Source organism: Shewanella sp. 5_MG-2023 (assembly GCF_030547465.1).
Taxonomy (GTDB): Bacteria; Pseudomonadota; Gammaproteobacteria; order Enterobacterales; family Shewanellaceae; genus Shewanella.
Genome location: NZ_JAUORC010000017.1, coordinates 1 through 57671, shown reverse-complemented (window position 1 = coordinate 57671; position 57671 = coordinate 1). Strand labels below are relative to the sequence as shown.

At 43.3% G+C, this 57671-nt stretch carries 57 protein-coding genes and 1 riboswitch (1 of these 58 running past the window's edge); of the genes, 42 read left to right on the top strand and 15 right to left on the bottom strand.

Annotated elements, in window-relative coordinates; all coding sequences use genetic code 11:
- The 11 genes from Q4557_RS11650 to Q4557_RS11600 form a co-directional block, all read left to right on the top strand.
- Positions 1-2140, top strand: partial view of a formate dehydrogenase subunit alpha gene (locus Q4557_RS11650; RefSeq protein ID WP_102435965.1) — the 3' portion only. The gene continues 710 nt to the left of window position 1, outside the view; 2140 of the gene's 2850 nt are visible here — the last part of the coding sequence; its start codon lies off the left edge, out of view; the stop codon is at positions 2138-2140.
- Positions 2141-2166: 26 nt separating this feature from the next.
- Complete coding sequence (fdh3B, locus tag Q4557_RS11645; protein ID WP_102435967.1) at positions 2167-2763, top strand: formate dehydrogenase FDH3 subunit beta; 597 nt, start codon at positions 2167-2169, stop codon at positions 2761-2763.
- 48 nt (positions 2764-2811) lie between these two features.
- Positions 2812-3822 carry a formate dehydrogenase subunit gamma gene (locus tag Q4557_RS11640; RefSeq protein ID WP_303412855.1) on the top strand — a complete coding sequence of 337 codons (1011 nt, stop codon included), beginning with the start codon at positions 2812-2814 and terminating at the stop codon, positions 3820-3822.
- Between the two features lie 761 nt (positions 3823-4583).
- Positions 4584-4781 (top strand): twin-arginine translocation signal domain-containing protein, encoded by a 198-nt coding sequence (locus Q4557_RS11635; protein WP_102435971.1) that lies wholly within the window; start codon positions 4584-4586, stop codon positions 4779-4781.
- Positions 4782-4798: 17 nt separating this feature from the next.
- On the top strand, positions 4799-7654 hold the full coding sequence (locus Q4557_RS11630) for a formate dehydrogenase subunit alpha (protein WP_102531515.1): 2856 nt from the start codon (positions 4799-4801) through the stop codon (positions 7652-7654).
- Positions 7655-7682: 28 nt separating this feature from the next.
- Positions 7683-8252, top strand: a complete 570-nt coding sequence (fdh3B, locus tag Q4557_RS11625; protein ID WP_102435975.1) for a formate dehydrogenase FDH3 subunit beta — start codon at positions 7683-7685, stop codon at positions 8250-8252.
- 74 nt (positions 8253-8326) lie between these two features.
- Positions 8327-9316, top strand: a complete 990-nt coding sequence (locus tag Q4557_RS11620) for a formate dehydrogenase subunit gamma (RefSeq protein WP_102435977.1) — start codon at positions 8327-8329, stop codon at positions 9314-9316.
- 319 nt (positions 9317-9635) lie between these two features.
- On the top strand, positions 9636-10973 hold the full coding sequence (locus Q4557_RS11615; RefSeq protein ID WP_303412850.1) for a coproporphyrinogen III oxidase family protein: 1338 nt from the start codon (positions 9636-9638) through the stop codon (positions 10971-10973).
- Positions 10974-11144: 171 nt separating this feature from the next.
- Positions 11145-11999 (top strand): PfkB family carbohydrate kinase, encoded by an 855-nt coding sequence (locus tag Q4557_RS11610; protein WP_102520223.1) that lies wholly within the window; start codon positions 11145-11147, stop codon positions 11997-11999.
- Between the two features lie 395 nt (positions 12000-12394).
- Positions 12395-13105, top strand: a complete 711-nt coding sequence (locus tag Q4557_RS11605) for an MOSC domain-containing protein (protein ID WP_303412847.1) — start codon at positions 12395-12397, stop codon at positions 13103-13105.
- 49 nt (positions 13106-13154) lie between these two features.
- Positions 13155-13514 carry a DUF4870 domain-containing protein gene (locus Q4557_RS11600; RefSeq protein WP_102435982.1) on the top strand — a complete coding sequence of 120 codons (360 nt, stop codon included), beginning with the start codon at positions 13155-13157 and terminating at the stop codon, positions 13512-13514.
- A 97-nt stretch (positions 13515-13611) separates the two neighbouring features.
- Here Q4557_RS11600 and Q4557_RS11595 read toward each other — a convergent pair whose 3' ends face one another.
- Positions 13612-15261 carry an electron transfer flavoprotein-ubiquinone oxidoreductase gene (locus Q4557_RS11595; protein WP_303412845.1) on the bottom strand — a complete coding sequence of 550 codons (1650 nt, stop codon included), beginning with the start codon at positions 15259-15261 and terminating at the stop codon, positions 13612-13614.
- Positions 15262-15469: 208 nt separating this feature from the next.
- Positions 15470-15603, top strand: a riboswitch (molybdenum cofactor riboswitch).
- Here Q4557_RS11595 and moaA point away from each other — a divergent pair.
- The 11 genes from moaA to Q4557_RS11540 all read left to right on the top strand — a co-directional run bounded on the left by moaA (position 15591) and on the right by Q4557_RS11540 (position 23943).
- The gene (moaA, locus tag Q4557_RS11590; RefSeq protein WP_102476472.1) at positions 15591-16571 is read left to right on the top strand and encodes a GTP 3',8-cyclase MoaA; all 981 of its coding nucleotides are present in this window, start codon (positions 15591-15593) and stop codon (positions 16569-16571) included. Its footprint overlaps the riboswitch before it by 13 nt.
- A 64-nt stretch (positions 16572-16635) precedes the next feature.
- Entirely contained in the window at positions 16636-17118 is a 483-nt protein-coding gene (gene moaC, locus Q4557_RS11585; RefSeq protein WP_102476471.1) for a cyclic pyranopterin monophosphate synthase MoaC, read from the top strand.
- Between the two features lie 111 nt (positions 17119-17229).
- The gene (gene moaD / locus Q4557_RS11580) at positions 17230-17478 is read left to right on the top strand and encodes a molybdopterin synthase sulfur carrier subunit (protein WP_076541374.1); all 249 of its coding nucleotides are present in this window, start codon (positions 17230-17232) and stop codon (positions 17476-17478) included.
- A gap of 2 nt (positions 17479-17480) precedes the next feature.
- Positions 17481-17957, top strand: a complete 477-nt coding sequence (gene moaE, locus Q4557_RS11575; RefSeq protein ID WP_102476470.1) for a molybdopterin synthase catalytic subunit MoaE — start codon at positions 17481-17483, stop codon at positions 17955-17957.
- Positions 17958-17971: 14 nt separating this feature from the next.
- Positions 17972-18826, top strand: coding sequence for a molybdate ABC transporter substrate-binding protein (gene modA / locus Q4557_RS11570; RefSeq protein ID WP_303412841.1), 855 nt, complete (start codon positions 17972-17974; stop codon positions 18824-18826).
- Positions 18827-18829: 3 nt separating this feature from the next.
- Positions 18830-19510: a molybdate ABC transporter permease subunit gene (gene modB / locus Q4557_RS11565; RefSeq protein WP_102435991.1), complete on the top strand. Its 681-nt coding sequence runs from the start codon at positions 18830-18832 to the stop codon at positions 19508-19510.
- The gene (locus Q4557_RS11560; RefSeq protein ID WP_303412838.1) at positions 19491-20597 is read left to right on the top strand and encodes an ABC transporter ATP-binding protein; all 1107 of its coding nucleotides are present in this window, start codon (positions 19491-19493) and stop codon (positions 20595-20597) included. The genes modB and Q4557_RS11560 overlap by 20 nt, the downstream gene beginning before the upstream one ends.
- Before the next feature lie 82 nt (positions 20598-20679).
- Positions 20680-21204 carry a PepSY domain-containing protein gene (locus tag Q4557_RS11555; RefSeq protein WP_303412836.1) on the top strand — a complete coding sequence of 175 codons (525 nt, stop codon included), beginning with the start codon at positions 20680-20682 and terminating at the stop codon, positions 21202-21204.
- A gap of 11 nt (positions 21205-21215) precedes the next feature.
- A complete protein-coding gene (locus tag Q4557_RS11550; protein ID WP_303412834.1) occupies positions 21216-21893 on the top strand; it encodes a response regulator transcription factor in 678 nt (225 codons plus the stop codon).
- Positions 21894-21942: 49 nt separating this feature from the next.
- Positions 21943-23199, top strand: a complete 1257-nt coding sequence (locus tag Q4557_RS11545) for a HAMP domain-containing sensor histidine kinase (protein WP_102435999.1) — start codon at positions 21943-21945, stop codon at positions 23197-23199.
- A 63-nt stretch (positions 23200-23262) separates the two neighbouring features.
- Entirely contained in the window at positions 23263-23943 is a 681-nt protein-coding gene (locus tag Q4557_RS11540) for a TIGR01621 family pseudouridine synthase (RefSeq protein ID WP_102531521.1), read from the top strand.
- Between the two features lie 47 nt (positions 23944-23990).
- Here the strand turns inward: Q4557_RS11540 and Q4557_RS11535 are convergent, their stop codons facing one another.
- Positions 23991-25187, bottom strand: coding sequence for a GGDEF domain-containing protein (locus Q4557_RS11535; protein WP_102436003.1), 1197 nt, complete (start codon positions 25185-25187; stop codon positions 23991-23993).
- A gap of 139 nt (positions 25188-25326) precedes the next feature.
- On the opposite strand from Q4557_RS11535, the gene Q4557_RS11530 reads away from it, so the two are divergent.
- Positions 25327-25494, top strand: coding sequence for a YqaE/Pmp3 family membrane protein (locus Q4557_RS11530; RefSeq protein WP_076541354.1), 168 nt, complete (start codon positions 25327-25329; stop codon positions 25492-25494).
- A gap of 139 nt (positions 25495-25633) precedes the next feature.
- Positions 25634-25855: a DUF2986 domain-containing protein gene (locus Q4557_RS11525; RefSeq protein ID WP_102436005.1), complete on the top strand. Its 222-nt coding sequence runs from the start codon at positions 25634-25636 to the stop codon at positions 25853-25855.
- Positions 25856-25926: 71 nt separating this feature from the next.
- Here Q4557_RS11525 and Q4557_RS11520 read toward each other — a convergent pair whose 3' ends face one another.
- The 3 genes from Q4557_RS11520 to moeA form a co-directional block, all read right to left on the bottom strand.
- Positions 25927-26259: a DUF333 domain-containing protein gene (locus Q4557_RS11520; RefSeq protein ID WP_102436007.1), complete on the bottom strand. Its 333-nt coding sequence runs from the start codon at positions 26257-26259 to the stop codon at positions 25927-25929.
- A gap of 77 nt (positions 26260-26336) precedes the next feature.
- Complete coding sequence (gene moeB / locus Q4557_RS11515; protein WP_102436009.1) at positions 26337-27107, bottom strand: molybdopterin-synthase adenylyltransferase MoeB; 771 nt, start codon at positions 27105-27107, stop codon at positions 26337-26339.
- A 38-nt stretch (positions 27108-27145) separates the two neighbouring features.
- Positions 27146-28399 carry a molybdopterin molybdotransferase MoeA gene (moeA, locus tag Q4557_RS11510; RefSeq protein WP_102476463.1) on the bottom strand — a complete coding sequence of 418 codons (1254 nt, stop codon included), beginning with the start codon at positions 28397-28399 and terminating at the stop codon, positions 27146-27148.
- Positions 28400-28536: 137 nt separating this feature from the next.
- On the opposite strand from moeA, the gene Q4557_RS11505 reads away from it, so the two are divergent.
- A complete protein-coding gene (locus Q4557_RS11505) occupies positions 28537-28893 on the top strand; it encodes a GIY-YIG nuclease family protein (RefSeq protein WP_102476462.1) in 357 nt (118 codons plus the stop codon).
- Positions 28894-28964: 71 nt separating this feature from the next.
- Here the strand turns inward: Q4557_RS11505 and Q4557_RS11500 are convergent, their stop codons facing one another.
- From Q4557_RS11500 to hslR, 4 genes are all read right to left on the bottom strand, one after another.
- Positions 28965-30833 carry a M14 family metallopeptidase gene (locus Q4557_RS11500; protein WP_303412826.1) on the bottom strand — a complete coding sequence of 623 codons (1869 nt, stop codon included), beginning with the start codon at positions 30831-30833 and terminating at the stop codon, positions 28965-28967.
- Between the two features lie 197 nt (positions 30834-31030).
- A complete protein-coding gene (locus Q4557_RS11495) occupies positions 31031-32572 on the bottom strand; it encodes a phosphoenolpyruvate carboxykinase (RefSeq protein WP_102476460.1) in 1542 nt (513 codons plus the stop codon).
- A 299-nt stretch (positions 32573-32871) separates the two neighbouring features.
- Positions 32872-33732, bottom strand: a complete 861-nt coding sequence (gene hslO, locus Q4557_RS11490; protein WP_076541343.1) for an Hsp33 family molecular chaperone HslO — start codon at positions 33730-33732, stop codon at positions 32872-32874.
- Between the two features lie 33 nt (positions 33733-33765).
- Entirely contained in the window at positions 33766-34164 is a 399-nt protein-coding gene (gene hslR, locus Q4557_RS11485; protein ID WP_102436019.1) for a ribosome-associated heat shock protein Hsp15, read from the bottom strand.
- A gap of 246 nt (positions 34165-34410) precedes the next feature.
- On the opposite strand from hslR, the gene gspC reads away from it, so the two are divergent.
- From gspC to gspN, 12 genes are all read left to right on the top strand, one after another.
- Complete coding sequence (gspC, locus tag Q4557_RS11480; protein WP_303412824.1) at positions 34411-35319, top strand: type II secretion system protein GspC; 909 nt, start codon at positions 34411-34413, stop codon at positions 35317-35319.
- A 25-nt stretch (positions 35320-35344) separates the two neighbouring features.
- A complete protein-coding gene (gspD, locus tag Q4557_RS11475) occupies positions 35345-37489 on the top strand; it encodes a type II secretion system secretin GspD (protein WP_102436023.1) in 2145 nt (714 codons plus the stop codon).
- Positions 37482-39044, top strand: coding sequence for a type II secretion system ATPase GspE (gene gspE, locus Q4557_RS11470; protein ID WP_102436025.1), 1563 nt, complete (start codon positions 37482-37484; stop codon positions 39042-39044). The genes gspD and gspE overlap by 8 nt, the downstream gene beginning before the upstream one ends.
- A 3-nt stretch (positions 39045-39047) precedes the next feature.
- Positions 39048-40271, top strand: a complete 1224-nt coding sequence (gene gspF / locus Q4557_RS11465; protein WP_102436027.1) for a type II secretion system inner membrane protein GspF — start codon at positions 39048-39050, stop codon at positions 40269-40271.
- A gap of 63 nt (positions 40272-40334) precedes the next feature.
- The gene (gspG, locus tag Q4557_RS11460) at positions 40335-40784 is read left to right on the top strand and encodes a type II secretion system major pseudopilin GspG (RefSeq protein WP_102436029.1); all 450 of its coding nucleotides are present in this window, start codon (positions 40335-40337) and stop codon (positions 40782-40784) included.
- 22 nt (positions 40785-40806) lie between these two features.
- Positions 40807-41382, top strand: a complete 576-nt coding sequence (gene gspH / locus Q4557_RS11455) for a type II secretion system minor pseudopilin GspH (protein WP_303412925.1) — start codon at positions 40807-40809, stop codon at positions 41380-41382.
- Positions 41369-41737 carry a type II secretion system minor pseudopilin GspI gene (gene gspI / locus Q4557_RS11450; RefSeq protein WP_076541330.1) on the top strand — a complete coding sequence of 123 codons (369 nt, stop codon included), beginning with the start codon at positions 41369-41371 and terminating at the stop codon, positions 41735-41737. The genes gspH and gspI overlap by 14 nt, the downstream gene beginning before the upstream one ends.
- On the top strand, positions 41727-42461 hold the full coding sequence (gene gspJ, locus Q4557_RS11445; protein ID WP_102436033.1) for a type II secretion system minor pseudopilin GspJ: 735 nt from the start codon (positions 41727-41729) through the stop codon (positions 42459-42461). Before gspI ends, gspJ begins: the two co-directional genes overlap by 11 nt.
- Complete coding sequence (gene gspK / locus Q4557_RS11440; protein ID WP_303412923.1) at positions 42461-43462, top strand: type II secretion system minor pseudopilin GspK; 1002 nt, start codon at positions 42461-42463, stop codon at positions 43460-43462. The genes gspJ and gspK overlap by 1 nt, the downstream gene beginning before the upstream one ends.
- A 78-nt stretch (positions 43463-43540) precedes the next feature.
- Positions 43541-44743: a type II secretion system protein GspL gene (gspL, locus tag Q4557_RS11435; protein ID WP_303412820.1), complete on the top strand. Its 1203-nt coding sequence runs from the start codon at positions 43541-43543 to the stop codon at positions 44741-44743.
- Position 44744: 1 nt separating this feature from the next.
- Positions 44745-45221: a type II secretion system protein M gene (locus Q4557_RS11430; RefSeq protein ID WP_102436035.1), complete on the top strand. Its 477-nt coding sequence runs from the start codon at positions 44745-44747 to the stop codon at positions 45219-45221.
- 12 nt (positions 45222-45233) lie between these two features.
- Entirely contained in the window at positions 45234-45995 is a 762-nt protein-coding gene (gene gspN, locus Q4557_RS11425) for a type II secretion system protein N (protein ID WP_303412819.1), read from the top strand.
- Positions 45996-46085: 90 nt separating this feature from the next.
- Here gspN and yrfG read toward each other — a convergent pair whose 3' ends face one another.
- Positions 46086-46760 (bottom strand): GMP/IMP nucleotidase, encoded by a 675-nt coding sequence (gene yrfG, locus Q4557_RS11420; protein WP_102436039.1) that lies wholly within the window; start codon positions 46758-46760, stop codon positions 46086-46088.
- A 79-nt stretch (positions 46761-46839) separates the two neighbouring features.
- Between yrfG and nudE the strand changes: the two genes are divergently transcribed.
- The 3 genes from nudE to Q4557_RS11405 all read left to right on the top strand — a co-directional run bounded on the left by nudE (position 46840) and on the right by Q4557_RS11405 (position 50532).
- Complete coding sequence (nudE, locus tag Q4557_RS11415) at positions 46840-47388, top strand: ADP compounds hydrolase NudE (protein ID WP_102436041.1); 549 nt, start codon at positions 46840-46842, stop codon at positions 47386-47388.
- A gap of 168 nt (positions 47389-47556) precedes the next feature.
- A complete protein-coding gene (cysQ, locus tag Q4557_RS11410; RefSeq protein WP_102436043.1) occupies positions 47557-48366 on the top strand; it encodes a 3'(2'),5'-bisphosphate nucleotidase CysQ in 810 nt (269 codons plus the stop codon).
- Between the two features lie 294 nt (positions 48367-48660).
- Positions 48661-50532, top strand: a complete 1872-nt coding sequence (locus Q4557_RS11405; RefSeq protein WP_303412818.1) for an MFS transporter — start codon at positions 48661-48663, stop codon at positions 50530-50532.
- 122 nt (positions 50533-50654) lie between these two features.
- On the opposite strand, the gene mnmH is transcribed toward Q4557_RS11405, so the two are convergent.
- The 3 genes from mnmH to Q4557_RS11390 form a co-directional block, all read right to left on the bottom strand.
- Entirely contained in the window at positions 50655-51758 is a 1104-nt protein-coding gene (mnmH, locus tag Q4557_RS11400; protein WP_102476455.1) for a tRNA 2-selenouridine(34) synthase MnmH, read from the bottom strand.
- A 10-nt stretch (positions 51759-51768) separates the two neighbouring features.
- Positions 51769-52812, bottom strand: coding sequence for a selenide, water dikinase SelD (selD, locus tag Q4557_RS11395; protein WP_303412815.1), 1044 nt, complete (start codon positions 52810-52812; stop codon positions 51769-51771).
- Positions 52813-52907: 95 nt separating this feature from the next.
- Positions 52908-54011: a fatty acid desaturase gene (locus Q4557_RS11390; RefSeq protein WP_102436051.1), complete on the bottom strand. Its 1104-nt coding sequence runs from the start codon at positions 54009-54011 to the stop codon at positions 52908-52910.
- Positions 54012-54155: 144 nt separating this feature from the next.
- Between Q4557_RS11390 and fabR the strand changes: the two genes are divergently transcribed.
- Complete coding sequence (gene fabR / locus Q4557_RS11385) at positions 54156-54770, top strand: HTH-type transcriptional repressor FabR (protein ID WP_076541308.1); 615 nt, start codon at positions 54156-54158, stop codon at positions 54768-54770.
- A gap of 87 nt (positions 54771-54857) precedes the next feature.
- On the opposite strand, the gene trmA is transcribed toward fabR, so the two are convergent.
- Entirely contained in the window at positions 54858-55955 is a 1098-nt protein-coding gene (gene trmA, locus Q4557_RS11380; RefSeq protein ID WP_102436053.1) for a tRNA (uridine(54)-C5)-methyltransferase TrmA, read from the bottom strand.
- A 142-nt stretch (positions 55956-56097) separates the two neighbouring features.
- Here trmA and murI point away from each other — a divergent pair, with 142 nt between their 5' ends.
- The gene (murI, locus tag Q4557_RS11375; protein ID WP_303412811.1) at positions 56098-56898 is read left to right on the top strand and encodes a glutamate racemase; all 801 of its coding nucleotides are present in this window, start codon (positions 56098-56100) and stop codon (positions 56896-56898) included.
- Positions 56899-56908: 10 nt separating this feature from the next.
- Here murI and Q4557_RS11370 read toward each other — a convergent pair whose 3' ends face one another.
- Positions 56909-57367 (bottom strand): RNA-binding protein, encoded by a 459-nt coding sequence (locus Q4557_RS11370; protein WP_102436057.1) that lies wholly within the window; start codon positions 57365-57367, stop codon positions 56909-56911.
- Positions 57368-57671 lie beyond the last annotated feature (304 nt).

The window sequence follows — 57671 nt, the reverse complement described above, 5'->3', positions numbered from 1 at the left end:
AATGCAACACATCCTTGAAGGTAAAGAGCGCGGCGCGAAAATTATCGTAGTCGACCCGCGTTTCACTCGAACTGCAGCTAAGTCTGACGAGTTCGTGCATATTCGTCCTGGTACGGATATTCCTTACATTTATGGTTTGTTGTGGCACATTTTTGAAAATGGTTGGGAAGACCAAACATTCATCGACCAACGTGTATACGGTATGGAACGTATCCGTGAGGAAGTGAAAAAGTGGACCCCTGCCGAAGTTGAACATGTTGCTGGCGTGCCTGAAGCGCAGATGCATCGTGTCGCCAAGTTACTGGCTGAAACTAAGCCTGGTACTGTAGTTTGGTGTATGGGTGGGACTCAGCATCACATAGGTAATGCTAACACTCGTGCATACTGTATCCTCCAATTAGCCCTTGGTAATATGGGTGTTTCTGGTGGTGGAACTAACATCTTCCGTGGCCATGATAACGTTCAAGGTGCAACTGACTTTGGCTTATTGTTTGATACATTGCCAGGTTACTATGGCCTTAAAACAGGTTCATGGAAACATTGGTGTAATGTATGGGACTTGGATTACGAGTGGGTTAAAGCCCGTTTCGATCAAGAGCAACGTCTAGGTCAAGATCCAATGACTTCAACGGGTATTCCATGTTCTCGCTGGCATGATGGTGTCCTTGAAGACAAATCTAAGATTGCGCAGAAAGATAATATTCGTATGTCATTCTTCTGGGGGCAATCAGTCAATACTGAAACCCGTGGTCGTGAAGTGCGTGAAGCATTGAACAAAATGGATACAGTTGTTGTTGTGGACCCATTCCCAACGATGGCAGGTGTCATGCACGAACGAACTGACGGTGTGTATTTATTACCTGCTGCAACTCAGTTTGAAACATACGGTTCAGTCTCTGCTTCAAACCGTTCACTGCAGTGGCGATCACAAGTTATCGAACCATTATTTGAGTCAAAAGCTGACCACATTATCATGTACAAGCTGGCGAAAAAATGGGGTATCGATGCTGAGTTCTGTAAGCATATTAAAGTTAATGGCGATGAGCCGTTGATTGAAGATATGACCCGTGAGTTCAACAAAGGTATGTGGACCATTGGTTACACTGGCCAGAGCCCTGAGCGTTTGAAAATGCACCAAGAAAACTGGGGCACATTCGATATGGAAAGCTTAGAAGCGCCAGGTGGTCCAGCTAAAGGTGAAACCTACGGTTTACCTTGGCCTTGTTGGGGCACGCCAGAAAACAAACATCCAGGTACGCAAATTCTTTACCGCACTGGACGTGAAGTTAAGTATGGTGGTGGTAACTTCCGTGCACGTTACGGTGTTGAGCATAACGGTAATAATATTCTTGCTGAAGGTTCTTATTCAAAAGGATCTGAAATCAAAGACGGTTACCCAGAGTTCACCGCTGACATGCTGAAACAGCTTGGCTGGTGGGATGACTTAACTGCTGAAGAGAAAGTTCACGCTGAAGGTAAAAACTGGAAAACAGATATTTCTGGTGGTATTCAACGTGTTGCTATCAATCACGGTTGTATCCCATACGGTAATGCCAAAGCACGTTGTATTGTGTGGAACTTCCCAGATGATATCCCGATTCATCGCGAGCCGTTATATACCCCTCGTCGCGACTTAGTGGCTAAGTACCCAACTTACGAAGATCGTATGGTTGCACGTCTTCCAACTCTGTATAAGTCTATTCAAGAAAAAGACTTTGCTAAAGACTTCCCATTAGCGGTAACTACGGGTCGCTTAGTTGAGTATGAAGGTGGTGGTGAAGAAACACGCTCAAATCCATGGCTTGCAGAATTGCAGCAAGAAATGTTTATTGAGATTAACCCTGCTGATGCAGCCGACCGCGGCTTACGTGATGGTGATGATGTATTCGTTCACAGTCCAGAAGGCGCTAAAATCACAGTTAAAGCAATGGTGACTCCACGAGTCATTGCTGGTGAATGTTTCATGCCATACCATTTCGCGGGTGTATTCGAAGGCAAGAGCCTAGAGAAAAATTACCCTGAAGGAACCGTACCTTACATTATTGGTGAAGCTGCCAATACCGTAATGACCTATGGTTATGATGTTGTGACTCAGATGCAAGAGACTAAGTCTAGCTTGTGTCAGATCAGCAAAGCCTAATTAACTTGATGAGGAGATAAGCCATTATGGCAGTCATGAAATTTTTGTGTGACACAAAACGCTGCATCGAGTGTAACGGTTGCGTCACAGCTTGTAAGAACGAAAACGATTCCGCTTTAGAGTGGGGTATTCAGCGTCGCCGCGTGGTTACTATCAATGATGGTGAACCCGGTGAAGCGTCAATTTCTGTTGCATGTATGCATTGTACCGATGCTCCTTGTATGGCCGTATGTCCGGCGGATTGTTTCTATCAAACCGACGATGGCATTGTGCTACACGATAAAGATACTTGTATCGGTTGTGGTTACTGTTTTTATGCATGTCCTTTTGGAGCGCCACAGTTCCCGAAAAAGACCGCATTTGGTAGCCGCGGTAAAATGGATAAATGTACTTTCTGTGCCGGTGGCCCAGAAGAAAACCATTCCGATGCCGAGCGTCAGAAGTACGGTGCAAACCGTATTGCTGAAGGTAAGTTACCTATGTGTGCTGAGCTTTGTTCAACTAAAGCCCTGCTTGCTGGTGATGCCGAAATCGTATCGAGTATCTATCGCGAACGTATGTCTAAGCGCGGTAATCCGAATACCATTTGGGGCTATGATCCTAAAACGGGTGATATGGTTTAGACAGTGCAAAGGTTACGGGCTTTGTCCGTAACCAAGCAAGGAGTGACAATGTTAAACAAACAGTTAAACAAATCACTGCGTAGCTTGTTTGCTCTGTTGGTTCTGGTGATGGGGTTAGGTTTTGCAACCACAACCTTAGCGGCAGATGAACAATCAAGTAAGCAGCAGGCAGGGAAGGAAAACCCGGCTGAATTATGGCGAGCAGTGAAAGCTGGCGACTCTGGCTTTACAACAGCTCAAGGTATTGAACCCGGCGTACTGATTAATGTTGCGGGCAATCAAGGTCGAATAATCAGAGATGACTATATTACTCCCGGAGTGGCGTTAGCTCTCGTAGGTGTATTTGCTGCATTTTTACTATTCTACTTTGTTAATGGCCCAGCAAAATTGGCGAAGGGGTATTCAGGCAAGATGGTTGAGCGATGGTCTAAAGCAGATATTTGGCTGCATTGGATTATGGCCGTTGCCTGTTTAACGTTAATGCTAACTGGTCTGGTGATCATACTAGGTAAAATTGTTATTCAGCCCTATGTCGGTGCGAGTATTTGGGCTGGAATTATAGCCTTTTGCAAGCTAGTGCATGATTGGGTTGGTCCAGTCTTTATCGTATCTTGGTTACTGAGTATCGTTAAGTGGATGCCACTGCAAACCTTTAAGATGTATGATTTAAAATGGTTTTTAGTGGTTGGTGGTTACATCAATTTCGGTCCATTTAAAGGTAAGCATCCAGATAGTGGTTTTGCCAACGCCGGTGAAAAAATGTGGTTTTGGACATTAGTGTTCTTTGGCCTATTCATCAGTGTATCAGGCATCATGCTAGTGTTACCGGGATTAGATTTACCCCGTGAAGCTTCAATGGCCGCGCTACTTATTCATGGCATTAGTGCTGCGATTCTCATTGCATTTACCATTGTGCATATTTGGATGGCAACAGCATTGAGTGAAGGTGGTATGGAATCCATGGTTTCAGGCTATTGTGATGAAAACTGGGCGATGCAGCATCACAACGTTTGGTATGATGAAATCAAGGCGAATGGCACGTTAAAATATCAGAAGTAATAATGACTTAGCATATTTTTAGTTTGTGCTTAAAACACCTCAACAGAGTCTATCTTGTTGAGGTGTTTTTATATCTGCCTGCTGGCGGAACGGGTAGTTTTGTCAGTACCTATTTTATTGCTCACTGCTGGACGAATAAATCGCTTAATTTAGGCCGCTATTCCAACAGCTATTCCAAGAGCTACTTGGACCAATTTTAGTGGCTTATTGATTGCAGTTATTACTGAATTTTCTTGGACGCTTTCTGCGTGCTACTCATGCTACAAAGTAACTTGCTTGTTAATATTTACTGAGTGATTTGTGGGCAGCTAACTATTGGTTATTTTAATAACCAAAAGCACTATAGGTACAGGTTGTAAGTCCTAAAAGTTATATAGTGATTATGGTGTTTATTTAGACAAAAACCGTATAAAAATCCTTTTAACTCAATCTACTTGTTAAGTGATTTAACACTGTAAATGCAGCTGAAATCCAACCCCAAAGTTTTGTTCTCACACGGCATGTTTTGAAAACATGACCCAGTTAACGCTTTCTTTATTTATTGGTTATTTTAGGCCAATGAACAGGTGTCAGATCATATTATTTCAGCCTCTCTCTCTATATATTAGCGGCGTAAATTTGTGGACTAGATTCATTTATATGTGTTTTTACCTTTTTAGTTCATCCACTTAACCATTAATTAACAATGGTGTTTGGTAACTAGAAAGGCCTAAGAGGGCATCTGCATGATAAGCAGATGTGTATTAAACCCAGGAGTAAAGATGAAGAAGCAACAGCCTGATCTGAACCGCAGATCTTTGCTGAAAGCCATCACCGTAGGTAGCGCTGCTACTGCAGCAATTGCTGTTTCAGGTGTGAGTGTGGCAAAAGCAACCGAGAGTAACATTAGTATCAAAGGTTCTAATGGTTACAAAGAAACTGCGCATATTCGTAGCTACTACGATAGCTTACGCGGATAATTCAGGAGAAATAAGCGATGAAGTTAACTCGCAAGTCTACAGCAGCACCTAAAGCTGCTAGCAAGTCGCTCGGTATCAACCGTCGTCAATTTATGAAGAATGCAGGTATTGCTACTGGTGGTATCGCCGCTGCTTCATTAATGGGCACAGGCATGATGCGTCGAGCTGAAGCAAAAGAAATTGCTCATGATGCACCAACTGAAATCAAACGTACCGTATGTTCTGCATGTGCTGTTGGTTGTGGTTTATACGCTGAAGTACAAAATGGTGTTTGGACAGGTCAAGAGCCTGCATTCGATCACCCATTTAATGCTGGTGGACACTGTGCTAAAGGTGCTGCATTACGTGAACATGGTCACGGTGAGAAGCGTCTTAAATACCCAATGAAATTGGTTGATGGCAAGTGGAAGAAACTATCTTGGGAGCAAGCTTACAACGAAGTTGGCGACAAGATGCAAGATATCCGTGAAGAGTCAGGTCCTGATTCAGTTTACTTCATGGGTAGTGCTAAGTTCTCGAACGAAGGTTGTTACATGTACCGTAAATTTGCGGCTATGTGGGGCACGAACAACATCGATCACTCTGCACGTATTTGTCACTCTACCACTGTAGCTGGTGTTGCAAACACTTGGGGCTATGGTGCGCAAACTAACTCTTTCAATGATATCCAAAATGCAAATGCAATCTTCTTCATCGGTGCAAACCCGGCTGAAGCGCATCCAGTTGCAATGCAGCATATCTTATTAGCGAAAGAGAAAAACAACGCGAAAATCATCGTTGTTGATCCTCGTTTCTCACGTACTGCAGCGCACGCTGACCTACATTGTGGTCTACGTCCTGGTACTGATATTCCATTCATTTACGGTATGCTATGGCACATCTTTGAAAATGGTTGGGAAGACAAGACGTTCATCAAAGAACGTGTTTTCGAAATGGAATCAATTCGCGAAGAAGTGAAAAAATTCCCGCCTAAAGAAGTTGCTGATGTAACTGGCTGTAGCGAAGAAGAAGTTTACCAAGCTGCGAAAATGATGGCAGATAACCGTCCAGGTACTGTTGTTTGGTGTATGGGTGGTACTCAGCATCACGTGGGTAACGCAAACACTCGTGCTTACTGTATCCTTCAATTAGCCCTTGGTAACATGGGTGTTAAAGGCGGCGGAACAAACATTTTCCGTGGTCACGATAACGTACAGGGTGCGACTGACTTAGGTTTGTTATTTGATAACTTACCAGGTTACTACGGTCTGACTTCTGGCGCTTGGGATCACTGGACGAACGTTTGGGATCTTGAAAAATCTTGGGTTAGTAATCGTTTCGACCAAGGTACTTACTTAGGTCGCGACCCAATGACCACTCCTGGTATTCCTTGTTCTCGCTGGCACGATGGTGTGTTAGAAGAGAAGGGTAAACTAGCGCAGAATGACAACATCCGTATGGCATTCTTCTGGGGTCAATCTGTTAACACTGAAACTCGTCAAAGCGAAGTGCGTGATGCATTAGATAAGATGGACACAGTTGTTGTTGTGGATCCATTCCCAACTATGGCGGGTGTTATGCATCGTCGTCAGAACGGTGTTTACTTGCTTCCAGCTGCGACTCAGTTCGAAACTGAAGGTTCAGTATCTAACTCTGGCCGTAGTCAGCAGTGGCGTGAAAAGGTTATCGAGCCTTTATTCGAATCAAAAACTGACCTTGAGATCATGTACCGTCTATCTCAAAAGCTTGGTTTTGCAGAGCAATACACTAAACGTATCGCTAAAGATGCCAATGACATCCTAGTTATTGAAGACATCACTCGCGAAATCAACCGCGGTATGTGGACTATTGGTATGACAGGTCAAAGCCCTGAGCGTATCAAAGAGCACACTCAAAACTGGGGCACGTTCAGCAACAAGACTCTTGAAGCTGCTGGCGGACCTGCTAAAGGCGAAACTTATGGTTTACCTTGGCCTTGTTGGGGTACGCCAGAGCAGAAGCATCCTGGTACTCAAATCCTGTATAACACAAGCAAACACGTTAAAGACGGTGGTGGTAACTTCCGTGCACGTTACGGTGTTGAATACAAAGGTGAGAACATTCTTGCTGATGGCAGCTTCTCTAAAGGCGCTGAAATCACTGATGGTTACCCAGAGTTCTCTGCACAAATGCTTAAGCAATTAGGTTGGTGGGACGAACTAACAGCTGAAGAAAAAGCATCAGCTGAAGGTAAAAACTGGAAAACTGATTTGCTAGGCGGCATCGTACGTGTTGCTATTAATCACGGTTGTATTCCATTCGGTAACGCTAAAGCGCGTTGTATCGTTTGGACTTTCCCAGATATCGTACCTGTTCACCGTGAGCCGTTATACACATCTCGTCGTGATCTTGTGTCTAAGTACCCAACTTACGATGATATGCAAGTACATCGCTTACCAACTCTTTACAAGTCAATCCAAGAGAAAGACACGTCAGCTAAGTACCCATTAGTACTGACTTCTGGTCGTTTGGTTGAGTATGAAGGTGGTGGTGAAGAGTCTCGTTCTAACCCTTGGCTTGCAGAGCTTCAACAAGAAATGTTTGTTGAAATGAACCCTGCTGATGCCGCAGATCGTAGTCTACGTGACGGTGATACTGTGTGGTTAGAAGGTGCTGAAGGTGGCCGTATTAAGATTAAAGTTATGGTTACTCCACGCGTTAAACCAGGTGTTACTTGGATGCCTTACCACTTCGCGGGTGTTATGCATGGCGAAAGCTTAGCGCCTAACTATCCAGAAGGTACTGTTCCTTACGTAATAGGTGAGTCTTGTAACACTGCAATGACTTACGGTTATGACCCTGTGACACAAATGCAGGAAACTAAGGCATCGCTTTGTCAGGTAGAGAAAGCGTAACAGCAGTTTAAGCTAGGAGAATTGCCGAATGGCTACAATGAAATTTTTATGTGATACCAAGCGCTGCATCGAATGTAATGGTTGTGTCACAGCTTGTAAAAACGAAAACGACTCTGCTTTAGAGTGGGGAATTCAACGTCGTCGCGTAGTGACTATCAATGACGGTCAACCAGGTGAAGCGTCTATCTCAGTGGCATGTATGCACTGTAGTGATGCACCTTGTATGGCTGTTTGTCCTGCAAACTGTTTCTACAAAACTGAAGACGGTATCGTACTGCACGATAAAGATACTTGTATCGGTTGTGGTTACTGTTTATATGCATGTCCATTTGGAGCGCCTCAGTTCCCTCAAGGCGGCGCTTTTGGTGCTCGCGGTAAGATGGACAAGTGTACTTTCTGTGCTGGTGGCCCAGAAGCTGATCACTCTAATGAAGAGCGTCAGAAATATGGTGCTAACCGTGTCGCTGAAGGTAAACTTCCAATGTGTGCTGAGCTTTGTTCAACCAAAGCACTGCTTGCAGGTGATGCAGAAATCGTTTCTGCTATCTTCCGCGAGCGTGTTGCATACCGCGGAGCTAACAAAGGTGTTTGGGGTTAATCTCCAAGCGTGTTAGTCAGCTTAGCTATGATGCCTAGGGCAACCTAGGCATCGAATAGCATAGAGGATGTAATATGAACAAGTGGTTCAAACAAATTGGCGTTGTTATCGCACTGATGTTCAGTGTCATGACCTTCGCCCACGCAAGTGGAAATGTTGAAGAGTCTCTAACCGTTCAAGATGGCAATGCACAATTATGGGCACAGCTTAAAGACGGTGCTGAAGGACGTACGACTTCAACAAGTGAGTTCCATAAACAACCAATCAATACCTATGATTTACGTGTATTTGATTTGCGTAGTGACTGGCTTGCTCCTGCTTTAGCTTTATCGCTATTTGGCATGATCATCATTTTCGTACTGTTTATGAAAATTAACGGTATTTCGAAATTACACGGTGGTTTCACTGGTAAGATGGTATATCGCTGGTCTAAATTTGACGTATCAATTCACTGGCTAGGTGCGATTCCTTGCATGTTATTGATTTTGACAGGTTTAGTACTACTTGCTGGCCGTTACTTCCTTCAGCCATACATTGGTGAAGGTATGTGGGCTGGATTGGTAAATGCTTCTAAAGTTATCCATGATTACATGGCTATCCCATTCATGTTGGGTTGGGCGTTAATGGTAGTACTTTGGGCTAAAAACCAAATGCCAAAAATGTATGACATTAAATGGATGATGGTGGTTGGTGGTTACATTAACTTCGGTCCATTTAAAGGCAAGCACCCTGACGCTGGTTTTGCTAACGCAGGTGAAAAACTATGGTTCTGGGCATTTGCTCTATTCGGTCTAATCATCTCAGTATCAGGAATGTTATTACTGTTCCCGAACTTATTTGAACCAAGCCGTACCTTAAGTTTGATTGCACTAGTTACTCACTCAGTGAGCGCTATCGTAATCTGTGCTTTCTCTATCGTGCATATCTTCATGGCAACCGCTATGTCAGAAGGTGGTATGGATTGTATGGTTTCAGGTTACTGTGATGAGCAGTGGGCGAAACAGCATCACAACCTTTGGTATGATGAAATTAAAGCGAATGGCGAGTTAAAATATAAAGACTAATAGGTCTGCAGTATTTTTAGCTAAAGCTTAAAAAGCACCTCCAATGACTTCGGTTTTGGAGGTGTTTTTATTTCGGCTTTAGGTTAACCGTGTTTTAACACAACTTTTTATGATTTTTAACAATGTGATACCTTATATTAGCTATTGGTTGTTTAAGCACTCCTAATTTGTGATCGTGGCTGTAAAAATCGACAGATTTGGTTGTTTTTAACTGATAACTTCTAGATAGTTAACATCCTTGTAGCGTATGTCGAAATTTTCTACTTGAGTAGCAACTCATTAGCGTTGCTTGCGAGCCCCTTTTTAACTAGGAATTGCCATGTCATCAATTATCCGTCCATCAGATACCATTATCCAATCACCTTATCAGGCCAATATCACCACGCCAGATTGGATGATAAATGCGATGGAAAAAGTGATGCAATTTTACGTTGATCGTAATTTGCGTTTAGACACGGTTTCAGCGGAAATGATGCCAGCGCCAGTAGAAGGTAAAAAGTACATGCTGTATGCTCATGTACCTTTTTGTCATACCTTGTGTTCATACTGTACTTTCCATCGTTTCTTATTTAATGAAGATAAAGCTCGTCGCTATTTCGTGTCTTTACGCAAAGAAATGGATATGGTTAAAAACCTCGGTTATGACTTCGAGTCTATGTATATCGGCGGCGGCACCACCACAGTACTAGAAGATGAATTAGCTCGCACTATTGAACACGCCAAAACCCTATTCCCGAACATTAAAGAGGTATCGTGTGAATCCGATCCTCAGCACTTAGACAGCCCTGGCTTTAAGCAGTTAGAAGGCTTAGTCGATCGTATGTCTATTGGTGTGCAAAGCTTTAATGATGACATTTTAGCGATGACAGACCGCATTGAGAAATTCGGTACCGGTCAGCAAACATTTGATAAAATTATGGCGGCAAAAGAGCTGTTCCCGATTATCAATGTTGATTTGATTTTTGGTTTCCGCGGTCAAACCGATGAAGTTATTCAGCATGATTTAGATATGGCGTCTAAGCTAGACCCTCGCCAAATTACTACTTATCCATTGATGATTACCCACCAAACTCGTAAGAGTGTTAAGGGAAAATTAGCTGCACCACATGGTGATATGGCACGTCAGTATCGTCAAATTCTTAATACCTTAAATGGTCAATATACTCAGCTATCTGGTTGGGCATTTGGTAAAGCGCAGAACGAAGGCTTTGATGAGTATGTTATTGATTATGATGAATACTTAGGCGTAGGTTCAGGTTCATTTAGTTTCTTAGATGACACCTTATACGTGAATACCTTCTCGCTTAAAAAATACCAAGAGCGCATTGCCAATGGCAAAATGGGTGTCGAGCAACAAAAGCAATATGGCAAGAAAGAAGTGATGCAATATCGCTTCTTACTGGGCATGTTCTCTGGTCGTTTATCACGTAAGTATTTCCGTGAAACCTTCGGCGTTAACTTAGATACCGCATTGTTTAAAGAAATGGCCTCAATGAGAGCCATAGGTGCAATTAAAAATGACCCGAACGATCCTGATAACCTCATTTGGACCGATAACGGTAAAATGATGGGCTTATTGATGATGAAAGAATTTTATTCAGGCATGGATAATGTTCGCGCTCAATTACGTAAACCCTTGCAAGCCGCTGATATGTAAGCGTCCCAAGCTTAAGAAATAAGTTAATGAAAGGCAGTGACCATGGTCACTGCCTTTTTTGTTATTTGCAGTATACTGATTTTGAATGCATCATCACTGTCCCACCATCCTCGTCATTATTATCATGATGATTTTGGTGCATTGGACATTGGATTGTTAAAAGAGACCGCTATGGCTAATATTTTACTGCTTGCCAACATTAACTGTGACCGCTTACTGGAATTAGATAAACCGCTGCAAACCGGAGGTCGCTTTCATTATCAAGATGGCGGCTTACGGCTCGGTGGCGGTGGTGCTAATACCGGCATCGGTTTGGTATGGGCTGGGCACAATGTCTCGTTAGTGAGCCAAGTGGGCTCTGACAAGATAGGTAATTGGATTTTGGCTCAAGCCAGCACCAAGGGGCTAGATTGCCGCTTAGTGGAACGCTTTGATGGCGCAACCTGTGAAATGTTATTGGTGATGACGCCCGATGGTGAACGCACTATTATCCGCCCACAAAGACCCCTATTTGAACTAAGCACGCCGCCAAACTGGCAACAATGGGATGCGCTATACACTAACTCATCAGCTAAAGGCATTAGTCAATGGACCGCATCAGCCCTTGATCATTGCTTGGTCGTATCGCAGTTAGCTAAAGATGAGCGGGTACGACCATGCCATATTTTAATTGCTTCAATTACCGATATGCATGGCCGCTGTGATGACAATAAGTGGGATTTTGCCGCTAAAATTGCCGGTGAGTCATTGCAATACTTTGTGGTCACCGATGGCGAGAATGGGGCGATAGCCTATAGTGCCAATGAACAGTTTCATGTACCAGCAGTAACAGCGCAAGTGTTAGATACTACAGGGGCTGGAGATGCCTTTGCCGCAGGCTTAATTCATTATTTATGCCAGCAAAAAGCCATTACCCAAGCCATGGAAGAAGGGGCAAGATGGGCCGCCATTGCCGTGGCTACTGCCAGCTCAGTCCCAGGAGATGCGCTGCAGCATTATCTTCAATCAAAAAAACATAGTGAGTAACTGAAATTAATTCAGTTTAAATAGTGGGCGAATATTTTAGGCTAATTGCTGTTAGTTATCATTTTACTGTCGCCTCAGGTCATATTTTTATCATAAAAGTGTCGTTGTTCTGTCATGTGAGACGATTATTATGACAAGGTAACTTATTGAACAGGATGCTTTATATGGCTTTTTGTTGAAAAAGTTTCTTCCATTTCTGGGATACGTTAATGCCCAATGTAATTTGAAAGATTTATGCCCCTGCAATCTCCCCATTTGCAGGGGCTTTTTGTTTAGCATCGCTCTTTTGTGTTAGGGCTAAAAATGCGCTTTGAAAATTCCCTATAGTAAGCACTGCTATAAGCCTGCTATATTCTTAAATAATCCAATCCCTTGTTAATTAAGAGTTACTGCTCATGGATGCTCAGTTGCTGGTTAAAAAAATTTCCGCTTTATATCAAGGAGAACAAGTTAGTGCTCTTGGTGATCAGACGCACCTTATTGATAGTGGCATTAACAATAAACAACTCGCCCAAACCCTTATCGTCTCCAAGCTGGGCGTAACAGGCGATGACCAAGCAGATCCACAGCATCATGGCGGCAGCGATCGGGTGTTACATCACTTTCCTCGAGAGCATTATGGCCAATATCGTCGTTGGGATTTAATGACAGGCTTTAAAGATGCGCCTGCCATGGGCGAAAATATCAGTAGCGTTGGCTTAGATGAATCACAGGTCAATATTGGCGATATTATTCAAATTGGCACTACGCTATTGCAAGTCACCCAGCCTCGTTCGCCCTGTTTTAAGCTTAACTTACAGTTTGGTCACCCTCAATTTGCCCTTGCTATGCAACAAACTGCGATGTGTGGTTGGTTTTATAAAGTCTTGCAACAAGGTGAAATTAACGCTGGTGATAGCATTTATTTAGTCGAGCGAAAATCGAATATCTCTATTGCTGAGGCGATGAAAATTTACTTTCTAGCAGAAGTGAATATCGAACAATATTCGACTCTGTTGCACTGTGAAGGGTTAGCGCAAACTTGGGTTGCTAGCTTACAAAAACGAATTCAAACGCAAACAATAGAGAACTGGCATTACCGTTTATATGGGCCAGCGCAAAACTAGAAACAGCGACATCAAAATCAAATCAGTAATATAAATAATAGGGAAAATCATGAGTGATTCAGTGGATACAGTAGAAAAAGAAGCACGTAATATGGGCTTGTTGGTGTATGCGGCAAGTTTTGCTGGTTATATTATTCCACTGGGCAGCATTATTGGACCACTAATCGTGTGGTTGATGAAACGTGATGAATTTAAATTTGTTGATGAGTGCGGGAAAAACTGTCTCAACTTTAAATTGAGCTTACTCATTTATGCCATCGTCAGTTCTATTTTAGCCTTTATTGGTATTGGCTTTATATTGCTTATTCTTTTAGGGTTGATGGATATCATTTGTACCATTATTGCCATTATCAGGGCAGGCGAAGGTATCGCATATCGCTATCCATTAACGATTAACTTCATAAAGTAATGACGTTGAAAATCATTTAGAGCCTATATTGCTTGCAACAAAAAGCCGCATTGTTTATATGCGGCTTTTTAGTGGCTGAAACACATCTAAATAAAGATTACATGTTCGGGTAGTTTGGACCACCGCCACCTTCAGGGGTGACCCAAGTGATATTTTGACTTGGATCTTTAATGTCGCATGTTTTGCAGTGAATACAATTTTGCGCATTAATCACAAACTTGTTTTCAGCGCCGTCGGTAACCACTTCATATACGCCAGCAGGGCAGTAACGCTGGGCTGGCTCGTTGAACTTAACTAGGTTTACCGCGATAGGGATCGAAGGGTCTTTTAAATGTAAATGACACTGCTGATCTTCTTCATGGTAAGTATTAGATAGGTAAACTGACGATAATTTATCGAAACTTAATTTGCCATCAGGTTTAGGGTACTGAATTTCTTTGAAGTCTTTAGCTAAGCCCATTTCTGCATGATCTGGAGCTTCATCACGTAAGGTGATTGGAAATTTACCGCCGAACCAGTTTTGGTCGATATAGTTAAATGCACCGCCAAGGTAAGTACCAAACTTATGTAAAGCAGGGCCAAAATTGCGAGATTTAACCAGCTCTTCATGGAGCCAGCTTTTTTCTATGCGCGTTTGGAAACAATCTAAATCTTTACCTGCTTCAACCCCAGCCATTAATGCTTCCGCTAAGGTTTCTGCAGCGACAATACCGCTCTTCATTGCGGTATGGGTGCCTTTAATTTTGGCAAAGTTTAGCGTACCTGCATCACAACCAATTAATAAGCCGCCAGGAAAGCTCATTTTAGGTAATGAGTTAAGCCCACCTTTTGCAATTGCTCTTGCGCCATAAGTAATACGCTCACCACCCGATAAAGTTTGTGCGATAACCGGATGCTGTTTATAACGCTGAAATTCATCGAACGGACTGATGTGAGGGTTTTTATAGTTAAGGTCGATAATCAGTCCAACTGCCACTTGGTTATCTTCCATGTGGTATAGAAAGCCGCCGCCAGATGCACCATCATTTAAGGGCCAGCCACCTGTGTGTACCACTTTACCTTGCTGATGCTGTTCAGCAGGGATTTTCCACATTTCCTTAAAGCCTAAGCCGTAATGCTGTGGCGTTTTACCATTATCTAGATGATATTTTGCAATTAACTCTTTACCTAAATGACCGCGGCAACCTTCAGAAAACACCGTGTATTTAGCATGCAGCTCCATACCCGGCATATAGCTGTCTTTAGGCTGGCCATCAATGCCGACACCCATATCGCCAATTAAAATACCTTTGACGCTATTATCGGTATTGTAAAGTAGCTCACTGGCCGCAAAACCAGGGAAAATTTCCACCCCTAATGCTTCAGCGCGCTCAGCTAACCAGCGAGCGAGGTTACCGACACTGATGATGTAGTTGCCATCATTGTGCATGGTTTTTGGTACTAAGCTATTGGACATAAGCTGAGATTTACTATCAGAGCTCAATAGGTAGATTTCATCGTGAGAGACTTTAGTATTAAGTGGAATGTCTGAATCGCGCCAATCAGAGAATAGCTCATCCAATACCGTTGGTTCAAATACGGCACCGGACAGAATATGAGCGCCGACTTCAGATCCTTTCTCAACCACGCAGACAGTCATTTCCTTGCCTGCATCTTGTGATATTTGCATTAATCGACAAGCAGTCGCGAGTCCGGCAGGGCCAGCACCAACGATAACTACGTCGAATTCCATTGATTCGCGTTCCATCATTTCACCTTAGTTCTTAATTTCCCGTTTTTTGGCGGGTTTGTTATTTTTTTGTTTTACTCACCTTACCTTAAAATTGCTAAAGGTCACAGTAGCAAGTGAGATTTTAAGCTCGTGAGCTGGCTCGCAAATATTTACAGATTTTTGACTAACTGGGACAAAATGTCATAAAAAGATACTGATTCGAGCGAATTTAGGCCTATAATTAAGTCTGACGGTTCTCCGAGCTTTATGTCCTACGTCCACAGATATGGATATTTAGCCGTGGTAATTATGCCACCGGGGTCAGCAAAGAAATGCGCTTACCTCCCACACTTGGAAAGGTTAACATGTCCCAATTACAAGACAGTTTCGGTCGAAGGTTTCACTATTTGCGAATGTCAGTCACTGATGTTTGTAACTTCAAATGCACCTATTGCCTCCCAGATGGTTACAGACCTGATGGCAAACCTAAGTTTCTCGCGTTAAATGAAATTGAAAATTTAGTGGCAGCTTTTGGTGAAGTAGGCACCCAAAAAATCCGCATCACCGGTGGTGAGCCAACCTTACGTAAAGATTTCACAGATATCATTCGTATCGTTGCAGACAATGACAATATCAAAACCATTGCTACCACCACTAATGGCTATCGTCTCGAGAAAAATGCCAAAGAATGGTATGACGCCGGACTTAGACGCATCAATGTGTCGGTTGATAGCTTAGATCCTAAGATGTTTTATCAAATCACTGGTGAGAACAAATTTGATGAAGTCATGCGTGGCATTGATGCTGCACTTGATGCAGGTTTTGAGCGAATCAAAATCAATGCAGTCTTACTCAAAGGGCTTAATGATAAAGATTTGCCCCGTTTTCTGCAGTGGATAAAGAATACGCCGATTGATTTGCGTTTTATCGAACTGATGGAAACAGGCTTAGGCCATGATTATTTCAACGCTCATCATCTAGCTGGACTCGATATTAAGTTAAAACTTGAGTCAGAAGGTTGGTTATATGATCTTCCTGATGTAGATGATGGTCCTGCGCAAAATTTCAGTCACCCAGATTACCAAGGTCGTATAGGGCTTATCATGCCTTATGCGAAGAACTTCTGTGCCAGCTGTAACCGTTTACGAGTGTCGGCCAAAGGTAAATTGCATTTGTGTTTATTTACCGAAACCGGTCTGGACTTACGTGACTTATTGCAACACGAGTCTCAGCGCGCCGAGTTAATTGAGCGCTTACATGGCCAATTAGCCCAGAAAAAAGAAACCCATTATCTCCACCAAGGTATCACGGGTGTCACCAAGCACTTAGCCTCTATTGGCGGTTAAGCTGCTGCGGTTTACTTATATTTGAATAATTTTTTACTCTCAAGATTCTATAAGGCAAGTTAGCATGAGCAATTGTTTTACCCATATCAATGCCGATGGCAATGCCCACATGGTTGATGTCACAGAAAAAAATATCACTGAGCGTGAAGCTCGCGCCGAAGCCTTTATTGATATGGCGCCAAGTACGTTAGAGATGATCATGAGCGGTAGTCACCATAAAGGTGATGTGTTTGCTACTGCGCGTATTGCCGGTATCCAAGCCGCGAAAAAGACCTCAGATCTGATCCCATTATGTCATCCATTAATGCTGACCAAAGTGGAAGTAGACCTTGAAGCGCAGCCAGAACTTAATCGCGTCAGGATCACCAGCTTATGTAAGTTATCAGGTAAGACGGGCGTTGAAATGGAAGCATTAACAGCTGCCTCAGTCGCTGCATTAACCATTTACGATATGTGTAAAGCGGTGCAAAAAGACATGATCATTTCCCAAGTACGTTTACTTGAAAAACGTGGCGGCAAATCAGGTCATTTCCAAGCTGAAGATTAGCCGGCAGCGCTTAACTAGCACTATCACGCTAGTTATCAATGCGAGTTAGCAACATCAGCTATAAAGATAAAATATTAGCCATTTTAAAATTTTGAAAGACGAGAGATTGACATGATCCAGGTCCTTTTTTTTGCACAAGTAAGAGAGTTACTCGGCACCGCTAAAGTAGAAGTTGCTGCTGATGGCGTTAGCAATACTGAACAATTACGTGCAGCCCTAGCCGCTAAAGATGAAAAGTGGGCTAAAGTACTCACCTCAGATAAATTATTAGTTGCCGTTAATCAAACCATGAGTTCATGGGATGCAGCGGTTAAAGATGGCGATGAAGTGGCCTTTTTCCCACCTGTCACTGGAGGCTAACCATGAGCCAAGTGAATACTAAACAAGTGGTGAGAGTGCAAACCGAAGACTTTAATGTCGCCGATGAGTACGCCGCTATTGCACAAGATAACAGTGATGGCGCAGTGGTGACCTTTGCCGGTAAAGTGCGTGACTTTAATGACGGCAGCGCAGTGACTGATCTCACCCTTGAGCATTACCCTGGCATGACTGAAGCGGTATTAGTGCAACTGGCTGAGCAAGCCTATGCTCGCTGGCCGCTGAATTATGTCACAATTATTCACCGTGTTGGCCGTATGGAGCTTGGTGAGCAAATCGTGTTTATCGGTGTTACCAGTGCCCACCGTAAAGCCGCTTTTGCAGCCTGTGAGTTCTTAATCGACTTTTTAAAAACCAAAGCACCATTTTGGAAACTAGAAGCTGGTGAGCAAGGCAATAATTGGGTTGAAGCCCGTGATTCAGATGAGCAAGCAGCCACTATGTGGAATGAATCTAAATAGCATAGGATGCTGACATGATGACGTTAAGCACGATTCGCCGTTGTTTTTCATTGAGTCAAAGGCGTCGAACCGCTTTTATCAGGGCGTTATCTAGCCTAGTGTTATTGGTGTCATTTTCATCGCTGGCGGCCAAACCTCCAGCGATTGCCGCCGCTGCGAATATTAAATTTGCCCTTGATGAAATTGTTACCAACTTCACTGCCTCAACTGGATTGCCATTAAGAGTATCCTATGGATCTTCGGGTAATTTTGTCGCCCAGATCCAACATGGGGCTCCCTTTGAAATGCTGTTAAGTGCTGATGAGTTTTATGTTCAGCAGCTGCATAAAGCTGGAAAAACAGACTCTGATGGCACCATTTATGCTGTTGGTAAGTTAGCCCTAGTTGCCCCGAAAAACTCCTCCCTAGTGCTTGATGTTGAACTTAACGGCTTACAACAGCAGTTAACTGACGGCAAGATTGCCCGCTTTGTTATTGCTAACCCTGCTCACGCGCCTTATGGCGAAAGAGCCAGAAGTTTATTGCAAGCAAAAGACTTATGGCCGCAGTTAGAGTCTAAAATCATCATGGGCGAAAATGTCTCGCAAGCGGCGCAATTTGCTTTAAGTGGTTCTGCACAAGGTGGCATAGTGGCGCTATCGTTAGCGTCATCTGAGCAGTTTCGCAAAATGGGCAATTATATCGAAATACCCCAGTCGTTATATGAGCCGATTAATCAGCGAATGGTGATGATGCCCAATGCTGGTGCTACCACTCAGCAGTTTTATCAGTATATGCAAACCCAAGCCGCAAAAGATGTACTGCTCAATTATGGTTTTGGTTTTCCTCAGCGTGCTAATTCAAGCGCTTTTATGCAAGTCGAGAATTAATCTATGGATTGGCAATCGTTATGGTTATCAGCCAAGCTGAGTAGCGTTACTGTGCTAATTTTAGTGCCATTGGCCATTGTAGTTGGTCGACTACTGGCTTACCGTCAGTTCAAAGGGAAGTCATGGGTTGAAGCGTTAATCATGGTGCCCTTAGTGCTGCCTCCCACAGTAATAGGCTATTACTTACTGGTTGGCCTTGGCAGTCAAAGCCTCATCGGCCAATGGGTTGAGTCACTCTTTGGCGCGCAATTAGTGTTTAACTTCTCCGGTTTAGTTATTGCCTCTATTTTAGTCAATATTCCCTTTGCAGTGCAGCCAATCCAGCGGGCATTTGAAACTATCCCTCACGATATTCCTGATGCCGCCGCCTGTTGTGGCATGAGTTGGTGGCGAATTTTTGTCAAAATTGAGCTACCGATGATTTGGCCTGGGGTGTTAACCGCAGTGGTGCTGTGTTTTTCCCATGTGCTGGGTGAATTTGGTGTAGTGCTAATGTTAGGCGGTAATATTGCCGGTGAAACCAAAACCATATCTATTGCCATCTACGACAGTGTGCAGGCCTTTGATTTTGAAGCGGCTGGTACCATGTCGTTAGTGTTATTGGTCTTTGCCGTTAGTGTCTTGGCAATCACCACCAGTCTTTCAAGGCGTTTAGGAGGCGAGCATGCCAATCCGCAACGTTGATTTACATTGCCATATTTCCCAACAAGCACCGATCCCGTTAGAGGCTGACTTTAGTTGTAAAGCGGGAGAAGTATTAGCCGTCGTTGGCCCTTCAGGTGGTGGTAAAACCACCTTGCTGCGAATGATTGCGGGCTTAGGTTCAGCTCAACAAGGAGCGATTCAAAGTGGAGATAAAACTTGGTTTTGTCATCAGAAGCGCATCAATTTATCGCCGCAGCAACGTCATATCGGCTATGTGCCACAGCACTTTGGTTTATTCCCGCACTTAACTGCACTGGAAAATGTCATTTCTGGGCTCGATCATATTGCAAAGCATGAGCGTAAAGCCCGGGCGTTAGATTGGTTAGAGCGAGTGAATTTACATGGCTTACCCGCACGCTTACCGGCTCAGCTTTCAGGGGGCCAGCGCCAACGCGTCGCCTTAGCCAGAGCGCTTGCCAGAGAGCCGGCAGTATTATTGCTCGATGAACCCTTTTCTGCGGTGGATAGAGAAACCCGAGAAAGGTTATATATTGAGTTAGCACGGTTAAAATCGCAATTATCAATTCCAGTGATTATGGTGACCCATGATATGAATGAGGCTTTATTACTGGCCGATAAAATGATTTTAATCAGCCAAGGCAAGATGCTCCAGCAAGGTAAACCGTTTGATGTCTTGTCTCATCCTCGCAATGAAACCGTGGCGAGGCAAATGGGCTTGCGGAATATTTTTACTGCTCAAGTGTCGGGCCGAGATGCAAACGCCAATATTACTTGGCTTAAAATGGGTGACCAGATTATTGCTAGCGATAGCGCCCCAGATTGCGAAGTGGGACAAACCGTACGCTGGGTTATTCCTAACCAAGGCATTCGTTTCAGTGCTATTACCAGCGGCCGCCTTTGCCGCAGTATCAATAAACTCGATATCGTGATTGATTCTATGTTGGTGATGGGGGAATCGGTGCGTATAAAAGCGCGTATGGCAGGGATTGATGAGACGTTTAATATGGATGTGCCAGCTCACTTAGCGACTAAACTTGAGCTACAACAAGGTTTAGCCACCACAATAGCATTGAAGTCAGAACAAGTTCATATTCTAGAATCATGATCAATTATTAATCTTACAAAGCTTGGGTCTTTTAATCGGCTTAGGTAAAGTAGCTCAATTATCAATGTCTTTTGAGGCTCTCATGTTCCGTATTGTTCTATCATTGCTTGTGGTATTCCCTTCAATGGTGATGGCAACGCCTAGTATGCATACTTTGTTATCTCAAGGTGAGTACGTTGAACCTATTGTGGTGATTCAGCAAGTTGAAATGGATCACAATGGCTTGGTTTCAGCTTTTGATATGGATATTGAAAAAGATCAGTTAATTTATGAAATAGAACTTATCAACCTTGATACAAACGAACTTATAGCGTTTGAATTTGATGCCAAAGATGGCAGCTTGATGAGTAAGAAATTAAGTCATTTTGCCTCAGATGATTTAGACCAAATTAAGGCCGCCAAAGTACTTATTGATCATAAAATGACCTTTACGGATTTGATTAAGTTAGCGACAAAAAATCAATCTGGTTATTTAATTGAAGCAGAACTCGAGCACGATTTGACCATAAGTTATTTAGAATTGAAGCTACTTAATGCGGCCAGTAAGCATACTATTGCTTTTGATATTGAGAATTTACGTCCATTACCCCTACTGCAGTGGGACTAAGGAACAGCACTATGCGAGTATTAATCGTTGAAGATGACGCAACAACATTACAGTATGTTGCAGAGGGTTTTACAGCTCAGCAATACCAAGTCGATACGGCAACCAATGGCCATGATGGCCTGTATAAAGCCAAAAATAATGATTTCGATATTATTATTTTAGACCGAATGCTGCCCCAAATTGATGGGTTAACATTGTTAACCGCGTTGCGTAAAAATGGTAATGAAACCCCAGTGTTAATCTTGTCAGCATTAAGTCATGTGGATGAGCGTGTAAAAGGCTTACGTGCTGGTGGCGATGATTATATGACTAAGCCTTTTGCGTTTGCAGAGTTGCAAGTGCGAGCTGAAAAGTTAATTCAACGCAATGCGCCAGCTACAAATAGTACCGATCTTGAAGTGGGTAATTTGAAAATGGAGCTACTCACGCGCAAAGTGACCTTAGATGACCATGAACTCATGCTGCAACCTAAAGAGTTTCAATTACTCAAATATCTGATGGAGCATCCTAATAAAGTGATTAGCCGTACGCTATTATTTGAAGCTGTTTGGGATTATCATTTTGACCCTCGTACCAATGTGATTGATGTACATATCGCTAAGCTGCGTCGTAAGTTTGAAGAGTTAGGTCACCCAGAAATTATCGAAACCGTTCGAGGGGCTGGTTATCGCCTCTGTAAAGGGAATTAAACCCTACCAAAGTAGTGCTTGGCGGATCACGCTAATATTTTCTACTTTGGTGACCTTGTTAATTGTACTGCTGGTATCGGGTTTATACCGGCAGCTAGTCATGGAACAAGAAAGCCAAGTTGAGCAGCATCTCGCGACTGAAATGCAGCGCTACAAGCAATTAGCCCTCACTGTGGACCGTCGTAGTTTTGCGGCGCAAATTCGCGCGGCTGATCCCAAAACCGCGTTAATTGCTTGGCGTAATAATGTCGACATGGTTGGTGCCTTAAGTTTTGTACCTGACAACATGCCATTATTGCCTGAAACCCGCGATTTCCCGATTCTCACTGGCGGACCAGATAAACTGCATATTTTGACCGGAGGATTGGTGTTAACCAATTACGGTCCCGTGCTTATCGCCACCCGTACTGATAACTTAGCTGCATTGATTGATAAATTTGTTAATGCGGCCTTTTGGATGGTGGCGCTGACATTAGCAATGACCTTAGCCGTTGGTTTTATTTTCTCTAAAGCCATCTTACGGCGCTTAGTTCAATACAATCTATTGAGTCAGAAAATTGAGCAAGGACAATACGATACCCGTTTTCCTGTCAGTCATAATCAAGATGAATTTGATATGCTCGCAGGACAGTTTAATCGGGTATTAGATACCTTAGAGCACAACTTAATGTCAGTACGCGGGGTGACCGATAATATCGCCCATGACTTACGTACGCCGCTTTCGCATTTGCGCATAGGTATCGAGCAGTTACCGCAAAAACCGGCCGAGCAGGTACCTGAGCTCACCGCAATGCTGCTAGAAGAGCTAGATCATTGCTTAGCAACCTTCGATGCCATGTTGTCACTAACGCGCATTGAAGAAGGCCAGCAGACCCTTGATATGCAACCCGTTAGCTTGCAGCAGCTTTGCCAAGATTTATATGAAATGGCAGAAGTGGTAGCTGAGTCTAAACAGCAAACCCTTAATTTAGTGATTGAAAATGATGTCACTATTTCAGGGGATAAATACCTGCTATTCCAAGCATTATTTAACCTAGTGGATAATGCCATTAAGTACGCGCCTGAAGATGCCGAAATTAGCATTGTGCAACAAGGTCGGCGGATCCAAATTATTGATAATGGCCCAGGGATAAATGCGCAAGACAAAGAACGAGTGTTTGAGCGTTTAGTGCGTTTAGATCCTAGTCGTCACCATCAAGGCACTGGTTTAGGGTTATCTATGGTAAAAGCGATTTTATCTCGCCATCGTGCCAGTATTGAATTGGTAGATAATAACCCTGGTTTGATTGCCGATATTCATTTCTAATGTTCACTTCCAGTATTCAATGTTATCTCGCATCACTCATCATTACTTAATAGAAGCCCATTTATGTATCAGCTAGTTGAGCAGCATCCTGACTTTATTATCATTAATAAATCTGCAGGGGTTCATTTTCACAGTCAAGATGGTAATGCGGGCGTAGTCGCTCAAGTTGAGGCTGATTTAGGGATTAAGTTATATGCGGTTCACCGTTTAGATACGCCAACCTCAGGGTTATTGATTTTGGCTAAATCTTCAGCCGCCGCAGCGATATTCACCGAGATGTTTAGCGCTCATAAGATCCAAAAATATTATTTGGCCATTGCTAAAGGTAAGCCGAAAAAGAAACAAGGTTGGGTGATTGGCGATATGGCTAAGTCGCGTCGCAGTATGTATAAGTTATTACGTTCTACTGAGAACCCCGCTATCACGCAGTTTTTTTCCCATTCAATTGCCGCTGGGACTCGGTTATATTTACTAAAACCACTGAGTGGTAAAACCCATCAATTACGGGTCGCGTTAGCCAGTCTAGCGGTACCGATTTTAGGGGATAGCCTTTATGGCGGAGAGGCATCAGATAGGTGCTACCTGCATGCAATGGCGCTGCAGTTTGAATATAAAGCTACGCAGTACCAATTTATTCAATGGCCCCATTTAGGTGAGCAATTCAAACTGGCAGCAGTCACTCAGCAGCTAGCAAATGAATGGCAAAGTCCCAATGATTTACCATGGCCTGCGCCAGTAAAGTAAACGTGCTCAGAGTCATCACGCTTGCAGTAAAATGGATTTGTTAGCGGTTAAATTGAATCGCTTTGTAAGCGCATTAGGTTGGCTGATTTAACACAATTGCGACCACTGTTTTTTGCTTGATACATGGCTTTGTCGGCCAGTCCTAATAACGCTTCGGCATCGACGCCTTCTTTCATGGTGACACAGCCGATACTGGCTTCAATGGATATGGTGTTACCGTGCCAGTCCAGTTGAATTTGAGCTAATTTATGCTGCAGTTTGCTTGCCACTTGTAGCACGTTATCTTCATCGGTTAAGGGTAAGATCAGCACAAACTCTTCGCCGCCAAAGCGGCATAAATAGTCTAATTTTCGGGTCGCTGAGCTCAATTGTTGCGCCACCGCTTTAAGCACTTCATCACCAGCCACATGACCATAATTATCGTTTATATCTTTAAAGCGATCTAAATCAATCACCATCACACTGAAGCTAACCTTATCCCTTAACCAGCGTTGATGTTCAGTATTGAGTTTATGTTGCAGGGCATTACGGTTCCATAATCCGGTGAGGGCATCCTTGTTGGCGAGAGTTCTAATCTTTACGACTAGGCGATTGATAGTGTTACCAATAATAAGAATATTCACGATCAAAATAAGTGCGATATAGGTCCATAAAATAGGGATAGATTCTTTGGCATTAAAGGCGGCGTAATTGGCTACTTTTTCTGGATAGAGCATCAAAATGAACGCTCTGATAAAAAACATGAATCCAATAGCAACAATGGGGATGACTAACCAATAAGTTGCAAAAGCAGTAAAGTTAGCTTTCAACGCGACATAGTGATCTTTGGCGAGCATAAAAAATAGTGTGGCGGCACTAAAGGATAAAATAATCATCAAGTACGCAGAGCTAGAGGCTTGTGGTTTAGCCAATAGCATTAACCCGCCAGTGATAAACAGCAGCATTAAATCATTGCGATGGCTAGAGGTCAGGTGATACAGCCGTTGTGCGCCCCAGCGTAATAAACAAAAGCCAATCAGGATGAACATATCAGCGACTAGCCAATGTAAGTAGCTGGGTTCATCTGTGCGCTGAATGTAAAGCTGCATGCCGACAAGGATAGAAAAATTAGCCAATGCAAAGCGTGAGCTGGCACTGGGCGCGACCTTCATTGGTACGACCATGATGATCCAAGCGACAGTTGCTGCAATACAAAGCACGCAAATAACTTGAATTAACACTAAGCTACTACTATTTTCTATCATTAAGCCTTCAAAAATTTATAAATATTTCAATATGAAATTGTAGGTAAAATAATCATAATGATATTTAGCGACTTTCACAATTGGTTATTATTTTTACACTAGTTAGCTTTTACTGTTGATAAAAAGGACACTGAAACTTATGGACGCAAACAAAATTCTTCTGATTATACTGGCAATTTTATTACCACCGGTGGCGGTTTTCTTGAAAAAAGGGGTCGGTAAAGACTTACTGATCAACATCATTTTATGCTTATTATTCTTCCTTCCAGGTGTGCTACATGCGATTTGGGTGGTGATACAAGATTAATTAATCTTAAAATCTAAATACCAATTTTGATGATTCAAAATTGGTATTTTTAACCGTTCAATTGTAAAATCGCCCTCCATTTGAATATCTGCAGTAAAAATATTGAATTTTTTCGGCGTAACAGTAACGAGAGTATGCAATGAATCGTCGTAAAAAAATAAACTCAACCCTGAAAGCGAAAGCCAAAAAAGCCAATGCTAAAAAAGCTGGCAGTAACAAACCGGCCTACATTGCTAAAGCCGATAGAATTAAACTTGATGAAGCTGCAGTCACTGAGGTTGCAGTCACTGAAGTTGCAGCGGTGAAACCTGATAGTGCAGTTTTACAAAGTGACTTGGTAACGGCTACCACTACAAGCTAATCCGTTTTATCACGCTGATACTTATAATTTTAGGCGCTAGCCAATTCAATTGCGCTTAGCGTTCAGTGCCACTACGATTTTTGATGGTCGCGTCTAAATAATTCCCAAGACTCCACTACTTCACCGTCGGGTAAAGTGCACAGTAAGATATCGCCATTGATGTGAGCTATGGTCGCTAAACTGCCGTCTAGCTTAAGGCAGTAATCGGCAGCTGGATTAGTTTGGTGTAACGGGGTTATATCGTCACCTGAGCAGGCCGAGAGAAGGGTAACGCTACAGCCTAAGCACAGTGTTTGCATTGGCCTTAAGTGGCAGTAAAATTCTTGAGACGAGCTTGGTGTAAATCCAGTTATCTGGCGCAGTTGTTGAATGCTTAGATGCAGTTGTTGAAGAAGAGCTGACATAACAGAGTTCCTGTTTATAAAGCCGTTTTATCTCTTCTTCAACTATAGACAAGTTTGCCTTGTTAGGTGAATTACTTCTATTGCCCACAAACGGGGCAGTGAATTTGCTTCGGTAGTTTCATTTCTCGAAACTCCATCGTCATGGCATCAATCATTAGAATGCGGCCATTAAGCCCTTGGCCCATACCGCTAATGGCCTTAATGGCTTCAGTGGCTTGAATACAACCCACTAAACCCACGACAGGAGCTAATATTCCTGATTCAACACAGGTTAGCTGCTGCTCACCAAACAGACTGCTGTAGCATTGATAGCAAGGCGACTGCGACTGATAATCAAATACCGTCACCGTGCCTTCCATACGAATAGCTGCCGCTGAAATAAAGCTGACTTTATGCTTAAAGCAGCTGCGGTTAAGTTGCTCGCGAACTAATACATTATCAGTGCAATCCAGCACCAGCATATGTGTTGATACTAACTGCTCAATGGCAGCTTCATCCAGAAACTGATTAATGGTATTGATGCAAATAAGTGGATTGAGTTGCTGTAATGTTTGCTTCGCAGAATCAACTTTTGCTTGGCCGATATTTTCATCATGATGCAGTACTTGGCGCTGCAAATTTGATAACTCCACGGTATCAAAATCCACTATGGTCATTTCACCCACACCTGCCACTGCCAGATATTGGGTTACAGTGCAGCCTAAACCGCCAGCGCCTATGACTAAGACTTTGGCTTGTTTAAGTTTCTCTTGGCCTTCGATATCCATGGCTTTAATGGATATTTGGCGGCTATAACGCAGCATTTCATTATCGGTAAGAATATCGTCAGTTAACATGTCATTGCTCATTAAGCTGCTAGCCCCTTGCTGTCGGTCATTATTAATCCTTAGCAAAGTACGCTGTTAAAGGGTTCAACTTCGACTGTGCTACCCGCTGCAACATCGCCTTGAAATTGCGCTAAGTTAATAAAGCAATTCGCTAGGCTCATTGAGGTCAACATGCCAGAGCCTTGACCGCCAGTGGTGGAAACAACTAACTCGCCATTGTCATCACGGCTAAGCACCCCACGCTGGTATTCGGCGCGGCCCGGCTGTTTACGGATAGGGCTTGAAAGTGTCGCTGTTACGATGACAGGTGCTTTAGGGGTTAAGCCCTGCATTTTGTTGATAATAGGCCAAACAAGCTTGTAGAACGTCACCATTGATGACACAGGGTTACCCGGTAAACCGCAGAATACCGCTTTACCTAATTTACCAAAGGCAAACGGTTTACCCGGTTTAATGGCCAAGCGCCAAAAGGTGATTTCACCTTCTTCAGACAAAATTTGTTTGGTGTAATCCGCATCACCCACTGAAACCCCGCCAGAGGTGAGCACGATATCAGCTTGCTCTGCTGCTTCTCTGAATGCACCTCGAATAGCTTCTTTGTCATCTTCGATGACACCTAGGTCAATCCATTCCACGTTTGCTTGGGTTAATAAGCCTTTAATTGAGTAGCGATTAGAGTCATAAATTTGCCCAGGGGCGAGATCGCTCCCAACAGGTCTTAATTCGTCACCCGTTGAGAAAAAGGCGACTTTAAGCTTACGTTTTACTCTGACTTGGCTAATACCGATAGTGGCCAGTACGCCCATCTCTGCGGCGCGAATTTGAATGCCACTTTTTAACACATTGGTACCAGCAAGCAACTCTTCGCCGCGGTAGCGCACGTTAGCGCCTTTCGCTTTGGGCGCTTCAATACTAATGATGTCAGCATTGGTGGTAGTTTTTTCTTGCATCTGCACTGTGTCATAACCAGCGGGTACCGGCGCGCCGGTCATTATCCTGATACAAGTATTGGCTTGAGGCGTCCCTTTAAAAGGGTGACCCGCAAATGAGGTGCCGATAAGGGTCAGTTCAGTCGATGCTGCGCTGAGGTTTAAATCTTCAAAACGAAAAGCAAAGCCATCCATTGATGAATTATCAAAGGGAGGCAAATCAATACAAGAAGCTAAATTCTCAGATAATACTCGCCCAACTGCATCATTTAAGCTGACCATTTCATTGTCTTGGGTGGCATTAACTTGCGCTAATAACGCTTCGATAGCCTCCTGTGGCGGCATTAAATCGGGTTGTGCGCAGGCATCTGGTTGCTTTGACATCGTTGCTTCCTCACATGGCTATTGCCATATACTGATTGCACTTAGCGAGTGCTAAGATGATAAGATTTATGTTTGATTCTGCATTATGCCATGCTGGCAGCAGATAACTATGATCAGACCGAAGGTTTTTTATATCGATGCCGACCCAAAACCAACAAACTGCCAGTGACTGCAATAATAGTCTAATGACCACATCGAAAAAGCCAGCAATCGTGGCATCTGCTTGGTTTTTATATATGGTCAAATGCCATAACGGTCACTTGTATACTGGGGTTACCACAGATGTTAGTCGCCGTTTTGCTGAGCATCAAGCTGGTGGCGTAAAAGCGGCTAAATTCTTAAAAGGAAAAGGGCCACTCACACTGGTATATCAAGAGTCACAGCCTGATAGAAGTCGTGCATTGAAGCGGGAAATAGCGGTAAAGAAGTTAACGCGTAGGCAAAAGTTAGCCATGATTGCGAGTTATGAAAACGCGCAAGCTAAAGCCACTTAACAGGCGCTTATGGCGTATTAAGTGGCAATGTTTGCTGCTGTAGCTGGTTATCGTTAGCTTTAGAATTTGAGTTAGTGAGATCTCAGTACTGGATACTTCAAGTATTGCTCATCGTAATAGGGGCTACGTTGATAAAACCAGCGCAGTCTGGCTTTCGGATCTGCAGCAAAGGCTTCATCCTCTAAGGCTTTTTCAAATTCTAGTTTCAAATTATCGTCTTCAGCCAGCATTTTGGCCGCTAATGGCTCGACGGCATAGTCTTCAATGTATTCAGTACGGGTAAAGATGCTATTGAAAAACCCCCATTGAAAAAACGAATCTGCAGATTGAGGTTCCAGCAGCAAAATGGCTAAATCACCCAGAGGTTGGTTAGTGGCAATTTGAATAGTACCAGCTGGTAAAGTGGTTGTTATTTTAACTTTAGTGCTGCTAGCTTTAACCCGTTGACGACCCTCATAATCTACTGCGTTAAATTCAGGCTGACTAAATTGGTATTGCGCCGCCTTGATGGTTTTAGGCTTTTCTAAGCGAGTCATTCTTACGCCATGTATGGCTAAGCGCTCAATCACTTGCTGCCACTGGGCGGGAACATAATAGAATTTAGGCCGTTGAGTGATGATATCGGCTTCAGTGTTACCCATTAGCGGTAAGTTAGGGTATAGCTTTGGCTGGCCATTCCATCTGACCACATTTGTGCCACTAATGTCACTTTGCTCAACGCTGTAGTCAATGCCTTTAAAATCCCAACCTTGGGGTTGTTTGACGCTTTGCCAAGTTAACGCAAGCTGCTGCGGGGTGCGGTACTTATCTTCATAAATTGCCGCTGTTAATTTAGTGCCATGCTCGGCAACCGTTTTAAGGGTTTGCTCAAGCATCACGTAGGTACCAAGCACCCGTTGTTTAAAGGGTTTTAAGCTGTGGTTTTCAATTAAAATGGTCGGTAAATGGCGCGCATCACCGTAACCATTTGAAAAGCGTGGGCTTGGATTCCAGTAAGACAGCCCTTTAGACATATCGGTATTATCAATGGCAAACACTAACCCGCCAGGGACATGACCTTGCTTGGTCAGCGCCGCTTCAACTTCAGGGCGATAATAGTTTTCTAGCCAATCAAAACTTGCTGGGCTATAGCCTTGTTTGACGTTGTAACCAAAGGTGACATCGTATTGGTAGTCGATGCCGTCAGTCACATGGACATCAATGTACAAGTCGGGTTGCCACAAATTGATGGCACGGATCATATGCTGTAATTCAAGGGTATCTAACTTGGCGTAATCACGGTTTAAATTAAGGTTTCTGGCGTTGGTGCGCCAGCCCATATTAACTGGCCCTCGCTGATTAACCCGATTAAACTCATCACTGCGCTCATGACCATCGACACTTAAAATGGGCACAAACAACAGATTTACCTTATCCAGTAAGGCTTTTTTGTCGCCATGGCTAATGTCACGTAGCAACATCATGCCGGCATCTTTGCCATCAATCTCGCCAGAATGGATCCCCGCCTGTACCAGGACTGTGGGTTTATTATTGCCGCTAAGCTCTTTAGCAGTGGCAGCCCCTTCTTCCGATGCGACCAGCATCCAAATATCACGGCCTTGGGGGCTTTTACCGATGGAGACTTGTTGCAGTAAATCACTGCTGTCGACCAGCTTGGTGAGCCATTGCTGGGTATCATTGTAATTAGGGCTGCTAATTAAACCGTTTTGCTCAAAAGGGGTCGCCCATGGTGCATTTTTTGATTGAATTAATGCTTTACTGGCGCCTTGCCAGCTGGCAATTGGCGGTAAAATCGGCTCGTTTACAAAGGTGTTATTAACGCTAGGGCTGGCAGTTATTATTTTTTCCGAATGCTTACTAAGGTTTTCAGTGGCGAATGCATTGCTATTGAGCAGCAAGAATGAATTAATCACTAGAGTGGCAATGATGGCGCGGCGCATAGATATCCCTATGATATATCCAAAGTTTATTGTGTCATCTTAAATTAATTCTCTATGGAGGCAATAGCAGATTGATACTGATTAAAGGAAAGTAAATTACGCCATTAAAAAAGCCGCAACTGGGGATTTGCGGCTTTTTGATTAGGCTTCAACTTGGTAGCGCCGTGATGACAAGTTAATATGTCATCGGCTCAACACTAGCTATTAGGGCCAGCATTTTTAATCTCATCAGACACGTCATACTTAGCAAAGTTTGCGGTGAACTCTTCGGCGAGTTGCTGAGCAAATTTGGCATATTCAGCTTTATCTGCCCAAGTGTTTACTGGGTTCAATAATGCAGTTTCAACCCCTGATACCGCGACAGGCACCTTAAGGTTAAGTTTATCAATATGCATGGTTTCAACGTCTTTAAGCTCGCCGCTGACAATGGCATCGACAATCGCGCGGGTCGTAGGGATGTCAAAACGCTTACCAACACCGTGAGGTCCACCAGTCCAGCCAGTATTAACCAAGTAAACTTGGCTGCCAAATGATTCAATGCGCTTCATCAATAGTTCAGCATAAACCCCTGCTGGACGTGGGAAGAATGGTGCGCCAAAGCATGTTGAGAAGGTCGATTGAATGGCTGCGGTCGAGCCCATTTCAGTTGAGCCGACTTTGGCGGTATAACCTGACAAGAAGTGATAAGCCGCTTGCTCTTTGGTTAACACAGACACTGGCGGTAATACCCCAGATACGTCACAGGTTAAAAACACCACCGAGTTAGGCTCAGCGCCACGATTTTCTTCAACGCGCTGGCCAATATGCTCTAACGGATAAGCAGCACGGCTGTTTTCAGTCAAGCTAGTATCTGTGTAATCAGGAGTGCGAGAGTCATCTAACACCACGTTTTCAAGTACGGTGCCAAAGCGAATCGCATCCCAAATAACCGGCTCATTTTTTTGACTTAAGTCGATACATTTAGCGTAGCAGCCGCCTTCAATATTAAATACCCCGCCCGGTGCCCAGCCATGTTCATCATCGCCAATTAAAAAGCGCTTAGGATCGGCTGAAAGGGTGGTTTTCCCTGTGCCTGATAAGCCAAAAAATAAAGTAGTGTCACCTTTAGCGCCCACGTTAGCGGAGCAATGCATTGGCAATACCCCTTTTGCTGGCAATAAGAAGTTTTGCACCGAGAACATCGACTTTTTCATTTCGCCGGCGTATTTAAGTCCTGCAAGCAGTACCTTTTTGGCGGCAAAGTTAATCATCACTACGGCATCGGAGTGGGTGCCGTCACGGGCAGGATCGCAAACAAAATCAGGTGCATTGATAATTTGCCATACTGCTTTATCGCCACGGTTAAAGCTTTCTGGGGTGATAAATAGATTACGGGCGAATACCTGATGCCAAGCATATTCTGTAGTAACACGAACCGGAAGGTAGTGCTCATCAGAGGCACCAACTTCAAGTTCAGAAACAAAAAGCTCTTTATCAGCAAGGTAGGCTTCAACACGGCCCCAAAGTGCATCAAAGGTATCGGCAGCGATACCTTTGTTGACTGAGCCCCAGTCGATTTCATCTTGGGTGTTGGCTTCTTGAACAATAAAGCGGTCGTTGGGAGAGCGACCGGTTCTTGCGCCGGTTTTTGCTACCAGTGCGCCATTGGCGGTTAATGTCCCTTCATTACGTTGTAAAGCAAGTTCAATTAACTCAGCGCTAGTAAGGTTAAGGTGTACGCTGTTGGTTTCATCTGTCATCGAGTGGTTCTCCGTCATAAGTAGGTCGTTTATCGGTCTATGGCGCCGATTTTTTTGTTTAGGATGACTTACGTTAGCTTGCTTGAGTTTGGCTTAGGTGCGGCTGAATTAAGGTTCGGTTGAACACTAAATTAGCGATCCCTATGCAATTTAATAATAACGCAATAACGGCACGGAGGAGTAACAGTTTGGTAACTTTTTTGTAATTAGTGGCATTTTTTAAGTTGAAAGGGGGATTTTTAGCGATAAAAAAAGCGCCTTAGGCGCTTTTTTTGAAAGTTTACTTGAGGAGGTAACAGTTATTGCTGCTTGTCTGCACTCATGTTACCAGCAAAGATTGCCGCAATATCGATACTGTCAAAGTTGTAAACAGCAGGACAATATTCACAGTCCATTTCAATTTTACCCTCTTCAGCGAGTATGGCTTCAACTTCTGCTTGCTCTAAGGTCGCCAGCGCTTTAGCGCTACGCTCTTTAGAGCAACTGCACTTAAAGGTGACATCGATTGGATCAAATAAGCGCACTTCTTCTTGATGGTATAAACGATGTAACACTTCTTCTGCGGTTAAGCCAAATAGCTCTTCTGACTTGATAGTATGAGTCAGCGCAGATAAGTGTTCGAACTCTTCGTTTTCTTTGTTTTCAGTCGGTAATACCTGTAACAACATACCGGCAGCTTGTTTACCGTCAGCAAATAAACGGATCACTGTGGGTAGCTGCTCAGATTGATTGAAGTATTCTTCTAAACAGGCTGCTAAATCAGCATGCTCAAGAGACACAATACCTTGGTAGCGTTCACCTTCATCAGGGGTTAGGGTAATCACCATAATACCTTGGCCAAACAGCTCCGCCAGTGAAGCGTCATCTGCTAACTCACCTTTCCAGCGGGCTATGCCGCGTAAGGCCTGTAAGTTGCTGCCATTGATAACTGCTAAAGATACTGGGCCATCACCTTGCAATTGCACACTGATGTCGCCAGTAAATTTAATGGTGGCTGTCAACAATGACGTTGCCGCCATTAATTGGCCGATGATGTGCTGTAATGCAACAGGGTAATCATGGGCGGCTAAAATTTCTTGGTAGCTGTTTTCCAGTTGTACCATTTCACCACGGACTTCGGCATTATCGAATAAGTAGCGATGTAATAGATCTTTGCTCATGTGGTCTCTCAATTTGTTGTGCCGTTAAAAAGTTTATAACTCTTTAAAGCGTTTAAGTTGTCGACGTTGCTTTTTATCCGGCTTAGTTTCAGGCGCCGGATTATTTAAGATATTTAATCTTCTGGCTTCAGCATTAAACTCGCGTTTTTTGATGCTTTCAGCCGTTTCTTGATATAGCGTTTGCGCTATAGCAGCCCCTTGTCGATGTTCAGACAATTGAGCAATAATTATTTCCCTATCATCGTGCCCTTGGCGAAGTCGCACTGTTGCACCGACTTCTGCTAGTTTGCTCGATTTGGCTCTTTGGCCGTTATAGTGAACTTTGCCACCATTGATCATGTCTTTTGCTAGCGAGCGAGTTTTATAAAAACGTGCCGCCCATAACCATTTATCTAACCTTACTGACATAGTATTAACTTGAGCTATGCTCATTAAGCCCCCTCAAAAGTGGTATGAGTTCACAAGGTTGACATTTTTCACATGTAAAATGGAGGCAAGAGCCTAAATAGTGGCATTTCTCACAGCCTTTTTAAGCGCGCAAATGTAGCATAATCAGCTGTATTTCGCCAATCCAGATGCTATGGGCTTGTTGCGACAAGCCGTGTAGGTTAGCATGATGCAGTATTTCCTAAATTAACAGAATAAGAACAGCGACCTGTGCTGAGGGTCAAAGCAAATATGGATGTATTAGATAAAGTTATTACCAAGGTTGCGGCTCTTCCTCAAAAGCAGCTGAGCGCGGCCTTCTTTTGGTTAGGGTTAGTGATCGTGCTATCAATTGCTGCTCAGATCACTTGGAAGTTAATGCCTGTTAATTCTCAAGCTGTAGCATGGCAACCATCGCCAACTTCTTCTGCTAGCGCGAAACGTATTGAGCTCAGTGGTGTGCAACAGTTATCACTGTTTGGTAAAAAAGGTGCCAGTGATACCCAAGTGAAAAAGCCCGCTCCAGTGGAACAAATTACCGATGCCCCTAAAACTAACTTGTCTATTTTGCTGACAGGCGTGGTGGCATCAACTTCTGATTCACATGGCCTTGCGGTTATCGAGTCAAAAGGCAGCCAAGAAACCTACAGCCTAGGTGACAAAATCAAAGGCACTTCAGCGTCATTAAAAGAAGTTTATGCCGACCGCATTATTATTACCAATGCGGGCCGCTATGAAACCTTAATGCTTGATGGCTTAAATTACACCACTCAAAGCCAAGCCAATGAATCACTTCAAAAAGCAAAACAAAATCGCACCGTGCAAACGGTTCAGCGCAGTGTGCTCTCTCAAGAGTTAGCCGATTCACGTGATGAATTACTAGCCGATCCGGGTAAATTAACCGACTATCTGGCTATCTCACCAGTCAGCGGTGCAGATGGCATCAGCGGTTATCGATTAAACCCGGGCAAAAATAAGTCTTTATTTGCCTCAGCAGGTTTTAAAGCAAATGATTTAGCCAAATCCATCAACGGCTACGACTTAACTGATATGGGGCAGTCGTTAGAAGTGATGGGGCAATTAGCAGAATTAACCGAAATTGGCGTCATGGTCGAACGTGATGGGCAGTTAGTTGAAATAATTTTTAGTTTGCCAGAATAGTATGGGCAGTAGAGGATTGAAAATAATGAAGAGTTACGGAATTCGACGCAAGTTATTTGCTGGAATGGTTGCCGGTATTGCCATGCTGGCTTCTCAAGCTGCTTGGTCGGAACAGTATGCTGCCAATTTCAAAGGCACAGACATTCAGGAATTCATTAATATTGTGGGTAAAAACCTCAATAAAACCATCATCGTTGATCCTACTGTTCGCGGCAAAATTAACGTCCGCAGTTACGACTTATTAGATGACGAGCAGTACTACCAGTTCTTCCTCAATGTTTTGCAGGTGTATGGCTATGCCGTGGTTGAAATGGAAAACCGCGTTATTAAAGTCATTAAAGATAAAGATGCCAAAACTGCAGCTATTCGCGTCGCTGATGATAACACCCCAGGCTTGGGCGATGAAATGGTCACCCGCATTGTGGCGTTATACAACACCGAAGCTAAACAACTAGCGCCATTACTGCGCCAGCTTAATGATAATGCTGGTGGCGGTAACGTAGTGAACTACGACCCATCTAACGTATTGATGATTTCAGGCCGCGCAGCTGTCGTAAATAAATTAGTAGAAATTGTTCGCCGTGTCGATAAGCAAGGTGATACAGCTGTTGAAGTGGTATCCCTTGAATATGCCTCAGCCGGTGAGATTGTCCGTATTGTTGATACCCTTTATCGCGCCAGCGCTAATCAAGCGCAAATGCCCGGTCAAGCGCCAAAAGTGGTGGCTGATGAGCGTATGAACGCCGTTATTGTGAGTGGTGATGAAAAGAGCCGTCAACGCGTGGTCGATCTAATTCGTCGTCTAGATGCTGAGCAAGCTAACACTGGTAACACTAAAGTACGCTACTTACGCTACGCTAAAGCAGAAGATTTAGTCGAAGTGCTAACCGGTTTTGCTGACCAACTCGTGAGCGATCAAGATGCGGGTAAAACCTCGGGTAGCAAGCGTAAAGAAATTAATATTATGGCTCACGTTGATACCAATGCTTTGGTGATCAGCGCTGAACCGGATCAAATGCGCACCATTGAAAGCGTGATTAACCAGTTAGATATTCGCCGTGCACAAGTATTGGTAGAAGCGATTATTGTTGAAGTATCAGAAGGCGATGATGTTGGCTTTGGTATTCAATGGGCATCAGCTGCTGGTGGTGGTACTCAGTTTAATAACTTAGGCCCAACCATAGGTGAGATTGGCGCAGGTGTATGGCAAGCACAAGGTGAAGAAGGCACTACAGTGTGTACCGAAAATGGTACTTGTACTGAAAACCCAGATTCACGTGGTGATATTACCTTACTGGCGCAAGCATTAGGTAAAGTGAACGGCATGGCTTGGGGCGTGGCAATGGGTGACTTCGGCGCCTTAATCCAAGCGGTTTCAAGTGATACCAAATCAAACGTACTTGCAACACCGTCGATTACCACCCTTGATAACCAAGAAGCATCATTCATCGTTGGTGACGAAGTACCTATTCTTACCGGTAGCCAAAACTCAAGTAACGGTAACAGCAACCCATTCCAAACCGTTGAACGTAAAGAAGTGGGCGTTAAATTAAAAGTGGTACCACAAGTCAATGAAGGTAATGCGGTTAAGCTGACCATTGAGCAAGAAGTGTCAGGTATTAACGGTAAAACTGGTGTCGATGTGACCTTTGCAACTCGTCGCTTAACTACCACGGTTATGGCAGATTCTGGTCAGATTGTAGTACTGGGCGGTTTGATTAATGAAGAAGTACAAGAGTCAGTACAAAAAGTGCCATTTTTAGGTGACTTACCGATTATCGGTCACTTATTTAAGTCTTCATCAAGCGGTAAGAAAAAGAAGAACTTGATGGTATTTATCAAGCCAACCATTATTCGTGACGGTATCACCATGGAAGGCATCGCTGGTCGTAAATATAACTACTTCCGCGCCCTGCAACTTGAGCAACAAGAGCGCGGCGTAAACTTAATGCCTAAGACCAATGTGCCAGTGTTAACTGAGTGGGATCAAGAAGCTTACTTACCTGATGAAGTGAACGAAGTGCTTAATCGTTACAAAGAAGGTAAAGAGTTAGAAACTAAGATGCGCGAAACAGACCCTGCGCTTAAGCATATTAGCGAAAGAAAAGATCTAGACAATGCAGTCACTGAAGCTGCAGAAACCGAACAAGAAGATGATGCCAATGAGTGAAGCAGCAATGACTGAACAATTGGCACAGGTGTCTACCGATTTAGGCTTAGAAGCCGAAGAGCTTAATGATGAGGTGTTTCACTCCAACAGTCGTGAACGCCTGCCATTTGCTTTTTCTCATCGCTTTAATTTGGCATTGGCCAAAGAAGCCGATGCCCTAAAGCTTTACTACACCAGTAATACCCCACTTGATGCCATGCTTGAAGTGCGCCGTTATGCCGGTGAAGATCTGGTGTTAGTCAAGCTGCCGGTAGAAGACTTTGAAGCGAAATTAACCCACACATTCCAGGCTAATTCATCAGAAGCCCAGCAGCTGATGGAAGACATTGGTAATGAAATGGATTTATTTACCCTCGCCGAAGAACTGCCACAAACCGAAGATTTGCTCGAAGGTGATGATGACGCGCCAATCATTAAATTGATCAACGCCTTGTTATCAGAAGCCATTAAAGAAGAAGCCTCTGATATCCATATCGAAACCTACGAAAAGCAATTAATCGTCCGTTTCCGTATTGATGGGGTTTTGAAAGAAGTTTTAAAACCTAACCGTAAACTGTCTTCATTGTTGGTTTCACGTATTAAGGTGATGGCGCGTTTAGATATCGCAGAAAAACGTGTGCCGCAAGATGGTCGTATTTCATTACGTATTGCCGGCCGCGCAGTTGATGTGCGTGTCTCTACCATGCCATCAAGCCATGGCGAGCGAGTGGTATTACGACTACTGGATAAAAATACCGGCAACCTAGATTTAAAATTATTGGGTATGACCCTGTCTATCCAAGATGAATTTGAAGCGTTAATTCGTAAACCGCACGGTATTATTTTGGTTACCGGCCCAACAGGTTCAGGTAAAAGTACCACCCTGTATGCGGGGTTAACTGAGATTAACTCCAAAGACACCAACATTTTAACAGTTGAAGATCCGATTGAATATGAACTGGAAGGCATTGGCCAAACTCAAGTGAATATGAAAGCGGATATGACCTTCGCCCGTGGTTTGCGGGCGATATTACGTCAAGATCCTGATGTGGTCATGATTGGTGAAATCCGAGATTTAGAAACCGCACAAATTGCAGTGCAAGCTTCACTAACCGGTCACATGGTTATTTCGACCTTGCATACCAACACGGCATCGGGCGCGATTACTCGTCTGCAAGATATGGGTGTTGAGCCTTTCTTGGTGTCTTCAAGCTTACTGGGTGTATTAGCCCAGCGACTTATTCGTACCTTGTGTAACGAATGTAAGGTCGAGCATGAGCCAGATGAGCGTGAGCGCGAATTATTAGGCATAACGGTCAATGATACCCGAGTGATTTATCGCGCTAAAGGCTGTAAAGCCTGTGGTCATAATGGTTATCGAGGTCGTACCGGTATCCATGAATTACTCACTGTTGATGACAACGTTCGTGAATTAATTCACGGTGGCCGCGGTGAGTTAGCCATTGAAAAGTATGTCCGTCAAACGATTCCAAGTATCCGTCATGATGGCATGAGCAAAGTACTGAAAGGGGTTACCACCCTTGAAGAAGTATTGCGCGTGACCCGCGAGGAGTAATCAATGGCAGCGTTTGAATATAAAGCCCTTGATAGCAATGGTAAACAGCAAAAAGGGGTGATAGAGGCTGATACGGCTCGTCATGCACGTAGTCAGCTACGTGAACAGCGCTTAATGCCCTTAGAGCTAGAACCGGTTGCTGAAAAAGAAGCCAAGGCCAAAAGCGGTGGGCTTAAGTTTTTCAAACGTGGTATCTCGGTTGCAGAGCTTGCTTTAATTACCCGTCAAATCGCCACTTTAGTTGCTGCAGGTTTACCCATTGAGGAATCACTCAAAGCGGTAGGCCAGCAATGTGAAAAAGATCGTCTTGCCAGTTTGGTAATGGCGGTGCGCTCGCGGGTTGTTGAAGGGTACAGCTTGGCTGATTCTTTAGCCGAATTCCCCCACGTATTTGATGATTTGTACCGCGCTATGGTGGCATCAGGTGAAAAGTCTGGTCATTTAGAAGTGGTACTAAACCGCTTAGCCGATTACACCGAACGTCGCCAGCAACTGAAATCTAAGCTAACTCAGGCAATGATTTACCCTATGGTATTAACCATTGTTGCCATTGGGGTAATTGCCGTATTACTGGCAGCAGTGGTACCTAAGGTGGTTGGTCAGTTTGAACATATGGGTCAAGAGCTACCCGGTTCAACTCAGTTTTTGATCCTCGCCTCTGATTTTGTGCAAAATTATGGGGTATTTGTGCTTGTGGCACTGATTGGTTTGTTTGCACTACTAAAGCAGCTGCTAAAAAAACCAAACTTTAGAATGCAATATGACACCTGGTTACTCAAAGCACCGGTTATTGGCAAAGTCAGTAAAGGCCTGAATACCGCCCGTTTTGCGAGAACCTTAAGTATCTTGTCAGCAAGTTCTGTACCTTTGCTTGAGGGCATGCGTATTGCCAGTGAAGTGCTGCAAAACGTCAAAGTGCGCGCAGCAGTGGATGATGCTACAGCAAGAGTGCGTGAAGGTACCAGCCTGGGCGCGGCGCTAACTAATACCAAACTTTTTCCGGCTATGATGCTCTATATGATTGCATCAGGCGAAAAAAGTGGTCAGCTGGAGCAAATGCTAGAACGTGCTGCAGATAACCAAGACAGAGAATTTGAATCTAATGTGAATATTGCCTTAGGGGTATTTGAACCCATGCTCGTGGTCAGTATGGCCTCGGTGGTGTTATTTATCGTGATGGCAATTTTACAGCCTATTTTAGAATTGAATAACTTGATCAGCGCTTAAGTATCCAAGTTATTTACTATTTATTGTTAGCGCACCGAGTGTGCGCGTCGGAGGAAGTTGTTAATGCAAACTAATCGAAATCAAACCCGTGGTAAACAAGCTGGTTTTACCTTACTTGAAGTCATGGTCGTGATTGTTATTTTAGGTATTTTGGCCTCTATGGTGGTACCTAACTTAATGGGTAACAAAGATAAAGCTGATATCCAAAAAGCCGTTTCTGACATTGTAGCGTTAGAAAACACCCTCGATATGTACCGCCTAGATAACAGTGTGTATCCAACAACGGAGCAAGGCTTAGATGCGTTAGTGCAAAAGCCAACCTCGTCACCTGAGCCACGTAATTACCGACCAGACGGTTACATTAAGCGTTTACCACAGGATCCTTGGCGCAACGATTACTACCTATTAAGTCCTGGCGAAAATGGCCGTATTGATATTTTCAGTGCCGGTCCTGATGGCCAAGTGGGAACTGAAGATGATATCGGCAACTGGAATCTGCAAAACTTCCAGTAAGCACGAAGTCTAATAGCAGATGATGATATCTAAACGCCAATCGGGGTTCACCCTCTTAGAAGTATTGCTGGTTGCCTTATTGATGGGGTTAGCTGCGGCTACCGTCACGATGACAACCAGTACTTCAGGGCCTGAGCAAGCGTTAAAAAAAACGGCCCGTCAGTTTATTGCGACCACTGAATTAGTGATTGAAGAAACCATTTTAAGCGGTCAATTCTTAGGTATCGTCGTCGAAGAAGATGAATATCAATTTGTCTATTACGATGAAAAAAAATGGCACCCTATAACCCAAGATCGTCAACTGGCCCCAAGGCAAATGGACCCGGGTGTGAGTTTGAGTCTACTGCTTGATGGCTTGCCATTAGTTCAAGAAGATGAAGATGATGAATCTTGGTTTGATGAGCCATTAATTGAAGCCTCAAAAGAAGATAAAAAGAAAAATCCCGAGCCGCAAATTTTACTGTTTCCCAGTGGTGAAATGTCGACGTTTGAGTTGAGTTTTTTGACCGATGACGACCAAGGTAAAGAGATTGAAGTGCTAGTGGTGGGTGATGCATTAGGGCGTTTAGCCATAGGAAGCTTTGATGAAATACAGTAAAGGTATGACCTTACTTGAAGTCATAGTGGCCTTGGCGGTGTTTTCTATTGCTGCGGTTGCTGTCACCAAAAGCATTGGTGATCAAATGGCCAACCTGCCGATTTTAGAAGAGCGAACCTTAGCCCAATGGGTTGCTAGCAATCAAATGGTTGAGGTTAGATTAACGCAGCCTTTTCCTGAGCTGGGCACTAAAAATGGTCAGGTAGAGTTAGCCGATAAAGATTGGTATTGGCGTCAGGAAGTGATTAAAACCACCGACGACAATTTCAGAATGATCAGAGTATTAGTCAGTGATGATGACAGATTTAATCGCACCGTCGCACAAGTGAGTAGCTATGTTCACAATGAAGGCTAAGCGCTCAAGACACAGCGACAATCATCGCCAAGCAGGCTTTACTTTGCTGGAAATGATGATTGCTATTGGTATTTTTGCCATGATCGGGCTGGCATCGAACTCGGTACTGTCAACCGTGATGAAAAACGATGAAGCCACCAAAGAATTTTCAATCCGTTTGAAAGCCTTACAGCAAGGTTTTGGCATTATCGAACGTGATTTAGGCCAGATGGTAGCCCGAACACAACGTGGCCTAGACGGCGAGCGTACCACCACTGTGTTTCAAACGGGCGATAACATGCTGGACTCAGAAACCGAAGCGCTGGTGTTTTTCCGTTTAGGTTGGCTCAACCCTGATGGCATGTTGCCAAGGGGTAGTTTGCAATCGGTGTCATATGTGGTGCAAGAAGGCCGCTTAGAGCGTTGGTACTATCCTTACCCTGAGCCAGAAATTGGTGCAGAGCCATTAAAAAGTTTGATCATTAAAGATGTTATCTCCATCGAGTATTCGTTTTTTGTCGGTGATAAATGGGAGCGTAAAGTTGATGCTTCACAACTGCCACTTGGCATCGCGATGAAATTAGAAATTGAAGGCTTAGGTATCATTGAGCGTCGTTTTCTACTGCCTAAAGGTGGCGGTGATGCCGCAGCCAGTAACGGCGACAATAACGATGATAATGGCAGTAACGATAATACTGATAACGACAATGATACTGATGGCTCTAGCACGGGTGAAGACGGATGATGAAATATCAGTCGCCGGGGTTGCGTAAACAGCGCGGAGTCGTGTTATTAGTGGTGTTACTGGTGGTCGCTTTAGTGGTGATTATTGCGACCAATATTACCAGCCGTAATCAGTTATCCATGCGCCGTACCTTGAATTTAGCCCAGTATGATCAAGCCTATTGGTATGCTATTTCGGCAGAAGAATTAGGTAAAAAGATTTTAAAGCAAGATATGGAAGATGCTGACGGCACCGTACATTTACAGCAATATTGGGCTTTAGCTGATGTGATTTTTCCGGCTGAATACGGCGAAATTGGCGGTGAGATTAAAGATATGCGTTCTTGTTTTAATCTTAACGCTTTATCAGTTAAGTCAACAGAAGTTGAAAATGGCCAACCTAAATTATCATTAGCCGCGACTCAGTATATGTCACTGTTGGTTGCCCTAGGTATGGATGAATTTGGCGCCGAGCGGCTGACCCATACTTTGATTGATTATATTGACGAAGATACGGTAGCAATGCCCTATGGCGCTGAAGATGCCGATTATGAGTCTCGTAATACGCCGTATCGAGCAGCGAATACCTTGATGAATCATCGCAGTGAGCTGCGGGCGGTATTAGGATATAACCAGCAAGTGTATTTAACCTTGTTGCCTTATATTTGCGCGATACCAGGTAATAACCAACAATTGCTTAATGTGAATACCCTAGAGGTTGAACAAGCAGCATTGTTAGTGGGTATGCTAGAAAACAAGATTAGCCAAAGCGATGCGGAAAGTTTAATTAACCAACGACCTGCAGATGGCTTCGAAACCGCAGCAGAGTTTTGGGAAAATAATTCCTTAGCGAGTTTAGCCACTGAAAGTAATATGAAATCGAGCATAGTGGTCGATAGTAATTACTTCTTATTAAAAGCGGGCGCTAAAGTGGATAATGCGATGTTTAGAATGGATAGCGTTTTGCGTCGCAGTAATAACAAGTTTGATGTGATCAGTCGTCAATACGGTGATCAGCAATAATGAATATGGGTAACAATCCGCTTCAATTAACCTTGGCTAGTTTGGCCTGTGGCAGTTTGAAGCTTGTGGAGAATGACAGTGTCTGAACGGCTTTTTATCCGATTAGGGAAAACATCAACAAGTCCTTGTTCGTGGCTGGTATGGTCAGAACAAGAGCAAGAAATTATTGCTTCAGGTGAGTTAAGTGATGCAGCGAGCTTAACCAGTTTGACTGAGCGCGCGGGCAATCGTCCGGTGGATGTGTTGGTGCCAGCGGCCAGTATGACATTGACTCAAATTGCATTGCCTGAAAAAAATCAGCGCCAAGCGTTAAAGGCACTCCCTTTCATGCTAGAAGAAACCATCGCCTCTGATGTTGAAACCATGCACTTTGTGGTTGGCCCCCGTGATGGTGAGCAGCTAAATGTCGCCGCAGTGGCCCATGAGCAAATGCAAAACTGGTTATCTTGGCTGCTTGATGCTGGCATTAAAGTAAAGAGTATTGTCCCTGATTGTTTAGCCTTACCGTTGGATCAATGTTGCTGGGCTGCGCTGGATATGGGTGATGAATTGTTACTGCGTACCGGTGAAGGTAGTGGTGTGAGCTTGCCAAAAACATGGTTAGATTTCGCCTTACCTGAGCTGCTATCGCGTCGAAGTGATGCCGATTCTGCGCTAAAAATTGCCGCCTATAGCGAAGACTTAGTGTTTACCAATGCTGAGGTGGAAGCGAAACCATTAGATATTCCGATGATGGTATTGGCAAAGGGTATTTTACAGGCACCGATTAATTTATTAAGCGGTGTGTATCAGCCAAAGCGTGAATACAGCAAGCATCTGATGCTATGGAAAAATGCGGCTATTGTAGCGGTTATTGCTATCGTACTTGGGCTAGTGAATAAAGGCTTAACCATTCATCAGTTGAATCAACAAACCGCTGAAATAAAACAGCAAAGTGAAGCGATATTTAAGCGTGTTAGTCCAGGGGTAAACCGGATTGTTAATATTCGCTCGCAGCTGGACTCACAATTGCGCAGTCTTAAAGGTCAAGGTGGCGGTGCTGCTTTCTTTGACATGCTTGATGGTCTGAAAGAGTCATTTCAAAAAGTGCCTGATTTAAAACCGAACTCAATTCGTTTTGATGCAAGTCGTAATGAACTGCGCATGCAAGTGACGGCAAAAAGTTATGATCACGTGGATAAATTCAAGCAACTGGTTGAAGCGCGTTATGAGTTTGATATGGGTGCCATCAATAGCGGTGACAATGAAGTGAATACCACAATTACCTTGAAGGGCAAATAAGATGGAAAATTTGCAAATTTGGTGGCGTGGACTCGCGCAACGTGAACAGCAATTAGTCGGCAGTTGCGCAGTGTTTGTGGTTATTGGAATTTTGTATTGGGGCATTTGGAGCCCGATTGCAACTGCGGCAGACAATGCTGAAAAAGATCATCAAGCAGCCAAGCAAACCTTAAATTATGTTAAACAATCGGCGAATAAAATTGCCGGTTTAAAACAACAAGGTTCTGGGCCAAGAGCATCAGGCAGCTTAAGTTCGATTGTGAACCAATTAGCTGGCCAATATGATTTAGACATTACCCGTATGCAGCCACAGGGCAATAAAATCCAATTATGGATGGACGATGTGCCATTTGACAGCTTACTTGATTACTTGCATGAACTGGTTGAAGAAAAAGGCTTAACCCTAGAAAGTGTTGATGTATCAGAGTCTGACTTGGCAGGTTATGTCAAAGTGCGCCGTATTCAGTTATCTAAGTAAGTAGGTATAGTAGTGAGTTTGATTAAGAAAATTATTTTAGGTGTTTTTGTTTACCTGATCTTTTTGGTGGTATTTATCCCAGCAAATTGGCTAGTGGGGATTGCGCCATTACCCAATAATATCAAGGTAAGCGGTGTTAGTGGTACATTGTGGCAAGGCTCTGCTGATTTGGTGTCGATTGATCGCCGTTTGATTGAACAGGTGTCATGGGATTTAAATCCTTGGACATTATTTATTGGTCAGCTCAATGTCGATCTGCAGATTGGTAGCCGGGCAACGCCAGTTAGTGGGCAGGGTGATATTAGTTGGTCTTTAGCAGGTGTCTCAGCTGAAAACTTGCGCTTTGAAGCGCCGAATAAATTTTTATTAGGCAACGCAAAATTACCCTTTAGAACCATGGTAGATGGTGATGTCAGTTTAATTGTTGAAAGCCTTAAGCAAGGTACGCCTTGGTGTGAGCAGTTAACCGGCAAGCTATTTTTGAATGCTATTGATGTTAAAAATCAGTTTGGTGAATATCCTTTAGGGGATATCGCCCTAGGGTTGAGTTGTATTGATGGCCAAGTGCAATTGATGACTGATGACTCAATGAACAAAATGGGGATTCAAGGTAGCGCCACTTTAAGTGAAAATAATCGTATTGTGGTTAGTGCTAAGATCAAACCGACCCATGAGCAGCCACAAGATTTAACCCAAGCTTTAAGCTTTTTGGGTAAACAAGATAGCCAAGGCTATTACCCTGTTAATTATCAGGGCACGATTCCAGGGTTGTAGTAACGACTGCTTCATCAGAAATTTGAAAGGCAGCTGAATCACATCAGCTGCCTTTTTTATTGGCTATAAATTATTAGCTACCATAGGCACTTAGCCTTTAACTGCAGCTAATAAGTCTTGATGTAAGAGTTGGTAATCATCAATGGCAGGAAAATCGATGAAATCCTTATTGGGCTTTTGACTGTCAGGATTGCTAATACCTAATTGAAAGCCAACACCCGCCAAACGTGATGCTTCAAGAATATTTTCATTGTCATCAACAAACAAACAGCGGCTTGGATCTAAATCATACTTCGCGAATGCTTGCTTCCAAAATTCAGGGTGCTCTTTAGGATAACCCGTTTCATGGCTCGACATCATTCCATCTAGGCCTCTTGCCAGTTCAGTATGTTCTAATTTAAGTTCTAGGCTTTTAGGATGGGCATTGGTTAACAGGATTCTTTGTTTACCTGCCGTAGCGAGCGCCTCTAAAAAGGGCATGCTGTCTTGGCGCATTTGAATTCGCTCAACCAGTGAATAATGCAGGGTGAGAATATCTATGTCTAATTGTTGCTGCCAAAAATCAATGCAATACCAGTCTAGGGTGCCAACAACCTTATGGTAAGACTGCTCGACTAGCGCCTGCGCTTGGGCTAAGGAAATTTGCTTTTGTGTACTAAGCTGTTGAGGTACCAAAGTTAACCAAAAATGGTTATCAAAATGCAAATCCAGCAAGGTGCCGTCCATATCGAGCAAAACTGTGTCTATCTTATGCCAAGGAAACATGTAAATTCCGGTTGTAGAATATAGCTAGGGTAGTAAGATTGTAACTGGTCTTACTAAATTCGTCATATACGAGGTTTTAATGACATCACGGCATAAAAAGCCCGAAATTCTTCATCGCGAAATTGTCGCCAAAAGTCGACTGTTTCAGATAGAACAGCTGCACCTAAAATTTTCTAATGGCATTGAGCGTCAATATGAACGAATGAGTGGTGGCAGCCGCGGTGCGGTCATGATTGTGCCTGTGCATCAAGGTCAATTTTTGTTGGCTAAAGAATATGCCGCAGGCACTGATAATTATGAGTTGGGTTTTCCTAAAGGCTTGATTGATCCCGGCGAAGAGGCTGTTGAAGCCGCGAATCGTGAGTTACAAGAAGAAATCGGTTTTGCCAGTCGTAAGCTGACCTTATTGAAAGAATTAAGCTTAGCGCCAGGTTATTTTGCCAGTAAGATGCAAATTTTCATTGCTGAAGATTTATATGAAAGCAGCCTAGAAGGTGATGAGCCTGAACCTATTGAAGTTATCCCGTGGGCGCTTGGTGAATGGCAAGCGTTACTGGATAACACTGATTTTTCAGAATCGAGAAGTGTGAGTGCATTATTTTTAGCCCAACAACATTTACAAGGTTAATCTTGCTACTGTGTTAGCGGCTAAATTTAGCCAATTGAGATGTTGTAAGCGTTATTACTGACTGATGATTAAAATATTTCAGCTTACTCATCTAATTTAACTACAAATAAATCGTAAATTAGTCTAACTTGACACTATTCAGAGTATTATTTGGCGATTGGAGTCGTTATGAAGCCAGAAGAAGTAATTGAACAAGTCATCAGTATTGCCACCGAGGCGGGTCAAAAAATCCGCGATATTTATTTGAAAGGTGATTTTGATCGCGAAATAAAATCTGATAATACTCCTGTCACCTCAGCGGATCTGGCTGCAAATGAAATTATTTGTACTGAACTTGCTAAATTAACGCCTGATATTCCAATCTTAAGTGAAGAAGCTGCCGATATACCTTTTAATGAGCGTAGCGAGTGGCCACGTTATTGGTTAGTGGATCCATTAGATGGCACTGGTGAATTTATTGCTGGTAGTGGTGACTTTTCAGTGATTATTGCACTCGTTGAGCATAATCGCCCTGTGATGGGGATAGTGTATGTGCCGATGACAAACGTTTGTTACTACGCGATTGCAGGTTTAGGAGCCTACAAACGTGATGCTAACAATGAAGTGCGTATTAGCAGTAAACCACTTACTGATATTAATGAATCAGGTTTACGTCTTGCGGTAAGTCGTCGTCAAGACCCACAATCAGTATTAAAGTTACTCAGTCATCCTAGCAGTTGCGAATTAGTGGTGTTAGGCGGCGCAGCATTAAAGAGTTGTTTAGTGGCCGAAGGCCGAGCTGACTGTTACGTGCGTTTAGGGCCAACCGGTGAGTGGGATACAGGCGCTGCGCAAATTATTCTAGAAGAAGCAGGCGGCGCGTTAATGGATATTAACCTGCAACCGTTAACTTATAATGAACGTGAAACCCTTGAAAATCCAAACTTTATTGTTGTAGGTAGCCCGAATTTACCTTGGGACGATATCCTCACTAATTAGTCAGCTCGACATGACTTATTTAAGCCCTCTAGTAGAGGGCTTTTTTGTGGCCGCCATTTATAAAATACTCATGCTGTCTATAAATTAATGGGTTATGAGCATTGTTTTAATTTTGTTTGCTGTTAGTTTGTTGTTCAAAGCATTATTGATAATAGCGGCTTAAGGGCAAATGCAATGCGTGAAGGAGAGGGGGTGTTCACTCAGAGCTTCATTCATGGCTTAAATTACTTACCAAAATTGTTATCTATTTATATTCAAGGCTATACCTCAGGAATGGCAAAATAAGGATGTTTCATGGTATTAACCAAACGTTTTCTCCCTTACTTCATCACTCAGTGCCTTGGGGCATTAAACGATAATATCTATAAAAATGTGCTGCTATTACTGGTGACTTACAGCCAGGTAGATGCACTACCGATTAGCGTCAATATGTTTGTTAATTTAGCTGCCGGAGTGTTTATTTTACCGTTTTTCTTATTTTCAGCCCATGCAGGTGTCGTGGCTGACAATATGGACAAAGCGCGACTGATAAGACGACTTAAATTACTGGAGCTTATCATCATGTCTTGCGCGGCTTTTGCCATATTGTCGCAAAGCTATTTGCTGATGTTGGTGCTGCTATTTCTTACTGGCAGTCAATCGGCTTACTTTGGCCCAGTTAAGTATTCCTTATTGCCACAAACGCTTAAAGAAGATGAGTTAGTTACTGGTAATGCTTGGGTTGAAATGGGCACCTTTATCTCGATCCTTGCTGGCACCTTGTCTGCAGGTTTGTTAGTGGCAAGTGAGCATAGTTTACTTGGCGCTGCGGTGACTGTGGTGACGTTATCTATTGCTGGTTACTTATCAAGCCGGGCTATTCCTGCATTACCGCCACAAGGCACAATCAGTAAAATTCGTTTTACCCCTTTTACGGGAACATGGCGCAGTATTGCCAAAGTAAGGCAAACCCCAAGTATCTGGATGGCTATTCTCGCCATTAGCTGGTTTTGGTTTTTGGGCGCCACTTATTTAACCCAGTTTCCTAACTTTGCCAAATTACACCTGTATGCCGATGCCACCGTGGTGTCGTTATTGTTGGCATTATTTTCCATTGGTATCGGCATTGGCTCGTGGGTATGTGAGCGGATTTCCTATGGTCATGTGGAGTTAGGCGTGCTGCCGTTTGGGGTTTTAGGTTTAACGGTATTTGGGGGTGATTTAATTTTTGCTATTCCGCCAGCGCCATTAGATAGCAGTTTTGTTTACAGCTTTAGTAGCTTTATCGCAGATCCGCAGCATTATCGGCTGATGGTTGATTTGCTGTTTATTGGCTTAAGTGGTGGATTATTCATTGTGCCCTTGTATGCCTTTATTCAATCTAGGGCTGCACCAGGGGAGTGTGCCCAAGCTATTGCGGCAAACAATATTATTAATGCCTTATTCATGGTGATGGCGGCAATACTATCTATGTTGTTACTTGGCGTTTTAGAGTGGAGTATTCCGCAATTATTTTTACTCCTTGCTGGGTTGAACACTGCGGTGGCGTTATATGTGTATGCTCAGGTACCTGAGTTTGCTCAGCGCTTTATCAGTTACTTGTTGAGCCACTTGATGTACCGCGTCAGTGTTAATGGGCGTCTCAATATTCCGGCGCAGGGAGCTGGGGTGATTGTCTGTAATCATGTTAGCTATGTTGATGCCTTAATTATTATGGGTGCATCCACCCGTCCTATTCGTTTTGTGATGGATAAATCCATCAGTGAAATTCCGCTATTAAAATATCTCTTTCGCCATGCTGGAGTTATTCCTATTTGCTCACCTAAAAAGTGTGAAACCACCTACAAGCAAGCATTTGAGCTAATCCATGAAGCCCTTGGTAATGAGGAGCTAGTGTGTATTTTCCCTGAAGGACGTTTATCTGTTGATGGTGAAATTGCTGAGTTTAGACCCGGTATCGAAGCGATTTTAGCGAGAGATCCCGTCACAGTAATCCCGATGTCATTACAAGGCTTATGGGGCTCATACTTTAGCCATAAAGGCGGCCATGCACTGACAACACCACCGAAGCGTTTTTGGTCTAGGGTGACTGTGAATATTGATGCAGCGGTCGATGGGGTCTCACTGGGTCGCCATGGGCTACAAGCTAAGGTCACTGAGTTATTTGATAGCACAACTACTCGTTAAATGAGAGCGCTAATGGTCGTTAAGTGATGGAGCTAAAACACGAGTATAAGTGGTTGCTCTATCTTTGCTATGTGACACTCATAACAGCAACCGTTCGTTGTTATGAGTGCAGAGTGTGTGAATTATCCTGCTAGCTGATCTAAATATTGCTGGATCGCAATTTTATCACCACTAAATATCACCCTTTGCTGACGTTTGCTCATTTGGTATTGATACATAGGGTCGTAATAGCGCTCTAATAGTATTGAAATCCAATCAAAATGTTCATTAGCATCGTTTATTGAAAACTGTCGATTTATGGCGCTTTCAATAATGGCACTGAGCTGTTGGTGTTGCTTGCCACCTAAGCGTTTTTTGATGCTATTAATGCTGCTAAGCAGGTATTGGCTAAACTGTTCTTTTCCATGTTCTGCGCCATATTTATTGATAAAGGCGGCTGACTTATCAATAACATAGTCTTTATGTATTCTGTTTATACGATTCGCTAAGCTTTCTTCTAATACAATCATCTCACTGGCTTGCATCGCTTGGTAAAAAGCTTTGGGTATGGCTGAGCGCCCGATTAAGAAGCTTTCGTCTTCTAACAAGATTTTATGTTGTGGCAATTGCTGATGTTGTAGTAGCTGTGTCGCCAGCTGATTTTCGAAATTAATTTGAGTTGGTTGGGGCTCAAGGTTCTTACCAAAGCTTGAGCCGCGATGATTGGCAATGGCTTCTAAGTCAATGGACTCTGGTCGCAGTTGTAAGAGCTCGGTCTTACCGCTGCCGGTGCTGCCGCTTAAAATGACTAAGGGCTGCAAAGTCGCCGCGGTATCAATGATATCAATTAAATATTGGCGCATGGCTTTATAGCCACCTTCAATATAAGGGATATCGATGCCGGCCTCTTTCAGCCATTGCTGTGACAACTTTGAACGTAAGCCACCACGAAAACAATATAGGTAGCTGTTGGGGTGCTTAGCGATAAACTGCTGCCAGCTTTCAATGCGCTGCTGCTTGGTTTTGCCATTAACCAATTGATGACCTAATTCGATAGCCGCCTGTTGTCCTTGCTCTTTATAGCAAGTACCAACCTTGGTACGTTCACTGTCATTCATCAGCGGGAAATTGGCCGAATGCTCGAAGGCGCCTTTACTAAATTCGATGGGGGCGCGCACATCAATGAGCGCGCGCTGCTGAAGGAAAAGACGTTGATACTCGGTTTTAGCAATGATGTTAGCAAGCATTTGTTACTCTCTATGTCAGTGTAATTAATGCGCTATTGGTATTTGAAGCGCTCAATTCACCAATGCAAATAGGGGCAATATTTTGCGCCTCAAGTAAAGCAACCAGTTGTTGTTCTGCGTCAGCGCTTACCGCAATCAACAAGCCGCCACTGGTTTGCGGATCGCACAGAATCGCTTTTTGTTGCTCGCTCATTTTAGGTAAGTATTGCTGATAACTGTCGAAGTTGCGTTGGGTTCCGCCTGGGGTGCAACCTAAGTTTAAGTAGTGCAGCGCTCGGTCTAATAATGGGATGTTATTAAATACTAAATTCGCAGTGACATCGCCGCCTTGGCAAACTTCAATCAAATGACCTGCCAAGCCAAAACCCGTGACGTCTGTCAGTGCATTTACTCCAGCGATTGCCGCAATATCTTGGCCGGCCTTGTTTAGCTGACACATGGCATCAATGGCAATCATACTGTCTTGCTCTGTGAGTTTTTTTTGTTTTTGCGCGGTAGTGAGGATACCGATCCCTATCGGTTTAGTGAGATACAGTTTATCGCCAGCTTTTGCCGTATTATTGCGCTTTAATTGCTCAAGAGGGATTTGTCCGGTTACCGCCAATCCAAAAATCGGTTCAGGTGCATCAATGCTGTGACCGCCAGCTAACATTATTCCCGCATCTGCGCAGGCTTGGCGCCCGCCTTCAATAACCTTTTGAGCCACTTCTGCAGCTAAGATATTCACTGGCCAGCCAAGTATGGCAATAGCCATGATAGGCGTGCCGCCCATGGCATAAATATCGCTGATGGCATTAGTGGCCGCGATACGCCCAAAGGTGAAGGGGTCATCCACAATCGGCATGAAAAAGTCAGTAGTACTGATAATGCCTGTTTCATCATTGAGTTGGTAAACTGCTGCATCGTCACGGGTTTGATTGCCGACTAATAATTTAGGATCGGTAAAAGAGGGTAAAGATGAGGCAAGTATGGTGCTAAGTACCTGCGGGGAAATTTTACAGCCACAGCCGGCGCCGTGGCTATATTCAGTAAGTTTAACTGACGATTCAGACATTAATGGGTAACCCTTAAAAAGGAAGATTATCCATCATAAACACAAACGGCTACCTTGCAAGGTAGCCGTTTACTTTTAATGGGTTAAAACAGACTTTAATAAGCAGCAGTGAGGTTATTCCAGTTTTTCTTTTGGGCTAACAAACGTGCTTTTAATTCTTCGACCTGCAATTTTAATTGCTGGTTGCTCAGTTGTTTACGTTTGGCATCTAGCAGTACCTTTTTCGCTTGATAATAATCCACTAGATGTTGCTTCATAAGATCATATTCGGCTTGGAAATTAGCGATTATTTCATCACAATTTGGTAAATGTGCGACCTTATTTTGCGCTCTTAATAATTGCATTTGAAGTTTGGCACTTTCGATTCGCTCTTGCGGTACTACTCGTAAATCAGTGGCTAAACCACACCATTGCATTGACTTAATTAGCCATTTTGTTGGGTCGTAATGCCACCACTTAATACCATTACGGTAGTCATTTTCAAAAATGTGATGAAAGTTATGATAACCCTCACCATAGGTCAGTAAGGCAATCATGCCATTATCTTTAGCCGTATTTTTATTGGTATAGGGCTGACTGCCCCAGACATGGGCTAATGAATTAATAAAGAAAGTACAGTGATGTACGACCACTAAACGTAATAGTCCTGCCATCAGCACCATTGAAATAATATCGCCATTGAGCCAGCCTAAAAATGCCGGTAGTGCGATATTCATCAATACCACTAGGGTAAGATAATGTTTATGCTGCCACATAACGATGGCATCTTTTTGTAAATCGCGGACGTTATTATAATCATGATAACGACTGGCTTGGTATTCACGTAGCATCCAACCAATATGACTATACCAAAAGCCCATTTTGGCTGAATAAGGATCTTTGTCGTTATTGTCAACGTGCTTATGATGGATGCGATGATCTGATGACCAATGCAGTGCACTATTTTGTAATGCTAATGCACCGCCAAGGGCAAATAAGAATCGCATTGCAGGATGCGCTTTATAAGCTTTGTGGGACCATAATCTATGGTAACCGGCGGTAATTGAAAGGCCGCTAGCAAAGGCAAGTACCACAAAAGCAATCCACTCAATAGCTTCAAAGCCATGTGTAAAGCCACGCCACGGCACTAAAGTCAGCGCGCCAAGTAGTGTTAGCGCAAATAAAGCAGTATTTAACCAAATAATCGGTGGTTTTTTCATTAAGATAATCCATGATTCTTATTGAGCGTACAGTTGTAAGCTAATTTAGCTCACCAACTTTATTCGGTCAAGTATCTCGGGGCTGTGTTTTTAGCTTAAAAGCGGTATTATCTGTGCAATAACATTTACTAAATGGATCTTTACATGGGTGTAAGAGCATTACAGAAAGAAAAAACCCGTCGTGCATTGGTAGATGCCGCTTTTAATCAATTAAGCGCTGAACGTAGTTTCTCCAGTTTAAGCTTGCGAGAAGTGGCAAGGGAAGCGGGCATAGCACCAACCTCTTTTTATCGTCATTTCAAAGACATGAATGAACTTGGTTTAACCATGGTTGATGAAGGTGGACTTACACTTCGACAAATGATGCGTAAAGGTCGCCAGCGCGCAGAAGCGGGTGGCAGTGTCATTCGCATCTCGGTTGACACGTTTGTGGAAGTATTAGAATCAAATCCCAATGTTTTTCGAATTCTATTACATGAGCGCTCAGGAACGTCAGCGGCTTTTCGTGCCGCTGTAGCAAGAGAAATAGAACACTTTATTTCAGAGTTGTCTCATTACACAGAGGCGACTGCTGGAAGAACGCCGATGCTAGCCAGAGTACAAGCAGAAGCTTTAGTTACCCTAGTGTTTAACGCTGGGGCATCAGCTTTAGATATGAAACGAGCTGACAGAAAAGTATTAGCCGATCACTTAGTGCTGCAATTGCGCATGGTGGCAAAAGGCGCAGAAGCGCTGCAACATAAAGTTGATACTAAATAGCATCAGTGAATTAATAGTAAAACTTGCGCAATAAAAAAGCCGTTATGGATAATTCATCCTATAACGGCTTTTTAATATGTGTTGAACCTACTTACGTTCTAGTAGTACACCTGATTCCATATGGTGGGTATATGGGAATTGATCAAATAAAGCGAAACGGGTGATCTTATGGGTGCTTCCCAGTACCTCAAGGTTTGCTTTTAGGGTTTCTGGGTTACATGAAATATATAAAATGCGGTCGTAGTTTTGCATTAATGCCAAGGTGTCATCGTCAATACCCGCTCGTGGTGGGTCAACGAAAATGGTATTGCAATCGTAGCTATCTAAGTCAATACCTTCTAAACGTCTAAAGGTGCGTTTTTTCGCCATCGCATCACTAAAGTCTTCAGCAGACATACGAATGATTTGCACATTATCGACTTTGTTGATGGCAATATTATACTGCGCAGCATCAACAGATGGCTTAGCTAATTCTGTTGCTAGTACGCGGTCAAAGTTTTGCGCTAAAGCGATAGTGAAATTGCCATTACCGCAATAAAGCTCTAATAAATCGCCAGTGCTGTCTTTGGTTGCTGAAATAGCCCATTCGAGCATTTTGACTGACACTTTCGCATTTGGCTGGGTAAAGCTATTTTCAATTTGTTTATAATGTAATTCTTGACCGGCTACATTAAGGGTCTCAACCACAAAGTCTTTATCTAAATCGATTTTAAGTTTACGTGCTCGGCCAATGATATTGACGTTAAACTTTTCAGCTAAACGCGCCTTCATTTGGGTCGCTTGCTCTATCCAAGTGTCACCTAATTGGCGGTGATAAAGTAACGACACTAAGATCTCACCGCTAAGCGTGGTTAAAAAGTCCACCTGAAATAACTTAAAGCGTAAATCATGATTAGGACGTAGCTCTTCCATTAATGCAGTCATCATTTCATTGATTAAAGTCCCTGCTGGCAAATATTGCTCACAGCGCACTTTCTCATCTAAGACTTTATCAAACATGTAATAGAATAAGTCATCGCCATCGTGCCATACTCGAAACTCGGCGCGCATACGGTAATGGGCTGGTTCTGAGGCAAAAACTTCTAAACTAGGCGGCGTAAAATCGGCAAAGTCCTGTTCAAGCTTGATACGCTTCTCTGCTAGTTGCGCATCATAGTTTTTAGGATCCATTGCAGCTAAATTCATTTTGTTCCACCATAGGCTGTAAATTAAGGGCGCAAATATTATACTACACAACGCTGATGTCCAGCGGATTGACTTAATCTTAATGGATTAAGTGGTTAATTTTATCTATACAGCTTTTATCACCCGCATTATGGAGAAGAGATTGTCAGGTCCAATACTTATTTTTGATTCTGGTATCGGCGGTTTATCCGTTTTAGAACACATTCAAACAAAAATGCCTGCTAAAGATATCTTCTATTTATTTGATAATGCCCGGCTACCTTATGGGGACCTAGCAGAACAAGCATTAATTGAAGGTTGTGTGGCACTGATCATCAAGCAAGTGGCATGCATTAATGCTTCCATTGTGGTCGTTGCCTGCAATACTGCCAGCACCTTAGTGTTACCGCATTTACGAAGACGACTAACCATACCCGTGGTGGGCGTAGTGCCAGCAATTAAACCTGCAGCGCAATTGACTCAATCCAAACACATAGCATTACTTGCCACGCCTGGGACAGTTGAAAGAGCTTATACTAAAGAGTTGATCCGTGAGTTTGCTGGTTGCTGTGAAGTGACTTTGATTGGTTCATCTGAATTAGTGCTTATTGCCGAAGAGAAAGCTAAAAGAAAGCCAATAAACTTAAATGCGATAAAACCAATCTTGGCTTCGATAAATGGCACTGATATAGATACCTTGGTTTTAGGCTGCACTCACTTTCCGTTATTACGCCAAGAAATAGCTGAGTGCATTAGCCATCCAGTAACGCTATTAGATTCCGGCGAAGCCATTGCAATAAGAGTGGTGTCATTATTAGAAACAATAAACAGGTCAGCTAAAGGTAAAACGAACAAAGTAGGCAGGTTAACAGCGGGATTTACAAAGAAGATAGATAAAGGCTTAGCATTAACATTAGCTGACTACGGTTTTAAGCAACTAGAGTGCATTTCCGTAGGCAGCTAATAGAAGGGGTTTAGTCTTCTTTATTTGACTCAGATGGATCTGACTCTTGTGATTTAGCTTCACGCACCTTTAGTGTGCGTTCTTGGAAACTGTAATCGTTTAACTTGTTCATTGCTTTCTTGGCGCCAGTTTCAGACATTTCAACAAAACCAAATCCCTTACGGCGACCTGTTTTTCTATCTCTAACTAAACGTACTGAATTAACTGGTCCATATTCGCCGAATAAAGCTTTCACTTCACCTTCATGAACACGGTAAGGCAAGTTACCAACATAAAGTGTCATTGTTGGGCCAACATAAGGCTTATTTGAATCAGTTGCAGTTGAAGACGGAACAAAAGTGAATATAAGACTCGCTAACATAACACCAGCGATGAAAGACACGACTAATTGAACATTGGTAGAAAGAGCATAAATAACGATTGCACCTATAAGGGCAATAATTAGGGTAATAACAAATGACTTTTGCATATGATTGTCTCTAATAAAAATGAAAAATGATAAATAACTGTTAAAAACATTGCTATGGTAATGAATTATTGAAGCTTTCACCATACTCTGATGAAAATATGACCTCAAAACACGATAAAAACCATATTACTGATAGTTACTGTAGGACAAAAGTGTTCTTTAAATACCCATAATAGTTAAAAATAAAACGATCTGTTCAAAAGCTATTCGCTTAAACGGTTTTTATATAAAAAGCCCTTGCACCAATTCAGAATCTGCCTATAATGCGCATCCACTGACACGGCAAACCACGCACTAGCATGGG

Coding starts and splice junctions, on each gene's coding strand:
- Q4557_RS11610 (WP_102520223.1), top strand. CDS start 11,145: ATGGCTAATATTTTACTGCTTGCCAACATTAACTGTGACCGCTTACTG.
- Q4557_RS11615 (WP_303412850.1), top strand. CDS start 9,636: ATGTCATCAATTATCCGTCCATCAGATACCATTATCCAATCACCTTAT.
- gspG (WP_102436029.1), top strand. CDS start 40,335: ATGCAAACTAATCGAAATCAAACCCGTGGTAAACAAGCTGGTTTTACC.
- Q4557_RS11600 (WP_102435982.1), top strand. CDS start 13,155: ATGAGTGATTCAGTGGATACAGTAGAAAAAGAAGCACGTAATATGGGC.
- Q4557_RS11495 (WP_102476460.1), bottom strand. CDS start 32,572: ATGACAGATGAAACCAACAGCGTACACCTTAACCTTACTAGCGCTGAG.
- Q4557_RS11505 (WP_102476462.1), top strand. CDS start 28,537: ATGCCGACCCAAAACCAACAAACTGCCAGTGACTGCAATAATAGTCTA.
- gspE (WP_102436025.1), top strand. CDS start 37,482: ATGAGTGAAGCAGCAATGACTGAACAATTGGCACAGGTGTCTACCGAT.
- Q4557_RS11530 (WP_076541354.1), top strand. CDS start 25,327: ATGGACGCAAACAAAATTCTTCTGATTATACTGGCAATTTTATTACCA.
- fdh3B (WP_102435967.1), top strand. CDS start 2,167: ATGGCAGTCATGAAATTTTTGTGTGACACAAAACGCTGCATCGAGTGT.
- fdh3B (WP_102435975.1), top strand. CDS start 7,683: ATGGCTACAATGAAATTTTTATGTGATACCAAGCGCTGCATCGAATGT.
- gspJ (WP_102436033.1), top strand. CDS start 41,727: ATGAAGGCTAAGCGCTCAAGACACAGCGACAATCATCGCCAAGCAGGC.
- fabR (WP_076541308.1), top strand. CDS start 54,156: ATGGGTGTAAGAGCATTACAGAAAGAAAAAACCCGTCGTGCATTGGTA.
- gspD (WP_102436023.1), top strand. CDS start 35,345: ATGAAGAGTTACGGAATTCGACGCAAGTTATTTGCTGGAATGGTTGCC.
- Q4557_RS11405 (WP_303412818.1), top strand. CDS start 48,661: ATGGTATTAACCAAACGTTTTCTCCCTTACTTCATCACTCAGTGCCTT.
- gspF (WP_102436027.1), top strand. CDS start 39,048: ATGGCAGCGTTTGAATATAAAGCCCTTGATAGCAATGGTAAACAGCAA.
- moaD (WP_076541374.1), top strand. CDS start 17,230: ATGATCCAGGTCCTTTTTTTTGCACAAGTAAGAGAGTTACTCGGCACC.
- Q4557_RS11540 (WP_102531521.1), top strand. CDS start 23,263: ATGTATCAGCTAGTTGAGCAGCATCCTGACTTTATTATCATTAATAAA.
- gspH (WP_303412925.1), top strand. CDS start 40,807: ATGATATCTAAACGCCAATCGGGGTTCACCCTCTTAGAAGTATTGCTG.
- moeA (WP_102476463.1), bottom strand. CDS start 28,399: ATGTCAAAGCAACCAGATGCCTGCGCACAACCCGATTTAATGCCGCCA.
- nudE (WP_102436041.1), top strand. CDS start 46,840: ATGACATCACGGCATAAAAAGCCCGAAATTCTTCATCGCGAAATTGTC.
- Q4557_RS11635 (WP_102435971.1), top strand. CDS start 4,584: ATGAAGAAGCAACAGCCTGATCTGAACCGCAGATCTTTGCTGAAAGCC.
- modB (WP_102435991.1), top strand. CDS start 18,830: ATGGATTGGCAATCGTTATGGTTATCAGCCAAGCTGAGTAGCGTTACT.
- moaC (WP_102476471.1), top strand. CDS start 16,636: ATGAGCAATTGTTTTACCCATATCAATGCCGATGGCAATGCCCACATG.
- hslR (WP_102436019.1), bottom strand. CDS start 34,164: ATGAGCATAGCTCAAGTTAATACTATGTCAGTAAGGTTAGATAAATGG.
- Q4557_RS11550 (WP_303412834.1), top strand. CDS start 21,216: ATGCGAGTATTAATCGTTGAAGATGACGCAACAACATTACAGTATGTT.
- cysQ (WP_102436043.1), top strand. CDS start 47,557: ATGAAGCCAGAAGAAGTAATTGAACAAGTCATCAGTATTGCCACCGAG.
- hslO (WP_076541343.1), bottom strand. CDS start 33,732: ATGAGCAAAGATCTATTACATCGCTACTTATTCGATAATGCCGAAGTC.
- Q4557_RS11620 (WP_102435977.1), top strand. CDS start 8,327: ATGAACAAGTGGTTCAAACAAATTGGCGTTGTTATCGCACTGATGTTC.
- Q4557_RS11640 (WP_303412855.1), top strand. CDS start 2,812: ATGTTAAACAAACAGTTAAACAAATCACTGCGTAGCTTGTTTGCTCTG.
- selD (WP_303412815.1), bottom strand. CDS start 52,812: ATGTCTGAATCGTCAGTTAAACTTACTGAATATAGCCACGGCGCCGGC.
- moaA (WP_102476472.1), top strand. CDS start 15,591: ATGTCCCAATTACAAGACAGTTTCGGTCGAAGGTTTCACTATTTGCGA.
- Q4557_RS11595 (WP_303412845.1), bottom strand. CDS start 15,261: ATGGAACGCGAATCAATGGAATTCGACGTAGTTATCGTTGGTGCTGGC.
- gspI (WP_076541330.1), top strand. CDS start 41,369: ATGAAATACAGTAAAGGTATGACCTTACTTGAAGTCATAGTGGCCTTG.
- Q4557_RS11535 (WP_102436003.1), bottom strand. CDS start 25,187: ATGATAGAAAATAGTAGTAGCTTAGTGTTAATTCAAGTTATTTGCGTG.
- yrfG (WP_102436039.1), bottom strand. CDS start 46,760: ATGTTTCCTTGGCATAAGATAGACACAGTTTTGCTCGATATGGACGGC.
- Q4557_RS11520 (WP_102436007.1), bottom strand. CDS start 26,259: ATGTCAGCTCTTCTTCAACAACTGCATCTAAGCATTCAACAACTGCGC.
- Q4557_RS11525 (WP_102436005.1), top strand. CDS start 25,634: ATGAATCGTCGTAAAAAAATAAACTCAACCCTGAAAGCGAAAGCCAAA.
- Q4557_RS11555 (WP_303412836.1), top strand. CDS start 20,680: ATGTTCCGTATTGTTCTATCATTGCTTGTGGTATTCCCTTCAATGGTG.
- gspK (WP_303412923.1), top strand. CDS start 42,461: ATGAAATATCAGTCGCCGGGGTTGCGTAAACAGCGCGGAGTCGTGTTA.
- Q4557_RS11430 (WP_102436035.1), top strand. CDS start 44,745: ATGGAAAATTTGCAAATTTGGTGGCGTGGACTCGCGCAACGTGAACAG.
- moeB (WP_102436009.1), bottom strand. CDS start 27,107: ATGAGCAATGACATGTTAACTGACGATATTCTTACCGATAATGAAATG.
- trmA (WP_102436053.1), bottom strand. CDS start 55,955: ATGAATTTAGCTGCAATGGATCCTAAAAACTATGATGCGCAACTAGCA.
- Q4557_RS11560 (WP_303412838.1), top strand. CDS start 19,491: ATGCCAATCCGCAACGTTGATTTACATTGCCATATTTCCCAACAAGCA.
- Q4557_RS11605 (WP_303412847.1), top strand. CDS start 12,395: ATGGATGCTCAGTTGCTGGTTAAAAAAATTTCCGCTTTATATCAAGGA.
- Q4557_RS11630 (WP_102531515.1), top strand. CDS start 4,799: ATGAAGTTAACTCGCAAGTCTACAGCAGCACCTAAAGCTGCTAGCAAG.
- Q4557_RS11370 (WP_102436057.1), bottom strand. CDS start 57,367: ATGCAAAAGTCATTTGTTATTACCCTAATTATTGCCCTTATAGGTGCA.
- mnmH (WP_102476455.1), bottom strand. CDS start 51,758: ATGCTTGCTAACATCATTGCTAAAACCGAGTATCAACGTCTTTTCCTT.
- gspC (WP_303412824.1), top strand. CDS start 34,411: ATGGATGTATTAGATAAAGTTATTACCAAGGTTGCGGCTCTTCCTCAA.
- Q4557_RS11390 (WP_102436051.1), bottom strand. CDS start 54,011: ATGAAAAAACCACCGATTATTTGGTTAAATACTGCTTTATTTGCGCTA.
- Q4557_RS11500 (WP_303412826.1), bottom strand. CDS start 30,833: ATGCGCCGCGCCATCATTGCCACTCTAGTGATTAATTCATTCTTGCTG.
- moaE (WP_102476470.1), top strand. CDS start 17,481: ATGAGCCAAGTGAATACTAAACAAGTGGTGAGAGTGCAAACCGAAGAC.
- modA (WP_303412841.1), top strand. CDS start 17,972: ATGATGACGTTAAGCACGATTCGCCGTTGTTTTTCATTGAGTCAAAGG.